We start from the raw sequence: 55,871 nt of genomic DNA, 5'->3' as shown, positions 1-55,871 counted from the left end.
GAGATCGTGCAGACCCTCGTCGAGGTCGACCTGATCGACGAAGACACCGGCGAGGTCGCCACGGTGCCGGCATCCGATCTGGGGCTCGGCTTTCGCACCTCGGTGCTCAAACACCACTACGGGTCGGTACCGGCCCGCCGGGCGGTGATCGTGGCGCTGACCCTCGAACTGCGCGAGGTGGGCTCGGGCGCCCAGCCGGTGCCCGGCTCCCAGCTGCGCACGGCGCTCGGGCTGGACGAGCAGGATGCGGTGACCCTCGCCTGGATCCGCGAGCGCATCATCGCGATCCGCCGCGGCAAGGGCATGGTGCTCGACGACGCCGACCCCGACACCTACAGCGCCGGGTCGTTCTTTCAGAACGCGATCGTCACCGACGCGTTCGCCCGCACCCTGCCACCGGAGTGCCCGCGGTGGCCGATGGCGCCCGACCCGGCGCCGGTGCGGGTGATCCCGCTCGACGAGTACGCGGGACTCGACCCGCTGCCGCCCGCGCCGCTGCCCGACGTCAAGGTCAGTGCGGCGTGGCTGATCGAGCACACCGGCTTCGGCAAGGGGTTCCGCCTGCCGCGCTCGCGTGCCGGATTGTCGACCAAGCACGCGCTCGCGCTGACCAACCGGGGCGGCGCGACCGCCGATGAGATCGCCGAGCTCGCGCGTTTCGTGCGCAGTCGCGTGCACAGCGAGTTCGGGCTGTTGTTGCAGCCCGAACCGGTGCTCGTGAACGTCGAGCTGTAGGCGGACGAGCCGTCGGCGGGCGACCTGCGGGCAGGCGAGCCCTCGGCGGGCGACCTGCGGGCAGGCGAGCTGCGGGCGCTCGAGATGTCGGCGGGCTCAGCCCGGCGCGTCAGCCGAACAGCTTCTGCAGCCGCTGCACGCCCTCGAGCAGCTGGTCGTCGCCCAGCGCGTACGACAGGCGCAGGTAGCCGCTCGGACCGAACGCCTCACCGGGCACGACGGCCACCTCGGCCTCGTCGAGGATCAGGTCGGCCAGCTCCAGCGACGTGCTGGGGGTCTTACCCGCCCAGGTGCGGCCGAGCAGCCCGCGCACATCCGGGTACACGTAGAAGGCGCCCTGCGGTGTGGGCACCGTCATCCCGTCGATCTTCGACAGTTCGGCCACGATCAGCCGACGCCGGCGGTCGAACGCCTCGCGGAACGCCTCGACCTCGTCCTGCGGGCCGTTCAGCGCCGCGATCGCCGCGCGCTGCGCGATGTTGTTGACGTTGCTGCACAGGTGCGACTGCAGGTTCGCGGCGACCTTGATCGCGTCGGCGGGGCCGACCATCCAGCCCAGCCGCCAGCCGGTCATGGCATAGGTCTTGGCGACGCCGTTGACCAGGATCGTCTGGTTCGCCACCTCGGGCACCGCCTCGACGATCGAGGTCGCCTTCACCCCGTCGTAGACGAGGTTCTGGTAGATCTCGTCGCTGATCACCCAGATGCCGTGCTCGAGCGCCCACTGGCCGATCGCCGCGGTCTCGTCACGGGTGTAGACCGAGCCGGTCGGGTTCGAGGGAGAGACGAACACGAGCGCGGTGGTGCGGTCGGTGCGCGCGGCCTCGAGCTGGTCGACGGTGACCTTGTAGTCCTGGTCGGCGCCGGCGAACACCTCGACCGGCACACCGTCGGCGAGTTTGATCGCCTCGGGGTACGTGGTCCAGTACGGCGCGGGCAGCAGCACCTCGTCGCCCGGGTTCACCACGGCCTGGAAGGCCTGGTAGACGGCCTGCTTGCCGCCGTTGGTGACGATGACCTGAGTCGGGTCGACCGCCAGGCCCGAGTCGCGCAGCGTCTTGGCGGCGATCGCCTGCCGCAGTTCGGGCAGCCCCGCCGCGGGCGTGTAGCGGAAGTTCTTCGCATCGCGCAACGCGTCGGCGGCGGCATCCACGATGAACTGCGGTGTGGCGAAGTCGGGCTCGCCGGCGGCGTACGAGATGACGGGCTTGCCCTCGGCCTTCAAGGCCTTGGCCTTGGCGTCGACCTTGAGGGTCGCCGATTCGGCGATCGCGGACAGCTTGCGGGACAACGGGGCGCGTTCGGTCACCCCTCCAGCGTAGCCCGCCGGCGCGAGCACCGACACGGCCCGACCCGTGCACAATACGCGGGGCGGGCGCCGGGCGGGTGCCGGATGCCACGACCCGGGGTATACGTGAGACTCAGTGTCGCTTACACTGGGCTTCAGTTTCACTATCGAGGAGAGTGCGATGGCCGCCGAGACCGCCTACACCCCGCCCGTCGACGACTACGCCTTCCTGTACGGCGAGGCGTTCGGCCTCGACCTGCCGGCCCGCGCCACCGGCGGCGAGCTCACCGCCGCCGACGCCACCGAGATCATCGCCGCTGCCGGCGAGTTCGCCGGCTCGGTGCTCGCCCCGCTCGAGACGGTCGGCGACCGCGTGGGCGCGCGCCTGCAGAACGGTGACGTGCACCTGCCCGACGGCTTCGCCGACGCGTACCGTGCGTTCGTCGAGGCCGGCTGGATCACCGCCGAAGCCCCCGCCTCCGCGGGCGGCGACGGACTGCCCGGGGTCGTGCGGGCGGGCCTGGGCGAGATCTGGAACGCCTCGAACGCGGCCTTCGCCCTGTGCTGGCTGCTCACCGCCGGACAGATCCATGCGCTCGACGCCGCGGCATCCGACGAACTTCGCGAGACCTACCTGAGCAAGCTCGTGTCGGGCCGGTGGACCGGCACCATGAACCTCACCGAGCCCGACGCCGGCACCGACCTCGGTGCGATCCGCACCATGGCCACGCCGCGGCCCGACGGCACCTGGTCGGTGCGCGGGCAGAAGATCTTCATCACCTGGGGCGACCACGACCTCGCCGAGAACATCGTGCACCTGGTGCTGGCGCGCACGCCGGATGCCCCGGCCGGCGCCAAGGGACTGTCGCTGTTCGTCGTGCCGCGCATCCTGGTGAACGACGACGGGTCGCTGGGCGATCGCAACGCGGTGACCACCGTCGCGATCGAGCACAAGCTCGGCATCCACGGCAGTCCCACCTGCGTGCTCGCGTACGAGGACGCCACCGGCTACCTCGTCGGCGAGGTCGGCGGGGGCCTTTCGGGCATGTTCGTCATGATGAACTCCGCGCGCACCGGCATGGGCTTCCAGGCCACCGGCATCGCCGACCGCGCGTACCAGCAGGCCGCGGCGTACGCCGCCTCGCGGCTGCAGGGTGCCGTGCTCGACCGGCCCGCCGGCACCCCGATCGCCGAACACCCCGATGTGCGGCGGCTGCTGCTGTCGATGCGCAGCCGCATCTTCGCGATGCGCGCCCTCGGCGTGTGCGTGGGCGACCTGTTCGACCGCGACGAGACGGCGCTGGCGGAGTTCTTCGTGCCGATCCTCAAGGGGTGGACGACCGAGGACGCCGTCACCGTCACCAGCGAGGCGATCCAGGTGCACGGGGGCATGGGCTTCATCGAAGAGACCGGCGTCGCCCAGCACTACCGCGACGCGCGCATCATGCCGATCTACGAGGGCACCACCGCCATCCAGGCCAACGACCTGGTCGGCCGCAAGGTGATCCGCGACCGCGGCGCCACCGCCGAGCAGCTGTTCGGCCGCATCGAGCGCACCGTCGCCGACCTGCGCGCGGCCGGGCATCCGGTGGCCGACCGGCAGGCCGAGCGCCTCGCGCGTGCGGTCGAGGCATCCCGCCGCGCCACCGGCCGGCTGATCGGTTTCGGCGCGACCCGCGACGCCTACGCGGTGGGCGTGCCGTACCTGATGATGCTCGGCACGCTCGCCGGCGGCTGGATGCACGGCCTGGCCGTGGCGGCGGTGCTGGCCCACGACACCGCACAGGCGACGGATGCCGCGCGGCTGACCGACGCGGACTTCTACGGCGCGCACCACCTGCCGCGCGTGCACATGCTCGCCGAGACCGTCGCCGCCGGCGAGATCGCCTGAGCCGGCCCGGGATCTGCGCGGCCGCCCGGGGCCTGCGCGAAGGCCCACCCGGGCCGCGCTCGGCGAGGGCGGACCGGGCCGGTACGCGATCCGGCGCGACCCGCTCGGGTGAGCGGGCCGCGCCGGATGGTTCGTGCTGCGCCGGTCAGGCGGCGCGTGGCCGATCAGCCGCGACCGGGTAACCGCGATCAGCCGCGTGCGACCGGGCGCCGCAGTCAGGCGCTCAGTCGCGCTCGACCAGGTACCGCGAGTAGGCGTCCTGGGTCAGGAACGCCGGGAACTCCTCGCGCAGCGAGACCTCGCGGAACACGGCGGCGGCGTCGTCGAACCGGTCGCCGTCGAACCGGTCCACCGTCTCCAGCACCTCGCCGATGAGTCCTTCGACGTACTCGCGGGTGATCGCGGTGCCCTCGGCGGTGGAGCGGTCCTGATGGATCCACTGCCAGATCTGCGACCGCGAGATCTCGGCGGTCGCCGCATCCTCCATCAGGTTGTCGATCGCCACCGCGCCCTGGCCGCGCAGCCACGCCTCGATGTACCGGATCGCCACCGACACGTTGCCCTGCACGCCGGCCTCGGTGATCGGGCGGCCGATGCGCAGATCCAGCAGCTGGGCCGCCGTCACCTCGACGTCGTCGCGCTGCCGGTCGATCTGGTTCGGTCTCTCGCCCAGCACCGCGTCGAACTCGGCCTGCGCCGCCGGGATCAGATCGGGGTGCGCCACCCAGGTGCCGTCGAATCCGTCGCCGGCCTCGCGCTTCTTGTCGGCGGCCACCTTCTCCAGCGCCTGAGCGGTCACCTCCGGGTCGCGCCGGTTGGGGATGAACGCGCTCATCCCGCCGATCGCGAACGCGCCGCGGCGGTGGCAGGTCTTGACCAGCAGCTCGGTGTAGGCGCGCATGAACGGTACGGTCATGGTCACCTCGCTCCGGTCGGGCAGCACGAACCGGGCGCCGCGGCCGCGGTAGTTCTTGATGATCGAGAAGATGTAGTCCCACCGGCCCGCGTTCAGGCCCGCGCAGTGGTCGCGCAGCTGGAACAGGATCTCCTCCATCTCGAACGCCGCCGGCAGCGTCTCGATCAGCACGGTCGCCCGGATCGTGCCGTGCGGGATGTGCAGGGCACGCTCGCTGAACGTGAACACGTCGTCCCACAGCTTCGCCTCTTCGGAGCTCTCCAGCTTCGGCAGGTAGAAGTACGGTCCGGTGCCGCTGTCGATCAGCGCCTGTGCGTTGTGGAAGAAGTACAGGCCGAAGTCGACCAGCGAGCCGGATGCCGCCATGGTGCGCCCGGTGCGGTCGGTGAACCGGATGTGCTCTTCGACCAGGTGCCAGCCGCGTGGGCGCATCACGATCGTCGGCGTGCGCTCGGCGGTCACCTCGTACCGCTTGCCCGCGTCGTTGGTGAACGTCAACTGCCCGCGGATCGCGTCGAACAGCGACAGCTGGCCGCCGATCACGTTGCCCCACGTGGGGCTGGTGGCATCCTCTTGGTCGGCCAGCCACACCCGCGCGCCCGAGTTCAGCGCGTTGATGGTCATCTTCGGGTCGGTGGGCCCGGTGATCTCGACGCGGCGGTCCTGCAGGCCCGGTGCGGCGCCGGCGACCCGCCAGTGCGGGTCGTCGCGGATGTGCGCGGTGTCGGCGCGGAAGTGCGGGTCGTGGCCGTTGCCGATCTCGAACTGGCGGCGCATCCGCTCGGCCAGGAGGTCGTGGCGGCGCCCGGCGAAGCGGTGGTGCAGTGCGGTGAGGAACTCCAACGCCGCAGGCGTCAGGATCTCGTCGTACCTCTCACGGATCGGGCCGGTCACCTCGATGGTCGGTCGGTGGGTCGTGATCGGGCCGGTGGTCGGCACCGTGCCCAGGGTGATGGTCATGATGGTTCCTTGTCTGTCTGTGAGCCCGGTTCGGGGCGGATATGTGCGTTCGGGGCGGATATGGGCGTGATCTGAGGCACGAATACGCCCCGAACCGCGTAGGGAAAGGGGGTGGATGCCTCGGCCCGAGGGATTCGGTGGGCCGAGGCATCCGGGACCGGGGGTTCGCCGGTCGGTCTAGTGGAACTGGGCGGCCTCGGTGGAGCCGGCCAGGGCGAGGGTGGCACTGGCGGGGTTGAGCGCCGTCGAGACGGCGTCGAAGTAGCCGGTGCCCGCCTCGCGTTGGTGCTTGGTGGCGGTGTAGCCGTCGGCCTCGGCGGCGAACTCGGCCTCCTGCAGGTCGACGTAGGCGCTCATGGCGCGCTGCGCGTACCCGCGGGCGAGGTCGAACATCGAGTGGTTCAGGGCGTGGAAGCCGGCCAGCGTGATGAACTGGAAGGCGTAGCCGAGGTCGGCCAGCTCGTCCTGGAAGGTGGCGATCTGGGCGTCGTCCAGGTGCCGCTTCCAGTTGAAGCTCGGCGAGCAGTTGTAGGCGAGCTTCTTGCCCGGGAACTCGGCGTGGACGGCGTTCGCGAACTCGCGGGCCAGCTCGATGTCGGGCTCGCCGGTCTCGACCCACAGCAGGTCGGCGTACGGGGCGAACGCGAGCCCGCGGGCGATCACCGGCTCGATGCCCGGGCGCACCCGGTAGAAGCCCTCGGTGGTGCGCTCACCGGTGAGGAACCCGCGGTCGCGCTCGTCGACGTCGCTGGTGATGAGGTCGGCGGCCAGGGCGTCGGTGCGGGCGATCATGACGGTGGGAACGCCCGCGACGTCGGCGGCCAGCCGCGCCGCGTTCAGGGTGCGGATGTGCTGCTGGGTGGGCACCAGCACCTTCCCGCCCAGGTGACCGCACTTCTTCTCGCTGGCCAGCTGGTCCTCCCAGTGGATGCCGGCGGCTCCGGCCTGGATCATCGACTGGGCCAGTTCGTAGGCGTTCAGCGGTCCGCCGAACCCGGCCTCGGCATCGGCGACGATCGGGGCCAGCCAGTCCCGGGTGACACGGCCCTCGGCGTGCTCGAGCTGGTCCTGCCGCAGCAGCGCGTTGTTGATACGTCGCACCACCGCCGGCACCGAGTTGGCCGGGTACAGCGACTGGTCGGGGTAGGTCTGGCCGGCGAGGTTGCCGTCGGCGGCGACCTGCCAGCCCGACAGGTAGATCGCCTTCAGCCCGGCGCGCACCTGCTGCACGGCCTGGCCGCCGGTGTACGCGCCCAGTGCCCGCACGTACTCCTCGGTGTGGATGAGGTTCCACAGGCTCTCGGCGCCGCGGCGGGCGAGCGTGTTCTCTTCGCGGACAGTGCCGCGCAGCCGGATGACGTCCTCGGCGGTGTAGGTGCGCTCGAGGCCGTCCCACCGCGGGTCGGTGTCCCAGATCTCCTGGAGCTCGGCCGCGGTCTGGACCTGGTCGCCGGCGCGGAGGGGGGCGGCGGATGGCGTGGGGGTCATGGCGTTCTCCTTCGGGGGTCGGCCGGGGCGGTGGGCCCGGGCTGTGACATCCACTCTGAGTGAAGTGCTGCGGTATCCACGACCAAATCCGGCGTGAAGTTTTGCCGGATTTCTGTTCTCGTGAGATCATCGCCGGATGAACGACCTGCTCGCCCTCGAAAACGCGACCGCTGCCGTCGACGATGAAGAGGTGGACACCCTCACCATCGGCCGGCGCATCCGGCAGCTGCGCACCGCGCGCGGGATGCGGCTCGAAGAGCTGGCCGCGGCGGTGTCGCGCGCGCCGAGCCAGCTGTCGATGATCGAGAACGGACGGCGCGAGCCCAAGCTGACGCTGCTGCAGTCGATCGCGCGGGCCCTCGGCACCACGCTGGACGCGCTGCTGGAGTCCGAGCCGCTGGACGAGCGCGCGCAGCGCGAGGTGGCGCTCGAACGGGCCATGAAGGGGCCGACCTTCCGGTCGCTGGGGATCGAGCCGTTCCGGATCCCGCGCTCGCTGTCGGACGAGGTGCTCGACGCCCTGCTGGCGCTGCAGGGCGAGATCGAACGGCTGCGCGACGAGCGTGCGGCGACCCCCGAAGAGGCCCGCCGGGCGAACGTGGCGCTGCGGCGGCTGATGCGCACGCAGGACAACCACTTTCCCGAGCTCGAGCAGCAGGCCCAGCGCATCCTGAAGGCGGTCGACCACCCCGGCGGGCCGCTCACCCAGCGCACCGCGTCCGACATCGCCGCGCACCTCGGCTTCACGCTGCACTACGTGCCCGACCTGCCGCAGACCACCCGCTCGGTCGCCGACCTCAAGCACGGCCGGCTGTACCTGTCGAGCCGGCTGACCGCCAAGGGCGATCCGCGCACAGCGGTGCTGCAGGCGCTGTGCAGCCGCATCCTCGGCCACGGCGAACCGGCCAGCTACGCCGAGTTCCTGCGTCAGCGGGTGGAGACCAACTACCTCACCGGGGCGCTGCTGATCCCCGAGTCGCACGCCGTGCCGTTCCTGCAGGACGCGAAGAAGGACCGGGCGATCTCGATCGAAGACCTGCGCGACGCCTACTCGGTGTCGTACGAGACGGCCGCACACCGGTTCACGAACCTCGCCACCCGGCACCTCGGGATCCGGGTGCACTTCCTCAAGGTGCACGAATCCGGCACGATCACCAAGGCGTACGAGAACGACGACGTGAACTTCCCCGCCGACCGGCTGGGCGCCATCGAGGGACAGATGTGCTGCCGCACCTGGACCAGCCGTGTCGTGTTCGACGTCGACGACCACTTCAACCCGTACTACCAGTACACCGACACCGGCAACGGCACCTACTGGTGCACCGCCCGGGTCGAGAACTCCAGCGAGGGCGCGCACTCGGTGAGCGTGGGCGTGCGCTTCGACGACACCAAGTGGTTCCTCGGCCGTGACACCACCAACCGCGCCGTGTCGAAGCACGCCACCGAGGTGTGCTGCCGGCGGGCGCCGGCCGAGCTCGAGCAGGCATGGCGCGACAACGCCTGGCCCAATGTGAAGACGCCGCGCACGCTCTTGGCGACCCTGCCGACCGGGGCTTTTCCCGGGGTCGACACCACCGACGTGTACGAGTTCCTGCAGGCGCACGCGCCGCACTGACGGCGCGCTCCGGTGCGCCGGGCGGGGCCTGCCGCGTCCGTGTCGGCATGGCACAGATCCGTCGGCGGCGATTGCCCGCGCGGCGGGGGGATGCCACCATGTGTGGCATCTGCCGCAAGGAGAGCCATGACCCTCGTCGAACACCAGCGTGACAATCGGCGCCGTCACCATCGGCCGGTGGCGCTGCACCCCAAGCTGATCCTGTTCGTCTTCGTCGGCGGGGCGGTCGGCACGGCCATCCGTGCGGTGCTCGCGTTCGCGTTCCCGTGGACCGGAACCGTGCCGTGGACGATCCTCGTCGTGAACCTGTGCGGCGCGCTCGTGCTGGGCTTTCTGCTCACCGCGCTCGCCGTGCGCACCCCCGAGACCGACGCCCGACGCGACGTCCGGCTGTTCGCCGGCACCGGCATCATGGGCGGGTTCACCACCTACAGCGAGCTGGCCAGCGATTCCGCCGTCATCTTCGGCACCGACCCGGTACTCGCGATCAGCTTTGCGCTCCTGACGGTTCTCGGCGGCGTCGCCTGCGCCGGCATCGGCGTGATCGCGGCCAAAGCCCTCGTGCACCGCCGCGTCGACCTGAGCACGGTGCACGCATGAACCCCGGACTGTTCCTGCTGATCGCCGTCGGCGGGGGAGTGGGCGCATCGGTGCGGTTCACCCTCGACGGCATCATCATGCGCCGGGCCGGCGGCACCTACCCGTGGGGCACGTTCGTCATCAACACGAGCGGCGCGATCCTGCTGGGGTTTCTCACCGGCATGGCCGACTCGTCGGTGCTGGACGCGCAGTGGATGCAGGTGCTGGGCGTGGGCTGCATGGGCGGCTACACCACCTTCAGCACCGCGATGGTCGACACCGTGCACATGCTGCAGAAGCAGAAGTTCTCTCTCGCACTCGGCAACAGCATCGGGATGCTGGTGCTCACGGTGCTCGGCGCCTGGCTCGGGCTCATGCTCGGCCGCGGCCTGTAGCCTGCCGCCGCGCGCGCCGGTGCTCCAGGCCGTTCACCAGCACGATCACGACGCCGGCCACCGCCAGCAGCATCCACACCCACCCGCCCATGTCGTCGAACTCGGCGGCGGGGTCACCGGTGGCCGACACCGCCAGCAGCATGCCCACCAGGGCCACGCCGAGCATCTGCCCGACCTGCTTCGACGTCGAGATCAGGCTCGACGCCAGCCCCGCCTCGGACTCGTCGAGTGCGGCCAGCGCGGTCACGCTGATCGGGTCGGGGATCAGCCCGAACCCGAGCCCGAACACCAGCGACGGGACCAGCACCGTCCACAGCGGCGCGTGCTCGGTCGCCCACAGTGCGAGCGATCCCGCCGCGATCAGCGTCCCGGCCAGCATCAGCGCCGGCCGTGATCTGCCTTCGCCCACCAGCCGCGCCGCGAACACCGCCGACAGGGTCGCCCCGGCCGCCAGCGGAATGGTCGCCAGCCCCGCGCCGATCGCGTCGAGCCCGCGTTCGGACTGCAGCGCGAACGTGTTCACGAACAGCAGTCCGGCCAGGGCCAGATAGCCGAGCACCGCGGTGGTCAGTGCCACCACGAACGCCCGGGTGCGCAGCAGCCGCAACGGCACGACCGGATGCGGGTGGTCGCGCTCGGAGCGCACCAGCCCCGCGCCGGCGGCCACGGCGACGACCATCGCGACCAGCACGGCGAGAGACACCCAGCCCAGGTGGGGGCCCTCGATGAGCACGAACGTCACGGCGGCCAGACCCAGGGTGAGCAGGGTCTGGCCGAGCGGGTCGAACCGTTCCGGGGCGTCCGAGTGCGATTCGGGCACGAACACCAGCACCAGCACCGCCGTGAGCACGCCGAGCACGACCCCCGCCCAGAACAGCGACGGCCACCCGGCCGCCCGCACAAGCAGCCCGCCGAGGATCGGCGCCGCCGCCAGCGACGCGGTGCCCACCGTGCTCCACCACATGACCGCCACCGCCCGGCCCGCCTTCGGCGCCGCCGCCGTCAGCAGCGACAGCCCGGCCGGGGCGACCATCGCCGAGCCGACGCCCTGCACCGCGCGCCCGGCCACGAGCATCCACACCGACGGGCTCAGCGCGCACAGCAGCGACCCGGCGGTCATGATCGCGGTGCCGCACAGCAGCACCCGGCGCCGCCCCCACCGGTCGGCGAGGGTGCCCGAGAAGGTCAGCAGTGCCGCCAGTGGCAGGATGTACGCGGCCTGCAGCCACTGCAGCGCGCCCATGCCCGCGTGCAGCCGGCCGGCGATGTCGGGCAGGGCGATGGTGACGACGCTGCCGTACGCGGTGTGCACGAACTGGGCCAGGCAGCAGGCGAGCACCAGGCGCAGCCCCAGACCGGCAGGTGCCGGGGCGCCCACACCGGTGGCACGCCGGGTCATCGCACCTCCCGATCGGCGGACGGAGTGCCTCGACTATAGCGACGGCGACACCGGCCGCACGCGGTCAGGACCCCGCAGGCGCGACCGGGTCGCAGATGCGCGTGTGTTCCGTGTCCGAGCCGCGTCCGTCGGCACGGATCCGTGCCCGCCCCCAGCGCGCCGGGCGATCGCGTGCCACGATGGGCGAAACGGCACAAACGAGTCCGGCCGTCGCCGGGTCAGGAGCTGACATGGACCTCACTCCGCGTGAAATCGACAAGCTGTACGTCTATCAGGTCGCCGAGCTCGCCCGTCGGCGACGCGAGCGGGGCACGAAACTGAACGTCAGCGAGGCGCAGGCGCTGGTCACCGAGGCGATCCTCGAGGCCGCGCGTGACGGCAAGTCGGTCGCCGAGTGCATGGCCCTGGGCAAGAAGGTCGTGGCCGAGGCCGACTGCATGCCCGGCGTACGCGAACGGGTCACGCTGCTGCAGGTGGAAGCCACCTTCCCCGACGGCACCAAGCTGATCTCGTGCCACGACCCGATCGGCGGCTGACCCGGTGTCATCCCACCCGCCCGCACCCGCCGCACCTGCGCGCACCGTGCTCGTCGGCGGTCACGAGAGTGGCGACGGCGCGCAGCTGCAGCGGCTGTGTGCACGCATTCCGGATGCTGTGGCCTGCGCGACCGGTCGCCGGTTGCACGATCTGATCGAGCAGTCACTGACGGCCGGCGGCGAGGTCGTCGTCGTGCCGATGACGTTCGGACGCAACCCGACCATGGTCGCCGACGCCGCCAAGACGGCGGCGTGGCTGGCGGCCAAGCACCCCGGGCGCCTCGCGTTCGCGGCGCCGTTCGGCCAGCCCGACCACCTGATCGCGTGGCTGCGCACCGCCGCCCACCGCGCCGTCGCCCGGCACGACGCCGACGCGCTGCTGATCGTCGGGGCCCACTCCGACCCGTTCGACGAAGCCGAGCTGTTCCGCATCGCGCACCTGGTGCGCACCCACGGCGGCATCGCGAACGTGGAGGCGGCACTGGCCGACGACGCCGATGAGCTCGAGGCGGCCGCCGAGCGGATGCGCCGGCTCGGCGCGCAGACCGTGGCGGGGGTGCCGGCGGGGTTCGCGGCCGAGATCCCGGTGTGCCGGGTCGCCGACGTCGGCCCGCTGATGAGCGACACCGCGATCACCCGGCAGGTGCGCGACCGCGTGCACGATGCGTTGCACGCGCTGCGCGGCCACGGCGACGACGGCATCGCGGCGGGGCTGGACGCCGACCACGGACACGGCTACGCGCACTCGCACGCCTTCGAGGAGGCATCCGGGTCGCACCCCCACACCCACGGTCACGGTCACCACCATCACCACGCGCACGGCCACGGCCGCGCGGCAGAGCACGCGGTGCACGGCAGCACCGCACACGACGACCACCACTGAGCGGGAGGAACATCATGGCCAGCAGGAAGGCGAAGGTGCATCACGGCGCCGACACCATCGAGATCAACGCGGGTCGCGATTCGGTCACGCTGCGGGTCACCAACACCGGTGACCGGCCCGTGCAGATCGGCTCGCACTTCCACTTCTTCGAGGTCAACCGCGCCATGCGCTTCGAGCGCGAGAAGGCCTGGGGCATGCACCTGGACATCCCCGCCGGCACCGGGGTGCGGTTCGAGCCCGGCGAGACCAAGGAAGTGACACTGGTCGCCTACGGCGGCGCCCGGCATCTGATCGGCTTCAACGGTCTGGTCAGCGGCGGGTTGGACGCCCCCGCCACCAAGGCCGCGGCGATGCGACTGCTCGCCGAACGCGGATTCGAGAACGGTGCGCCCGCGCGGGGCAAGACCCCGGCCGCGGCCGCGAAGAAGGGGAGCAAGTAATCATGGCCGTCATCCCTCGCCAGCAGTACACGGACCTGTTCGGCCCCACCGTCGGCGACAAGGTGCATCTGGCCGACACCAACCTGGTCATCGAGATCGAGAAGGACTACGCCGCCGACAGCTACGGCGACGAGGTGGTCTACGGCGGCGGCAAGTCGGCCCGCGACGGCATGGCCGCCGACCCGCAGGCCACCCGCGCGCAGGGCGCGCTCGACCTGGTGATCACCAACGCGATCGTGATGGACCCGGTGCTCGGCATCGTCAAGGGCGACATCGGCGTGCGCGACGGGCTGATCGTGGGCATCGGCAAGTCCGGCAGCCCGCAGACCCAGCGCGGCGTCGACCCGCGTCTGATCGTGGGCCCGGGCACCGAGGTGATCGCCGGCGAACACCTGATCGCCACGCCCGGCGCCATCGACACGCACGTGCACTTCATCTCGCCGCAGCAGGCCTACGCCGCCCTGTCCAACGGCGTCACCACCGTGTTCGGCGGCGGCACGGGGCCCACCGACGGCACGAACGGCACCACGTGCACCCCCGGTGCGTGGCACATCCACCGGATGCTGCAGGCCTTCGACGAGCTGCCGGTCAACGTCGGCATCCACGGGAAGGGCAACGGGTCGCTGCCCGAGGCGCTCGCCGAGCAGATCGAGGCCGGCGCGGCCGGTCTGAAGGTGCACGAGGACTGGGGCGCCACCCCGGCCGCGCTGAGCCAGGCGCTGAGCGTCGCCGACCGGTACGACGTGCAGATCTCGGTGCACACCGACAGTCTGAACGAGGCGGGTTTCGTCGAAGACACCATCTCGGCCATCGACGGCCGCACGATCCACACGTATCACACCGAGGGTGCCGGCGGCGGGCACGCGCCCGACATCATCGAGATGGCGGGGTACCGCAACGTGCTGCCCTCGTCGACGAACCCGACCCTGCCCTACACGGTCAACTCGATCGACGAGCTGCTCGACATGGTGATGGTGTGCCACCACCTCTCGTACGACATCCCCGAAGACATCGCCTTCGCCGACTCACGGGTGCGCGCCGAGACGATCTCGGCCGAGACCGTGCTGCACGACCTCGGCGTGATCGCGATGTTCTCGTCGGACTCGCAGGCGATGGGCCGCATCGGCGAGTCGGTCACCCGCGCCTTCCAGACCGCGCACCACTGCAAAGACAAGCGCGGCCCGCTGCCCGAAGACGCACCCGGCAACGACAACTTCCGGGTGCTGCGGTACCTGGCGAAGGTCACCATCAACCCGGCGATCACGCACGGCATGAGCGACTACATCGGCTCGCTCGAGCCGGGAAAGATCGCCGACATCGTGCTCTGGCCGGTCGACACCTTCGCCGCCAAACCGAAGATGGTGATCAAGGGCGGGCTGATCAACTGGGCGCTGATGGGCGACCCGAACGCGTCGCTGCCCACGCCCCAGCCGGTGTACTACCGGCCGATGTTCGGAGCGCTCGGCGCGGCGCAGGCGGCGACCCGGGTGACGTTCATGTCGAAGGCGTCGATCGACGCGGGCGTGCCCGAGAAGCTCGGCCTGCGCAGCCGTACCCTGCCGGTGCGGCGCACCCGCACGATCGGCAAGAAGGACATGGTGCGAAACGACGCGACCCCGGTGATCGCGGTCGACCCCGAGACCTACAAGGTCACCGTCGACGGCGAGCCCGCGCACATCGAACCGGCCCAGTCGCTGCCGCTGACGCAGCTGTTCTTCTTGGCATGACGACGTCGGAGCGGTTCGACCCGGCGGCCCTGCTGGTCAGCCTGCAGCTGAGCGATTCGGCGTTCCCGAGCGGCTTCTACACGATGTCGCACGGGCTCGAGGGGTTCGCGCAGGCGGGACTGGTCGACGCGGGCACGATCGGCGATCTGCTCGACGACATGCTGACGGCCACCGTCGGCCCGGGCGACGCGACCGCGCTCGCCCGGGCCCACCAGGCCGCCGCTCGCGGGGACTGGGAGTCGGTCGCCGAGATCGACCGCCTGTTGTACGCCTCGAAGCTGAACGCCGAGCTGCGCCGCTCCAGCGTGCGCAGCGGCCGGCAGGTCGCCGACATCGCCGCCGAGGTGTTCGGTGGTGACGACATCGCGGCGTGGGCGGCGCGGGTCAAGGCTCGGCAGACCCCGGGATGCCAGGCGGTGGTCTCGGCCGTGGTGTACGCGGCCACCGGGGTGCCGACGGCGCAGGCCGTGGCATCCGATCTGTTCGCGTTCGCCACCAGCTTCGCCGGCGCCGCACTGCGGCTGCGGCTGACCGATCACCGGTCCACGCAGGTGATCCTGCGCCGGGCGCAGCCGGTCATCATGGCGGTCACTGAAGACGCCCTGGTGCGGCCGGTGGAAGACATCGGCGGTTTCGCGCCGACGGGCGACATCATGTCGGCGGCGCACGAACGCGCCGAGGCCCGACTGTTCACGAGTTGAGGAAGGAACACATATGGACCACAACGTGCTGCGCGTGGGCATCGGCGGGCCGGTCGGCTCGGGAAAGACCGCGCTGACCGAGGCGCTGGTGCCGGTGTTCATCGCCGCCGGGCGCACCCCGGGCGTGATCACCAACGACATCTACACCCAGGAGGACGCCCACCATGTGCGGCGGGAGCTTGCCGGCATCCTCGACCCGGAGCGGGTGGTGGGGGTCGAGACCGGCGCCTGCCCGCACACCGCGGTCCGCGACGACCCCACCATGAACCTCGCCGCCGGCGAAGAGCTCGTGGAGCGGTTTCCCGAGATCGACACGATCATCTACGAGTCCGGCGGCGACAACCTCACCCTCACCTTCTCGCCGTCGCTGGCCGATGTGTTCGTGTTCGTGCTCGACACCTCGGAGGGCGAGAAGATGCCGCGCAAGCGCGGCCCGGGGATCACCGACAGCGACATCCTCGTGATCAACAAGATCGACATCGCCCAGTACGTGCGCACCGACCTGGCGGTGATGGAACGCGACGCGCACGCCGTGCGCGGCGACAAGCCGGTCGTGATGACCAACTCGCTCGAAGGCGTCGGCGTGCAGGAGCTGTTCGACACCATCATGGCGGTGTGGGCGCAGCGCCGCGGAGAGCTGGTCGCGTGACACAGACCGAGCCGTACGGCGGACCGCGGCTGCAGCCGGCGCACTTCGAGCCGGCGCATGTGCCGATCGAGGTCGCGCGGTACGGCACGCAGCCCGACACCCTGCCGGTGGGCAGCCCCGGCAAGGTGGGCATCCTCGAGCTGGACTTCGAGCTGCGCGGGGAAGGTGACGCCCGGCGCACCGAGCTGGTGGGGCACTTCCAGAAGTCCCCGTTGCAGATCATGAAGCCGCTGTACTTCGACCCGCACCGCCCCGACGTGCCGTACACCTACCTGATCACCACGGGCGGGGGCATCCTGCACAACGACCGGCAGCGCATGGACCTGCGTTTCGGCCCCGGCACCGCAGCGCACGTGACCACCCAGGCGCACACCAAGGTGTACCGCATGGAGTCCGGCTACGCGACGGCGCTCGCCGGGCTGGAGATCGAGGCGGGCGCGTACGTGGAATACTTGCCCGACCCGATCATCCCGTACGTCGACTCCCGGTTCTATCAGCGCACGACCGTGCGACTGGATGAGTCGGCCACCCTGGTCGCGGGCGAGACGATCTATGCCGGCCGGCTCTCGCGCGGGGAGCGGAACGCCTACGCCGCGTATGCGAGCGACTTCGAGGTGCGACGGCCCGACGGCACGCCGGTGGCGTTCGACCGGGTGCGGCTGGTGCCGCGCGACGGCCATGTCGGCGGTGCCGCGGTGCTCGGCGGCCGCGACGTGGTGGCGTCGCTGTACGTGGTCACCGATCGGGTTCCGGCGGCGCGTATCGCCGAGGTGCTGCACGAGACCGTCACGGCGGTCTGTGCCGCCGCGGACGATGACAGCGCCCGGTTCGGCGTGAGCATCCTGCCGGATGACGCCGGTGCGTGGCTGCGCTGGGTCGGCGATGACACCGTGCTCTCGACCCGGGTGAACACGGCCGCCGCGGCCGCCGTGCACGAGCTGCTCACCGGGCTGCCCGCGCCGCACATCAGAAAGTACTGATCGGAACAGGCGACGGGAGTGCTATGACGACCGCAGGGGCGCGCACCGCGACACCGCTCGCGCAGTGGGGCGTCGGCGTGCTGAACGGTGCATCGCAGATCTACTTCCAGACCAACTGGGCCTGCGGCATCCTGATCTTGGCCGCCTTCGTCGTCGCCGACTGGCGCATGGCTGTGTTGGCCGTGATCGGCGGGGTCGGCGGGATGCTGGGCGGCCGGGCCTGCGGCAATGGCCTGGCGAACATCGCCGCCGGCATGCAGTCGTTCTGCGGCACACTCGTCGGCGCCGCGGTGTTCGCGGCACTGGGCGGCAACGGATGGTGGTGCTATCTGCTGGCGTTCCTCGGGGGACTGGTCACCGGGCCGGTGACCTGGGTGATCGTGAAGCTGTTCGCGTCGCCCGCGCTGAAGCGCTTCGAGCTGCCGTACACGACCGCGCCGTTCTGCATCACCGCCACCGTCATCACGGTCTCGACGCTGCGCCTGGCCGTGCCGGCACCGGCCTCGCACCTGCCCGATCAGCCGGTGGCCGCCTTCTTCACCTCGCTGCTGACCAACGTGTCGCAGGTGGTGCTCGTCGACAACGTGTTCTCGGGGGCGCTCATCCTGCTCGGCCTGTTCATCGCGAGCTGGAAGGTGGGCCTGGCGGCGGTGCTGGGCAGCGCGCTCGGCTCGCTCACCGCGATGGCAATGGGCGAGCCGTGGAGCGAGATCGCGAACGGCCTGGCGAACTACTCCGGGGTGCTCACCGCGATCGCGCTGACCGTCACGTTCGTGACGGCTTCGCGCGCCTCGTGGCTGTACAGCCTGCCGTGGATCGTGATCACCGCGGTGGTCACCGTGCTCATGCACCGCGCGGGCCTTGTCACCTACACCTGGCCGTACATCCTCACCACCTGGGCGGCGCTGATCATCGCCTTCTACGTGACGTCGCTGCGGCGCACCTGACTCCGCTCGCGCAGCGTCGGTGCCCGGTGCGGGTCGAACCCCCACGGCAGTTCCAGCCCGTGCGCGGCCAGCAGCGCGGCATCGGCCAGGATGTCACGGGTCGGCCCGTCGGCGACGATGCGGCCGCCGTTGAGGATCACCGACCGTTCGCACAGCTCCAGCGCGTACGGCAGATCGTGGGTGACCACGACGAGGGTGCACTCCAGATCGCCGAGGGCCGCCGACAGTTCGCGGCGCGATGCCGGGTCGAGGTTCGAGGTGGGCTCGTCGAGCACGATCACGTCGACGTCCATCGACAGGATCGTGGCGATCGCCGCGCGGCGGCGCTGACCGAGGGAGAGGTGCTGCGGTGCGCGGCCGGCCGCGTCGGGCAGCCCGACCCGTGCCAGGGCGGTGTGCACGCGGCGGGGGAGTTCGTCGGGGGGTACGCCGAAGTTCGCCGGCCCGAAGGCGACGTCCTCGCCGACCGTCGGCATGAACAGCTGGTCGTCGGGGTCTTGGAACACGATGCCGACCCGACGACGCACTTCGCGCACGGTGGCGGCGTCCACGACGTCGTCGCCGATCGTGACGGTGCCCGCCAGCGGCCGGTTGATGCCGTTCAGGTGCAGCATGAGCGTGGTCTTGCCCGCGCCGTTCGGCCCGAGCACGGCGACCCGCTCACCGGGCGCGATGTCGAGGTCCACGCCGTCGAGCACCGGGGTGTCGGCCCCCGGGTACGCGAACCGCAGACCCCGCACCCGCACCGCGGCCGCGGTCATCGGGACTGCTCCAGAACGCCCTGCTCCGAAGCTTTGGGCCCTGGCACGCCACGCCCTGGCGTGCCCTGCTCCGGCGTCTCCCGCTCCGGCACGTCCTGCTTCGGCGCACCCTGCTCCGAGTACCCGCGGGCGAGCATCGCCAGGTGCACGCGCTCGCCGCGGGCGTGCGCGCGCACGAACAGCGCGCCGACCGCCTGGGCGAGCACGCGCCACGACCGCGGGCTGCGGGCCGAGAAGCCGCGGGCGGCGCGGGCGATCGCCATCCGCCGCGACTCGTCGGCGATCAGGTCGAGGTAGCGCAGCATGAAGCCCATGATCGAGATCATCACCCGTGGCAGGCGCAGCGATTCCAAAGCCAGCACGATCCGGCGCGGCTCGGTGGTGGTCACCAGCAGCACGGCCGCCAGCAGCGCCAGCGTGGCCTTGGCCAGCAACCCCCACGCCGCCCACAGGCCCGCCACCGACAGCGACATCCCGAACACGTCGATGCGCTCGCCGGTGGCGATCAGCGGCATCAGCAGCGCGAACACCAGGAACGGGATCTCGATCGTCATGCGGCGCAGCACCGTGCCCACCGGGATGCGCGCCACCGCCAACAGGCTGACGAGCACGGCCGCGTAGCCGGCGTACGCGACGAACCATTCCCGCGGGGTCGCCACCACGATCACCGCGAACACGATCACCGCGACGAGCTTGACCCGCGGTGAGGTCCGGTGCACCACGGTGGTGCCGGCGCGATGCCGCCACGGCACCGAGAACGCCGACACGGCGGGGGATGCCACCGGCTACGCCCCTGCGCGCGCGGCGCGGCGCTTGGTGAGCCGGCCGATGACCCAGGCGATCGCGAACGTGACCAGACACCCGGCGAACCCGGCGATGGCCACCGACAGCCAGGTGTTGTGCACCCCGGCGGTCTCATACCCGGCCAGGGCCGAGCCGTCCATCGCGTGCGGGGCGGCGGCCTTCTCGAACCCGGTCGCGGCGGCGACGAACTCGAGGCCGTCCGGCGACGACGACGCCCACAGGCTGATCACACAGGCGATCAGCAGTGCCGCGATCAGCGCGCCGATGGTGAAGGTGCGGGTGGAGATGCGGCCGGGTGCGGCGATCGCGGTGGCCGTGGCATCCCCGAATGGGGTCTGCCCGGACGGGCTCTGCCCGGAGGGCCTCGGCGGGGTGCTCATGCGTGGGCCTCCGTCATCGCGGGGCGGGCGGATACGGTGCCGAAGCGGGCGCCGTAGACCAGGTCGGGGCGGGTGGCGAGCACGGCCGAGACGATGAGTGCGGTGATGACCGCCTCGCCGATGCCGATGAGCGTGTGCCAGCCCACCATCGCGGCGAACACGGAGCCGAGCGGCACCGGCACCTGCCCGCCGATCGCGAACAGCAGGGTGAAGCACGACGCAGCGGCCGGCACCGACACGAACGCGCCGACGCCCGCCGCGACGGCGATCGACCAGCGTGCGCGGGGCAGCAGCGCCACGACGCCGCGGAAGATCCACCAGCCGACCACGACGGTGACGATGCCCATCAGCGTGATGTTCGTGCCCAGTGCGGTGATGCCCCCGTCGGCGAACAGGAACGCCTGGACGATGAACACCACGCTCAGACAGAGGATGCCGGTGCCGGGGCCGACGAGCACCGCCGCCAACGCCCCGCCGAGCAGATGTCCGCTGGTGCCGGCGCCGACGGGGAAGTTGATCATCTGGGCCGCGAAGACGACCGTGGCCACGATGCCGACCATGGGTGCCTTGCGATCATCGACCAGTTCGCGGGCGGCGAGCTTGATCGCCACGGCGATGCCGCCGGCGGCGATCACGCCCGTGGCGATGGATGTCGGGATGTTCAGGAATCCGTCTGGGACGTGCATCTGGCTCCGATCCTCGGGGTCTGTCACGCACAGTAATGCGACATCGTCGCATCAGTCGAGACCTGTCGCGAGGGACGGCGCGGATCCGACCCTGCGGGCACGGATCGGTGGCGGCCGAGAGTGCGGACATCCGAGGCATCCTGTGTCGGCGTGCCCTCAGCACTGTGCCGTCGAGAGTGCGGACATGCGAGGCATCCGGCGTCAGCGTGCCGTCGGCACTGCCGTCGAGTGCGCGAACATCCGCGGCATCCCGCGTCCGTGTGCCCTCCCCGCTGTGCCCGCAGCACTGTGCCTTCGGCGCTGTGCCCTCAGTGCTGGGGCATGTTTCCGACCGACCGCACGGCCCAGCGTCCGTCGTGCCACACCAGCTCAGACCAGGAGCCGGTCGGTATCGGCACGTCGATGTCCGAACCGAGCGCGGCCACGAGCGGACCGATGACGGCGTCGTGCGACACGATGACGACCCCGCGTCCATCCCGGCGCACCGCGTCCAGTGCCGGCAGCACCCGCGCCAGCACGGTGTCGGTGGGCTCCACGCCGGGCGCGGCACCGACCGACCCGAACTGCGCGATGACGGCGGCGCGCTCGTGGCCGGTCCACGGCCCGTAGTCGCGGTCGTTGAACCGCGGATCGGCCTGTGCGGTCAGCCCGAAGCGCGCCGCGATCACCTCGGCGGTGGCCACGGCGCGCACGAGCGGACTGGAGTGCACGGCGGCGACGTCGCGGTCCGCGAGCGCGTCGGCGACCGCAGCCGCCTGGGCAAGGCCGACCTCGTCCAGCGGGGGATCGGCGAGCCCGCGCAGCCGGTCCTGCGCGTTCAGCACGGTGCGGCCGTGCCGCACGAGGAGGATCGAGGTCGTCATCGCACCGTCCCTTCGGTCAGGCCGTAGCCGATGCCGGGGGAGTCCTGCTCGATCTGCATGAGCCGGTTGTACTCCACGTTGTACGTCACGATGCGCTCGCCGCGCGCGGGCGCGCCGGTGGGCATGTCGAACGGGTTCGGGGCGGTCGCGCTCCCGCACCCGTCCTGTGCGAGGCGCACGGCCGGAGCACCGGCGGTGCGGAACGCCGTGTGGGCCTCGAGCGAGGTCTCTTCGAGAAGCGTCTTGCGTGCGACGGCGATGCGCACCTTCGCGAGCCGGCACACCCGGCGTGACGCGGTCACAGCTGCCCCCCTCCGGTCGGTCGCGCGGGACGGATGAGCACGGATGCCGCGACCGCCAGCACCATCCAGCCGGCCGCGTAGCCGAACGCGGCGCCGGCACCGGCGACGGTGTACAGCATCCCTGCCACCACCGTCGCCACCACGTCGCCGACGGCCTGCACGCCGCCCAGCACGCCGTACCCGCTGCCGCGCAGCCGGTCGGGGAGGATGCCGGCCACCAGGGCCGACTCGGCGGTCTCGGCCAGACCGATGCCGGCGCCGGCGAGCAGGAAGCCGGCGATCAGGCCGGCCGGGCCGGTGGCCGAGGCCGCCAGCAGCGCGTACGCGACGAGGTAGGCGGCCGCTCCAGTGGCGAACACGCGGCGCGGTCCGGTGCGGTCCAGCCACGCGCCGCCGAGCAGGGCCACCACCGCGGCGACCGCGTTGTGCCCCGCGTACAGCGCGATCGCCAGCGACGCCGCCCCGGCGACACCGAACGCGTCGAGGGCGTCGGTGGCGCGCAGGATGAGCAGCGTCGTGGCGAGGTTGCCGCACTCGAACAGCACGATCGGCAGCATCGGCCGGGTCAGCCCTGACCGGTGCAGGCCGCGCAGGTCGAGCCACACGCGGCGTCGTTCGCCGTCCGGTGCGGCGTGCACGGCACGTGCGGCGAGCGTGATCGCGAGCGCGGCCAGCACGCCGGGCACCAGGGCGGACCACATCGTGGGACGGATGCCGAGCCAGCCCACCAGCACCGCCGCCAGCAGCGGGCCGGCGACGGCGCCCAGGTTGTCGCCGGCGCGCTCGAGGCCGAACGCGCGGCCGTAGCCGTCGCGCGAGGCGATCGAGCCGAGCAGGGCGTCACGCGCCGGCGACCGGCCGCCGCGGGCCGTCCACGCCACCGCCCGCAGCACCCCGGCCTGCCACACCGCGGTGGTCAGCCCGATCGCCGCGGTGGCCGCCGCGGTGACGAGGTACCCGCCGGTGGCCATGGCGCGCCGCCGCGCCGGGTCGTCGGCCAGCGGACCGCCGACGACCTTGGCGATGCCGGTGCAGGCGTCGCTGATCCCCTCGATCGCCCCCAGCGCGGCGGCCGAGCCGCCGAGCACGCCGGTGACGAAGGTCGGCATGACGCTCGTCACGATCTCGTGCCCGGTGTCCGAGAAGAAGCTCGCCGCGCCCACGGCCCAGGCCGCCGGCGGCACTGTGCCCGACCGGCTCCCCTGCCGCCCGCCCGCCCGGGGGTCCGACCCGCCGCCCGACCGGCGGCTCCACCGGCCGGGCGATCGACTCCGCGCGATCCGCGCCGGGCCGTCAGGCCTGGGCAAGGCTCGTCCCGAAGACGCGGTCGTACAGGTCGACGCCGAAACTCGTGGGCAGCGGCGGCCCGGCCTCGAGCCGGTAGCTGCGCGTGCCCGCGGCATCCCGCGGCGCCCGCAGGAACTCGGCGCCCAGGCCCGCCTGTTCGACGGCGTGTGCGAAGTCGTACATGTGGGTCACGTAGCGCACGCGCACGCCGGCGCGCACCAGCGCGGATGTCACCTCCAACGCGATCTGGGAACCCTCGGCCTCGTTGGTCGAGGCGAACGACTCGTTGCACAGCAGCAGGTCGCCCGGCTGCACGAGGTCGATGAGCCGGCTCATCCGGTCGAGTTCCTCGTCCAGCTTGCCGTGCCGCAGCTCGGCGTCCTCCTCGCGGGTCCAGTGTGTGAGCACCTGATGCACGACCGGGCACGAGAACCGCCGCGCGGCCACCACCATGCCCGCCTGGGCCATGAGCTGCGCCACACCCAGGGCGCGCAGGAACGTCGACTTGCCGCCGTGGTTCGCGCCGGTGATCACCAGCACCCGGCCGTCGTGCAGGTCGAGGTCGTTGCCGACCGGGGCGCGGGACGCGCGCAGCGCGAGGCACGGATCGCACAGCGCCTCGGCGGTGCACGCAGGGTCCTGTGACACCGCCGGCAGGCACACCGGCACGCCCAGCGCGGCGAGCGTCGTGCGCAGGGTGCGCACCGACAGGTAGAAGGCGATCTCGATGCGCAGCTGCAGGAAGAACCCCAGCACGTGGTCGACGGACTGTTCCGCTGCGGCCGAGACGTCGGCCACGCTGCGGGCACGCAGTTCCGCCAGCGCGGTGAATCCGGCCTCGTCGCGCTCGGGGATCGCGAAGCCGAATCGGGGTCTGCGCAACGGGGTGCGGTCGAAGAATCCGCGGTTCTCGCGCTTGGGCCGGCGCAGCACCTGGCGCACCACCTGGCCGTCGCGGCCGACGCCGGCGCTCATCAGCATGCCCTGGCCGAACTCGAGCTCGGCCAGGTGCCCACGCAGCCGACTCAGGTACGTCTCGTCGAGTTCGGTCGCCACCACCGCACACAGCTCGCGGAAGGCGCGGGAGCGGAACAGCCCGCCCACGCGGCCGCACACCTCGTGCAGGCGCTCCAGCCGCTCGGCCAACGCGGTCAGCATGCGCACCGAGTGCGAGAGGGTCAGTTCGGGGTGCCCGCGCACCGGCATGGTGAGGATGCCGCGGCGCACGCTCAGCGCATCCATCGCGACGGCGTACACCTCGTCGACCGCGTCCGGGTGCTCGATCGTGTCGGCCAGCGCGTCCTGACGGTAGGCGATCACGGCGGGATCGGTTACCGACTGCACCGTCGCAGCCCGGGCGACCGCTCGCAGAAAGCCGTCTCCGGCGGCCATGGCGTCCCACAGAAAGTCGAGCTCGAGGTCGCGTCGCACATCGTCGGCGGTCGCCGGCTCCGGCAGGTCCGGGTCGAAGTCCCGGTCGGGGTCCATCAGTCGCACCTTCATCGGTCCGCCTCCGTCTGCGTGTCGCCGGCCGCGCGCTCGGCCATCTGCGCGGTGATCCGCTCGGTGATCTGCGGACCGGTCAGGCCGTGCACTGCGGCGAGTGCGCGAGCGTAGGCCCGCCCGTCGGCGACCCGCCGTTCGATCCGGAACGTGCGCCGCGCCGGGTCGTGAGGGTCGACGGTGCTGACCATCGACACCGTGCGTTCATCGATCCGCGACTCGTCGATGAACGTGACGCACACCGCCAGCGCGTCTTTGGCCAGGATCCGCTCCAGGATGTCGCGGGTGAGGATGCGGGCATCCTGCAGCGCCGTCGACGAGAACACCTCGTTGAGCACCAGCACCGTACGGTCGGTGGCGGTCTCGATCATCTCGTGCATGCGCCCGATCTCGGCGCCGAGCCTGCCGGCCAGATCGTCGAGCTGCTCTTCGCGTTCGAACGCGGTGAGCACCTGGTCGCACAGAAAGATGCGCACCGAGCGGCCGGGCACGGGGCATCCGATGGCGGCGAGATGGTGCAGCTGGCCGAACGCCCGCGCCGTCGTGGACTTGCCGCCCTGGTTCGGCCCCGAGATCACGATCACCCGCTCGCCGCCCGTCAGACGCAGGTCGTTGCGGACGAGGTCACCGCCGTCGGCGACCATGCGCCCGGCCAGTGCCACGTCGAACGTGTCGCGGGCGTCGAGGTCTTTGACCTCGGCCGACACCACCGGGGTACAGAACGGCAGGCCCGCGCGGCGCAGCGGTGCGATGTGGTCGAGCCAGGCGAGGTAGAACCAGATCTCAGCGGTGAACAGTTCGATCGTCGCATCGCGGTAACCGTCGGTGGTCTGCACGAAGCGCCGCAGTCGCGCGAATGCCTCGGGGTGCACCTGCGCGGCCTTCTCCAGCACCCAGGCCTGCACGTGGTCGAGGCCGCGATCCGGAAACGTCTCCACGCGTGCCGCCTGCTCCCGGGTGCGGAACCGCGCGAACGTGTCGAGGACGAGTCGGCGCAGGTCGTCCTCGTCGTCGGTGGGGGCGATCGTGAGCCGGGCGTCCCGGATGAGGACGTTGTACCGCACGGCATCCATCTGGTCGCGGCACGCTGCGGCGCCGGACTGCAGGTCGGTGAAGGCCGGCGACGAACGGTAGGTCGTCAGATGATCCGACAGCCCGCGCAGCGCCCGAGAACCCGCCGCCGCCTCGCTGTCGGCGAGGGCATCGCCCAGGGCGGTGACGGCACCCGTGTAGAACAGCACCGCCGACAGCCGCCACAGATCGTGCTCGAACGGGTAGTGCGGGTGGGACGTCGCACCGTCCGCGATGCCGCTGCGCCGCATGCCCTCCAAGAAGGTGTCGACCGCCGTCCTCAGGTCGGCGTCGCCGAGGGCCGCGAACACCTCGTGGCGGTAGGCGATCTCGGATTCGTCGGCGCACAGGGTGCGGAAGGCGTCTGCGGCGGCCGGCGCCTTCTCGATGGTGCGCGCCAGCACCTGGTCGAGCGCAAGGTCGTGCAGCACGTCGTCGGCCGTGCGGCGCCCGCCGGCGGCGACCTCGCCGGTGGGCGTGAGGATGCTGCGGAAGGCGGTGCGGGCAGGCATGGTGCCGGTTTCGACAGTGGACACCCGTGACTCCTCTCGTCACAGGTGCCATCAGCCGATTCGGCGGTTCGGGCGCTTCGCCCCGGCGGACTCCATCGCCGTCGTTTTCAGGATGACACACCGTGCGGGGGCGGGCAACCGGTGTCGAGAACCACCCGGCATGGCACCATGTGAGGCATGGCCCAGTCCGAGCACGCGCGGTTGCACGCGCACGCCGCCGACGAGGCGGTGCAGGCCGCGCTGGACGCGTTGCGTGTGCGCGGGCATCGGGTGACCGCGGGGCGCCGCGCCGTGCTGCAGGCGCTCGCCGCGCACAGCGAGCACCTGAGCGCGGAGCAGATCGTGCGCGCCGTCGAGGCCGGGCACGCGCATCGGGCGACCGTGTACCGCACCCTCGATCTGCTGGTCGCGGCCGGGGTCGTGTCGCTGCGGCCGACCGGGTCGGGGGCGGTGCGCTACCACCTGGCGACGATGGCGCCGGCGGCCGCACACCTGCACGGGATGTGCCGGGTGTGCGGGGCCGTGGTGGTGCTGCCGGGCGAGGCCATGGCGCCCACCGTCACCGCGGTGCGCGCGGCGACGGGTTTTCAGGTGGATGCCGCGGCCAGCACCCTGGTCGGCGAGTGCGCCGCGTGCTCAGCCGGCGACAGGCCGGTCGGCATCACCGCGCAGTGACAGCAGCTCGACGCGTGGGCGGCCGGCCCGCCGCATCCCGCCCTGCAACGCCAGCTCACGGTAGGCGCTCGGGGTGATGCCCAGGCGCGCGACGAACTGCGCGCGCATGTTCGCAGGGCGGTAGAAGCCCGAAAGCCTGGCCACCTCGGCCAACGGCAGCGCCGGGTCGAGCTGGATGAGCCGGCGCGCGGTGAGCACGCGCTGGCGGGCGATCATGTCGGCGATGCCGGTGCTGCCGGTCACCCGCCGGTACAGGTGGCGGCGGCTGATGCACAGTTCGCGGGCCAGCGCGTCCACGTCGAACGACGGGTCGCGGTGCCGGGTGCGCACCAGCTCGGTGACCCGGCGCTCGAAGTCGTCGTCGCCGGGGGCGACCACAGGCACCGTCGGCCCGGAGGGCATCAGGCCGCGGATGAGGCTCACCACGACCGCCTCGGCCGCCGGCTGCGGGGTCGGCACGCGCAGGAACGCCTCGAGCATGCCGAGCAGGGTGGGTCGGGCCGCATGCAGCAGCGGAGACGGCGGCAGCCAGGCGGTCACCAGCGGGCTGTGCCGGCGCAGCCGGTCCAGCGGCACGGCGGCGCCCACCGCACGACTGCCGTCGGCGCTGATCAGGCCGGGCAGCTCGGCACCGGTGGTGACCACCGCGCCGTGGGTGCGTCCGCGGTGATCGGGGCGCGGGCGGGTGATCAGCAGCAGCACCGCCGTGTCGGGCGGCGGCGGCAGCGGGCCGGGCGCGGCCGGTCCGCACAGGGTCGCCAGATCGCCGGCGAACACGAGCGTCTCGCCCACGCGGACGTGGTCGCAACGACGCTGTTGAGGTATGACGTGTGGTGTCTTCGATTTCGGTACGCCGGCGACGGCCCCGGCGATCTGCTCGTGCAGCATCTGTGTCCTTCCCCCCGCAGAGGGCACGCCAGGCGCGACCTCTGCTCGCCCCACCAGGGTGGGACGTGACGCTTACAGTAACGATCCGGTTGCGTTCGGCGAAAGCGCACACCCGGATTTCACCGTCTTCTCATCGGATGTTTACGTTTTGGCAGTGCTCACCGGATCTGAGTGATTCCGGGGTCCGCCCGCCCGGCATGACCCGCGTCGCCCGCGGTCGCGCGGCTGCGGACCGCTCGTCGATCCTTGCGGAATGCCGACGCGGTGCGCGGCGGTTGCCCGGGGTGCGACGTGTCGGCGTGGGGTCTCGGTTACGCCGCGTTGCGCGCCGGCGACGACCCATGGCGGCACCATCGACCGGCGGCTGGCGGCGTCGTCACCGCCGTGCGACGTGGTCGGGCCCGGCGACGGAGCGCAGGCCCTCACCCCAGCGTGCGCAGCGCCGCCCAGAGCTCGGCGCGCGCGGCGAAGCCGGCCAGGTCTACGCCGAGCAGCTGCTGCGCGTGGGCGATGCGCGCGCGCACGGTGTGGCGGTGCACGCCGAGAGCGGTGGCGGCGGCGTCGAACCGGGCGTCGTGCTCGAGCCAGACCCGCACCGTCTCGACCAGCGCCGTACCGTCCTCGGCGTCCGATGCCGCCAGCGGCGCGATGGCCGCACGCGCGAGGGTGCGCCCCGCCTCGGTGTCCAGCGCCGACAGCACGCCGGATGCGGCGACCTCACCGAAGCGCGACACCGGCGCCGATCCGCGGCGCAACGCCACCGCGGCCTCGCCCGCCGCCCGTGAGAACTCCCCGTACGCCGCCGGGTCCGACACGCCGATGTGCACGTCGAACCGCTCGGCGAGCTCGGTCAGATCCGCCATCCCGGCGTCGCTGCGCGCCGGCACCACCAGCAGCAGACCGTCCTCGTCGCGCCCGAAGAACAGCCGCCCGGCACGCTCGTGCGCCCGCAGCTCCAGCCACTCGGTCACCGCGTCGCGGCGGGCCGAGGCATCCGTCGCCGCCACCAGCACCGGCGCCGCCGGCAACCCGCCCCACATGTCCCGCGAGATCCGCCGCGCCAGGGTCGGATCGTCGGTGCGCAGCGACTGCACCATGCCGGCACGCAACAGCGCCCGCGCCCGGGCCAGACCCTCGTTCTGCTCGAGCGCGAGCCCCGCCATCGCGATCACCGAGGTGAGCACGCCGCGCCCCTCCTGGTCGAGCTCGCCCGACGCGATCGCGATCACCCCGCGCAGGTGCCCGCCCCGGCCGAGCGTCTGCAGGCTGAACGGCACATCGCCCAGCCGCAGCGACGATCCGGCCCGGGCCCCCCGCCGCAGCACCGCCGACACCTCGTCCGCCAGCGCGGCCGCCGTCGCCGCATCCAGCGCGCCGGACGGATGCTCGCGGGTGAGCACGCCCGCCGCATCGAACAGCCCCACCCACGCGTCCAGCTGCCGTGCCAGCTCCGCCAGCGTCGCGGCCAGGCCGTCGGGCCGCAGGGCCGCCAGGGCGATCGCCCGCTGCGCGGCCAGCGCCCAGCTGCGCCGGGCGAACGCCTGCGCGGCGATCGCCTCGGCGTTGGCCCGCCCGATCGCGATGAACGGGGTGCGGTAGGGCACCTCGAACAGTGGCAGCCGGTGCGTGGCGCACGCCGTCACCAGAAGCGGCGGGATGCCCTCGCGCACCACCTCGGTGCCGAACCCCAGCGCCACCACGCCGCTGCGCACCAGCCGTCGCACGTACCCGTCGAACGCCGCAGGGTCGTCGACGTCGGCGAACTGTGTGCCGGTGGTCAGCAGCGCGAGCCCGTCGGTCAAGAACGGAGTCGGGTCGGTCAGGTCGGAGTTGTGCACCCAGCGGACCGGGGCGTCCAGCGCCCCCGGGGCGAGTCGGTGTTCGTCCAGTGCCAGGCGCAGATGCAGATCGCGGCGCGCGAGCAACGCCCGCACGGTCGTGCCATCCGTCTGCGCCATCCGGCACTCCTTACGGTCACATCGGGTTGTACGCGGTGTACATCCATCTCGTGAGAATGTACCTCACGGCGAGTGCGTGATGTCGCGAGTGACGCCTACGCTCGCCGGTATGAGTAACGCGGCTGTCACCATCCCCGTCGGCGGACCTTCGCTCCCGCAGGAGCGTCGCCTGGTCACTGCCATCCCCGGTCCCCGCTCCCAGGAGCTGCTGGAGCGCAAGTCCACCGCCGTCGCCGCCGGCGTCGGGCACACCGCCCCGATCGCCGCCGTCGCGGCGGGCGGCGGCGTGGTCGTCGATGCCGACGGCAACTCGCTGATCGACCTCGGCAGCGGCATCGCCGTGACCACGGTCGGCAACGCGCACCCCAAGGTCGTCGAGGCCGTGCAGCACGCCGTCGCGCAGTTCACGCACACCTGCTTCATGGTCTCGCCGTACGAGTCGTACGTCGCGGTCGCCGAGGCGCTGAACCGCCTCACCCCGGGTTCGTTCGCGAAGAAGAGCGCCCTGTTCAACTCCGGTGCCGAGGCGGTGGAGAACGCCGTCAAGATCGCCCGCAAGCACACCGGCCGCCAGGCCGTCGTCGCGTTCGACCACGCCTACCACGGCCGCACCAACCTCACCATGGCGCTCACCGCCAAGGCGATGCCGTACAAGAGCGGCTTCGGGCCCTTCGCCGCCGAGGTCTACCGCGCGCCGATGTCGTATCCATACCGCGACGGCCTCACCGGGCCCGAGGCGGCCGAGCGCGCGATCGCGATGATCGAGAAGCAGATCGGCGCCGACAACGTGGCGGCCGTGCTCATCGAACCGATCCAGGGCGAGGGCGGCTTCATCGTCCCCGCCGACGGATTCCTGAACGCGCTCGTCGACTGGTGCCGCGCCAACGGCGTGGTGTTCATCGCCGACGAGGTGCAGACCGGCTTCGCCCGCACCGGCGCGATGTTCGCCTGCGAGGGCTTCGGTATCGAGCCCGACCTCATCACCACGGCCAAGGGGATCGCGGGCGGTCTGCCGCTGTCGGCGGTGACCGGACGCGCCGAGATCATGGATGCCTCGCACTCGGGCGGCCTGGGCGGCACCTACGGCGGCAACCCGATCGCCTGCGCCGCGGCCCTTGCCGCGATCGACGTGTTCGAGAACGAGGGACTCGCCGCGCGCGCCGCCCACATCGGTGAGATCCTGCTCGGCCGGCTGCACGAGATGCAGGCCGCCGACCCGCGCGTCGGTGACGTGCGCGGCCGCGGCGCGATGGTCGCCGCCGAGTTCGTCGACCCGACCACCGGTGAGCCCGACGCGGCGCTGGCCTCGGCGATCGCCAAGGAGTGCATCGCACAGGGTGTGATCGTGCTCACCTGCGGCACCTACGGCAACGTCATCCGGTTCCTGCCGCCGCTGTCGATCGACGACGCGCTGCTTTCCGAGGGTCTCGACCAGGTCGCGGCCGCGCTCGCCGCCCGCTGAGCCGCACCCCGGCGGCATCCCGGCCCCGCGCCCGAATCCGGGGGTGGGATGCCGCCGCATACCCGCCCGCACCCCTGTGCACGCACACGACGAAGTGAGGAAGACATGGCCGAACACCCCCTGATCACCCGTGACGTGGTCGTCATCGGTGCGGGAGCCGCCGGTACCACCGCGGCCGGCGAGCTGAAGAAGGCCGGGCTGTCGGTGGCGGTGCTCGAGGCGCGGGACCGCGTCGGCGGACGCGTCTGGACCGACACCGTCGACGGGGCCGTGCTCGAGATCGGCGGGCAATGGGTCTCTCCCGACCAGGACGCCCTCATCGAGACCATCGACGAGCTCGGCCTGCAGACCTTCAGCCGCTACCGTGAGGGCGACTCGGTGTACATCGGCCCGGACGGAACGCGCACCCGGTTCACCGGCGAGATCTTCCCGGTGCCGCCGGCGACCGAACAGGCCATGGTCGAGCTGATCGACAAGCTCGACGCCCTCGTCGCCCAGGTCGACCCCGACCGCCCCTGGGCCACGCCCGATGCCGACGCCCTGGACGCCGTGTCGTTCGAGTCGTGGCTGCGCAGCCAGACCGACGACCAGGAGGCCGTCGACAACATCGCCCTGTTCATCGCCGGGGCCATGCTCACCAAGCCCGCACACGCGTTCTCAGCACTGCAGGCGCTGCTCATGGCCGCCAGCGCCGGCAGCTTCTCGCACCTGGTCGACGCCGACTTCATCCTCGACAAGCGCGTCGTCGGCGGCCTGCAGCAGGTGCCGATCCTGCTCGCCGAGCGCCTCGGCGAGGACGTGTTCCTGAACCAGCCGGTGCGCTTTCTGGACTGGGACGCGGACGGTGTGACCGCACGGGCCGACGGCATCACGGTGCGCGCCCGGTACGCGATCCTCGCGCACGCCCCGGTGCTGTACGAGCGCATCTCGTTCACCCCGCCGCTGCCGCGGCTGCAGCAGCAGCTGCACCAGCACCTGTCGATGGGGTTCGTGATCAAGGTGCACGCCGTCTACGACCGGCCGTTCTGGCGCGAGCAGGGCCTGTCGGGCACCGCGTTCAGCCCGTACGAGCTCTCGCACGAGGCGTACGACAACACCAACCACGGCGACGAGCGCGGCACCCTGGTCGGCTTCGTGTCGGACCGGCACGCCGACGACGTGTTCCGGTTGTCGGCCGCCGAGCGGCGGGAACGCATCCTCGAGTCACTGTCGCACTACTACGGGCCCGAGGCGAAGAACCCCGTCGTCTACTACGAGAGCGACTGGGGCAGCGAGGAGTGGACCCGCGGCGCGTACGCCGCCAGCTTCGATCTGGGCGGACTGTCCCGCTACGGCGCCGACCTGCGCACCCCGGTCGGTCCCATCCACTTCGCCTGCAGCGACATCGCCGGCGCCGGCTACCAGCACGTCGACGGCGCGATCCGCATGGGCCGGGCCGCCGCCGCCGCGATCGTCGGGCGGAGCCGGGAGTGACCGTCCGCATCCTCGTCGGCTACACCGCCACCACGGCGGGGGCGGATGCCGTCGCCCTGGGCGCGCGGCTCGCGCACGCCGTCGGTGCGGTGCTCGAGCTGGTGCTCGTGCTGCCCGGCGACGAGCGATCGGTGATCACCCCGACAAGCCCCGGATACGACCGGTATCTGCGCGACCAGGCGACGCAGTGGCTGACCGCCGCTGCGGACGCCGTACCGGCCGGCGTCGACGTGCACACCCACGTGCGGTACGGCGACTCGGTCGCCGCCGGGCTGAGCGAGACCGCCGACCGGATGCGGGCGTCGCTGATCGTGCTCGGCACCGCCGGCGGCGGCCCACGCGGGCGCCACCGGTTGGGCTCGGTCGCCGCGGCGCTGCTGCACTCGGCCGCGGTACCGGTGCTGCTGGCGCCGAAGGGCGAACGCAAGAGCATGGTCACCGGCATCCCGCGCATCACCGTCGCCACCGGCGCCCGGGCCGGTGCCAAGCCGCTGCTGGCCGCCGCCGCAGACCTGGCCGCCGCCACCGGTGCGCCGCTGCGGCTGGTGTCGCTGGTCGCCGTCGACCTTCCGTCCAGCGTCGACACCGGTGCGATCCGGCTGGCCGGCACCGCCCATGCCGACGACGTGCTCGCGCAGGTGCGGGCAGCGCTCGGTGACGGCGGCGTCGCCGAAGCCGTCATCGCCGACGGCGAGAGCATCGACGACGCCGTCAACGGGCTGGACTGGCAGCCCGGTGAACTGGTGATGGTGGGATCGAGCCGCCTCGCGCGCAAGCACCGGCTGTTCTTGGGCGCGACCGCGGCCAAGATGCTGCGCAGCCTGCCGGTGCCGATGATCGTCGTACCCCGAAAGCCCAAGGGCGTCGCCCGGTTCACCGCCGCCCGCACCGCCGCACCGAAGGACGCCCGGCCATGACCGCGACCGACCGCACCCCGCCGGTGGCGGCAGAACCGGCCACCGACACCGCCACGCACACGAGCACGCACGCCCAGGCCGGCGCCCTGTCGCGCAAGGGACTGTCCGCGGGGGCGGTGGGGCTTGTCGGTGCGGTCGTCATCGGCATCTCGTGCATCGCCCCCGCCTACACCTTCACCGCCGCCGTCGGCCCGGTCGCCTCGGTGGTCGGCGACCACATCCCCGCGATCATCCTGGTCGGATTCATCCCGATGCTGCTGGTGGCCTTCGGGTACCGCGAACTGAACAACCGCATGCCCGACGCCGGCACCTCGTTCACCTGGGCCAGTCGCGCGTTCGGCCCGTGGGTGGGCTGGATGGCGGGCTGGGGTCTGGTCGCCGCGACCATCCTGGTGCTCTCGAATCTCGCCGGCATCGCCGTGGAGTTCCTGTTCCTGCTCATCGCGCAGATCACCGGCAACGACCAGATCGCCGAACTGTCGAAGGTCACCTGGATCAACATCGTGGTGTGCCTGCTGTTCATGCTCGCCGCCACGTTCATCTCCTACCGCGACATGCAGACCACGCAGAAGCTGCAGTACGTGCTGGTCGGCTTCCAGGTGCTGGTGCTGCTGTTCTTCGCGGTCGCCGCGATCGCGCAGGCCGTCGCCGGCAACGGATTCGACTACCAGGCGTTCGACATCGGCTGGTTCAATCCGTTCGCGGTCTCATCCTTCAGTGCGTTCGCGGCGGGGCTGTCGCTGTCGATCTTCATCTTCTGGGGGTGGGATGTCACCCTCACCATGAACGAAGAGACCCGGAATCCCGAGAAGACCCCCGGCCGGGCTGCGACCGTCACCGTGCTGACCATCGTGTCGCTGTACCTGCTGCTGTCGGTGGCGATGATCATGTTCGCCGGTGTCGGCACCGGTGAATACGGACTGGGCAACGAGGCCATCCAAGAGAACGTGTTCTTCTACCTGTCCGGACCGATCCTCGGACCGCTCGCGTTCCTGGTGTCGCTGGCGGTGCTCACCAGCTCGGCGTCGTCGCTGCAGTCCACCTTCGTCTCGCCCGCGCGCACCCTGCTGTCGATGGGGCACTACGGGGCGCTGGGCCCGCGGTTCGCCCGGGTGAGCCCGCGCTTCTTCACGCCCGGGTATGCGACGATCACCTCGGCCGTGGTGGCATCCGTCTTCTATGCCGTGATGCGCTTCGTCAGCGAGAACGTGCTGTGGGACACCATCACCGCGCTCGGCATGATGATCTGTTTCTATTACGGCCTGACCGCGTTCGCGTGCGTCTGGTACTTCCGCCGGCAGTGGTTCGACTCGGTGCGCAACGTGTTCTTCACGTTCCTGTTCCCGCTGGTCGGCGGCGCGATCCTGGCCGTGCTGTTCGTGTCGACCCTGATCGACAGCATGGACCCCGACTACGGCAGCGGGTCGAGCGTGTTCGGCATCGGACTGGTGTTCGTGCTGGGCGTCGCCGTCATCCTGCTCGGCGTGGTCGTCATGATCTGGCAGGCCGTCACACGCCCCGCCTTCTTCCGTGGTGAGACACTTGCCATGGACGCCCCACCCAGCCTGCGGCGGCCGGTCGCCGCCGCACCCGCAGACAAGGAATGAGGACGCATATGACCGCGCAGCAGGAAGCAGAGCTTCTCGACCGGGTTCCCACCGGTCTGTTCATCGGCGGCGAGTGGATCGACGCCGAAGACGGCAAGACGTTCGACGTGCAGGACCCGGCCACCGGCCGCGTCATCCACACCATCGCCGACGCCTCACCCGCCGACGGCATCCGGGCCCTGGATGCCGCCGTCGCCGCGCAGGACGCGTGGGCGGCCACCCCGCCGCGCACCCGCAGCGACATCCTGCGCCGTGCCTGGGAGCTCGTGCAGGAGCACAAGGAGGACCTGGCGCTGCTGATGACCCTCGAGATGGGAAAGCCCCTGGCCGAGTCCCGCGGTGAGGTCGCCTACGGGGGCGAGTTCCTGCGCTGGTTCAGCGAAGAGGCGGTGCGCATCAGCGGCCGCTACGGGCTGAACCCCGAGGGCACCGGACGCATGGTGGTCTCGCAGCGCCCGGTGGGCCCGTCGTTCTTCATCACGCCGTGGAACTTCCCGTTCGCGATGGCCACCCGCAAGATCGCACCGGCGCTGGCCGCCGGCTGCACCGTCGTGGTCAAGCCCGCCGCGCTCACCCCGCTGAGCACGCTGTTCTTCGCCCGGCTGCTCGAGCAGGCCGGCCTTCCCGCCGGCGTGGTCAACATCGTCTCGACGACCACCTCGAGCAAGGTCTCGGGCCCGATCATCGCCGACCCGCGGCTGCGCAAGCTGTCGTTCACCGGATCGACCCCGGTCGGCCGCAAGCTCATCGAGCAGGCCGCCCAGGGCGTGCTGCGCGTGTCGATGGAGCTGGGCGGCAACGCCCCGTTCGTGGTGTTCGAGGACGCCGACCTCGACAAGGCCGTGGAGGGGGCGATGATCGCCAAGTTCCGCAACATCGGCCAGGCGTGCACGGCCGCCAACCGGTTCATCGTGCACGAGTCGATCGCCGACGAGTTCGCGAACCGGGTGACCGAGCGGGTGAAGGCCATGAAGATCGGCCGCGGCACCGAGGCGGACGTCACGATCGGCCCCCTCATCGACGCCGACGCGGTCGCGAAGGCCGGCGAGCTGGTGGCGGATGCCGTCGGCCGGGGTGCGACGCTGCGCACCGGTGGGAACGCCGTTGAGTCCGAGGGCACGTTCTTCGAGCCCACGGTCATCGCCGACGTTCCGGCCGGGTCCGACATCCTGCGCGAAGAGATCTTCGGCCCGGTGCTGGCGATCGCCCCGTTCCGCGACGAGGACGAGGCGGTGCGGTTGGCCAACGACACCGAGTACGGCCTGGTCTCGTACGTGTTCACCGAGGACCTCGCCCGCGGGCACCGCATGATCGACCGGCTCGAGACCGGGATGATGGGCCTGAACGTCGGCGTCGTCTCGAACGCGGCGGCCCCGTTCGGCGGTGTCAAGCAGTCCGGCATGGGCCGCGAGGGCGGCCCCGAGGGCATCCACGAGTACCTGTCCACGAAGTACACCCTGATCCCCACCGATTGAGAGGACCGGAGATGACCGACTACGCCGTCGTCAACCCCGCCACCGGCCAGACGCTGGCCACCTACGACACGTTCACCGACGCCCAGATCGACGACGCGATCGCGGCCGCCCACGAGGCGTTCCTCGTCTGGGCGCGCACGCCGGTCGCCGAGCGCGCCGCGGTGGTGCGTCGCATCGCACAGCTCCACCGCGAGCGGCGCGACGAGTTCGCCGAGATCATCGTGCGCGAGATGGGCAAGCCCATCGCCGCGGCGGAAGGCGAGGTCGACTTCGCCGCCGACATCGTCGAGTTCTATGCCGACAACGCCGAGAAGATCACCGCCGACCAGCCCATCGACATCCTCGGTGACGGCTCCGCGGTGGTGCGCCGTGCCCCGATCGGGGTGCTGCTGGGCATCATGCCGTGGAACTTCCCCGCCTACCAGGTGGCACGGTTCGCGGCACCGAACCTGGTGCTGGGCAACACCATCCTGCTCAAGCACGCCCCGCAATGCCCCGAGTCGGCGCTTCTGCTCGAGCGCATCTACGAGGACGCGGGCCTTCCCGCCGGCGCCTACGTCAACGTGTTCGCCACCAACGAGCAGGCCGCGCGCATCGTCGCCGACCCGCGCGTGCAGGGCGTGTCGGTGACCGGTTCCGAGCGCGCCGGGGCGGCCGTCGCCGAGATCGCCGGGCGCAACCTCAAGAAGGTCGCGCTCGAGCTCGGCGGTTCCGACCCGTTCATCGTGCTGTCCACCGACGACATGGATGCCACCGTGCAGGCGGCCGTCGACGCCCGTCTGGACAACAACGGTCAGGCCTGCAACGGCGCCAAGCGCATGATCGTCGTCGACGCGCTGTACGACGACTTCGTGTCGCGGTTCGTCGCGAAGATGGCCGAGGTGACCGCATCCGACCCCACCCGGGAAGACACCGTGCTGGGCCCGCTGTCGTCCGAGGCGGCGGCCGAGCGGCTGCAGCAGCAGATCGACACCGCACGCGCGCAGGGCGCGACGGTGCTGACCGGCGGACAGCGCGAGGGGGCGTTCTTCCCCCCGACCGTGCTGGCCGACGTCACGCCCGAGATGGACGTGTACCGGGAGGAGCTGTTCGGACCGGCGGCGGTCGTGTACCGGGTGGCCGACGAGGCCGAGGCGGTGCGCGTGGCCAACGACACGACGTTCGGGCTCGGGTCGTACGTGTTCACCACCGACCCCGAGCAGGCGCAGCGGGTGGCCGACGGCATCGAGGCGGGCATGGTCTACGTCAACCTGGTGCTCGCCGACAGCCCCGAGCTGCCGTTCGGCGGTGTCAAGCGCAGCGGCACCTCGCGCGAGCTCGGGCTGCTGGCAGCCGACGAGTTCGTCAACAAGAAGCTCATCCGCATCGGATGAGTCCCGGCCTCGGTGGGGTGGCCTCGCAGCCGCCCCACCGAGGTGGGGATGACAGCCCACGAGTGTCAAGGAGGACACATCATGGCGCGCACACCGGCATCCACTGCCGCAACCGAAGCGGCATCCGCGGTGACGGATGCCACGTCGACGACGACGAGCACACCTTCCACCGCGGCCGAGCCGAAGCCCGCGGCGGCCCCGCGGACCACGCCGAAGCCGAAGAGCGCCGCGAAAGCGCGGACCACGGCTGAGCGACAGAGCGCCGCGAAAGCGCGGACCACGCCGGAGTCGAAGAGCGCCGCGAAGGCGCCGACCGCAGCTGGGCCGAAGGCCACCGCGAAGGCGCGGGCCACCGCTGAGCGAAAGAGCGCCGCGAAGACGCCGGCCGCGGCGGAGCCGAAGTCCGCCGCGACGCCGTACGCCTCGGGCACGCCGAGGTCCGCCGCGAAGGCGCGGACCGCAGCTGAGCCGAAGGCCATCGCGGCCTCGCACGCCCCGGCCACGCCGAAGGCCCCCGCGACGCAGAAGACCGCAGCCTCCGTCAGAGCGGGTGCACGCCCCGCGGTGGTGCGTCCCGAGCCCGCACACCCGGCGATCCCGGCGGCGACGGTGACCGCCATCACGCACCCGCTGCGCAACATGTCCGAGATCCGGCACCACTTCCGCACCAGCATCCAGCAGGTGTTCTTCGTCGGTGCGACCGCGTTCAACCTGCTCGGGCTCGACCGGTGGGTGCGGGGATTCAGCTACATCGTCTACTACGACGGCTGGGACGGTGCCCACCAGAACGTGTTCAGTCCGGCGCACAAGCCGTACATCGAGTTCCACAGCGGCGAAGAGATCAACAACTGGCTGCTGCGCAACGCCGAGGTGCGCGCGCACATCGCCCGGCGCACGCCGGCCGGAACCCGCCCGCAGGTCGCCATGGTCTTCTTCGACGAAGAGACCGAGCAGATCTGCGAGGAGCTCGGGTACGACCTCATCCTGCCCCCGGCGGCGCTGCGGGAACGGCTCGACTCGAAGATCGTCACCACCCGCTTGGGCGACGAGGTGGGCGTTCCCTCGGTCCCGAACGTGATCACGACCGTCCACGGCTGGGACGACGTCGTCGCCGCCGCCGATGCCGCGCGGCTGGGCACCGACCTGGTGATCCAGACCGCCTACGGCGACTCGGGCAAGACGACGTTCTTCGTCGCCGACGAGAAGGACTTCGCGCGCATCGCGGACGATGTCGTCGGCGAACAGGTGAAGATCATGAAACGGATCAACAACCAGCCGATCGCCGTCGAGGCCGTCATCACCCGGCACGGCACCGTCGTCGGCCCGTTCATGACCGAGATCACCGGTCATCGTGCGCTCACGCCCTACCGCGGCGGGTGGAGCGGCAACGAGATGTTCTCGGACGTGCTCGACGAGGCGACCCGTCGCACCGCCGCCGACCTCGTGGTGCGCCTGGGCGACCGGCTGGCGCAGGAAGGCTACCGCGGGTTCTTCGAGGTCGACTTGTTGGTCGACACCGACTCCGGTCAGGCGTACCTGGGCGAGCTGAACCCGCGCATCAGCGGGGCCTCGGCCGTGACCAACGTCACCGCCGGCGCCTACGCCGATGTGCCGCTGTTCGTCTTCCACCTGCTCGAGTACGCGGGCGTGGACTTCGACCTCGACGTCGGCGAGATCAACATGCGCTGGGACGAGCTGGCCTCCGGTGACGAGTGGAGCACGATGATCATCAAACAGCTCGGCCCCGCCGTCGAGCGCATCGATGCCGCGCCCGAGACCGGTCGCTATGTCGTCGGCGCGGACGGCGCCCTGCGGTTCGCGCGCTTCGCCCCGGACTGGCATCTGCTCACCGGGGAGGACGAGGCGTTCTTCCTGCGGGTGTACGGGCCGGGCGACTATCGTTTCAAGGGCGCCGACCTCGGCATCCTCGTCGCCAAGGGGCGCATGCAGACGCCGCGAGGCAACCTGACCATCCGCGCCACGCAGTTCATCGACGCCATCCGCGACATGTACGTCACCACGCCGCTGGAAGAGGTCGCCGAGCCCCGCATGCCGGCGCGGGCGGCCAAGAGCCTGTGACCGACGCCCGCCTTCAGGAAGGAACCGATCGACCAGCCGTGTCCACACCCAGCCCCGACCTCACGTCCCTGTCCGCGGCACACCAGCAGTGGCAGTCGCCTGCCCGGCTGCGCTGGTCGATGCAGAACATCGCCCGCTTCCTGCCGGTGCGTCCGATCCCGCGCGGCACGCGCACGACCGCGTTCGGCGCCGCGCCGCAGCCGCTGGGTGCGGTGCCGGTGCCGCACCCGTGGGGCGGCCCGGTGCGCACCTTCGCCGAGGTCATGCTCGCCACGTGCACGGACGGATGGATCGTGACCCGTGACGGGGCGATCATCGACGAGCAGTACACGGCGCCGATGACCGTGGCGTCCCTGCACCTGCTCATGTCGGTGAGCAAGTCGCTCACCTGCGCGACGGTGGGTGCGCTGTCGGGGGCGGGTCTGGTGGATGTCACGCGCCAGGTCACCGACTATGTTCCGGCGCTCGCGTCGTCGGGGTACGTCGGGGCGCGGGTGCGCGACCTCGTCGACATGCGCACCGGCATCCACTTCTCTGAGGATTATCTGGACGGCGACGCCGAGGTGCGCCTGCTCGAAGAGGCGATCGACTGGGCGCCCCGGCGCCATGCCACCGTTCCCGCGACCCTGCTCGGGTTTCTCGCCTCGCTGCGCGCCGACCGCCCGCACGGCGGCCGGTTCGACTACAAGTCCTGCGAGACCGACGTGCTCGGCTTCGTGATCGCCGGGGCCACCGGCGCACATGCGGCGGATGTGATCAGTGCGCGGCTGTGGCAGCCGATGGGGGCCGAGCAGGACGCGCACGTGGGCGTCGACTCGGTGGCCGCGCCGATGCTCGACGGGGGAGTGTCGGCCGCACTGCGCGACCTGGCGCGCTTCGGCACGCTCTATCTGCACGACGGGTACGCGCTGGACGGCGTGCCGGTGTTGCCGCCGGCGTGGGTCGCCGACACCCTCGCCGGCGCCGCCGACTCGCGCGAGGCGTTCGCGGCGAGCACCGAGATCACGCTCATGGACGGCGGCATGTACCGCAACGGCTTCTGGTTCCCGCGCGCCGGATCCGACGTGCTGCTCGCACTCGGGATCCACGGTCAGATGGTCTACGTGAACCGCCGCACCCGGGTGGTCGCCGCCAAGGTGTCGACCTGGCCGACACCGCAGGACGGAGAGAAGCTGCTGTCGACGATCGCGGCGTTCGACGCGGTGGGAGCTGCCCTGGCATGAGGGACCTCGGTCCCGTCCCGCCCTGGCCGGTGCGTGCGATGATGGGGGCATGACCGACAGCGACGGGGTGCACGCCCTGGACGACGAGCAGTGCTGGGAGCGGCTGCGCAGTCAGCAGCTCGGGCGCATCGTCACGCGGGTGGGCGATGTCATGGACATCTTTCCGGTGAACTACATCGTCGACGAGCACACCATCCTGATCCGCACCGCCGAAGGAAGCAAGCTGTTCGAGCTGACCGTCGACGACCGGGTGCTGTTCGAGGTCGACGACCACACCGACGACGACGCCTGGAGCGTCGTGGTGCGCGGCAACGCGCACCGGCTCGTGCACTCCGCCGACGTGGCCCGAGCCGACACGCTGGGCCTTGAACCGTGGATCCCGACGCTGAAGTACAACTACGTGCGCATCCAGCCGCGCACGGTCTCGGGACGGGCGTTCCGCCGTGCGCCCGAGCCCGACCGGTACGGCATCCAGCCGTACTGAGCGGTGCCGACCGGCCCGGTTCGCGGCCGACGAGGGCATGCTCTACACTGGAGAGGCAGTCTTTTCTGCATTCTTTCGCTGTGCCCTCGGGCCGGGGCACGAACCCCGAATCGTCTGGTCGCAGCGCAGGAGTGCGAACAGGCCGAGGCCCCCATGGGCCTCTAGGGCGGTAGCTCAATTGGCAGAGCAGCGGTCTCCAAAACCGCAGGTTGCAGGTTCGATTCCTGTCCGCCCTGCGCGTCAGCGCATGCTGACTCACGATGAACGATCCAGGTGGGGGCGATGGTCCAGGACGAGCCGAACGGCGAAATCGTCGCCGCGAGCGACCGGCCGCGCGAGAAGAAGCCGAACTTCTTCCAGCGCATCGCCATCTTCATCCGCCAGGTCTTCGCCGAACTGCGCAAGGTCGTCACCCCGACCCGCCAGGAACTGATCAAGTACACGCTGGTGTCGATCGCGTTCGTGGTGGTCGTCATGGCGATCGTCTACGGGCTGGACATCCTGTTCTCGTGGATGACCGGCTGGGTGTTCGGCACGCCGGGAGCGTGAGTCGCGCCCTGCGCGCACGCACCGGCCCACACGAACGGAAGAGGACAAGTGCCTGACAGATTCCCCGACGACGTCGACTGGGCGACTGCCGCCGAGCAGTCCAGCGAGGACGACGAAGCCCAGGAGGGCGACATCCTCGCGGCCGAGGAGCGCGCCGTCGAGCCGGCGGAGCACACCGCGCTGCACGTGGTCGACGAGGACGAGAACGAGGACGAGGACGACCAGGATCTGGACGACATCGACATCGACGACCCGGAGGCGGACGCGATCGTGAACGACGCACTGCACATCGACGAGACCGCTGAGGCGGAGGCCGCGGCCGAAGTGCTCAGCGACGACGCGGCGGACGAAGCCGCCGAGCGCGCCGCCGCAGCGGCCGAGGAGGTCACCCCGTACGACGGCCCCGACGTCAACGGCGAAGAGGACCGTCCGGTGCTCGACGAGGACGTCGTCGACGAGGTGGATGCCGCCGCCGCGGTGGTCGAGGACGCCGAGGAAGACGCGGCCGACGACGAGGACCCGTACGAGGCGTTCCGTGCCGAACTGCGGTCGCTGCCGGGCAAGTGGTACGTCATCCACTCGTACGCCGGGTTCGAGCGCAAGGTGAAGGCCAACATCGAGCAGCGCAAGTCGACGCTCGAGGTCGAGGACGACATCTACCAGGTCGAGGTCCCGATGGAGGACGTCGTCGAGATCAAGAACGGCCAGCGCAAGATGGTCACCCGCGTGCGGATCCCCGGCTATGTGCTGGTGCGCATGGAGCTGAACGAAGACACCTGGTCGGTCGTGCGGCACACGCCGGGCGTGACCGGGTTCGTCGGCAACGCGCACAACCCGACGCCGCTGCGCTTCGAAGAGGCCTTCACCATGCTGAAATCCCTCGTCGAGGTCAAGGAGGTCGCCACCGCGAAGGGCGGTGCCGCCAAGGGCGGTGCGGCCGCGGCCCGTGTCATCCCCGCCGAGGTCGACTTCGAGGTGGGCGAGACCATCACGATCAAGGAAGGCTCGTTCGCGGGTCTGCCCGGCACGATCAGCGAGATCCAGCCTGCCAGTGGCAAGCTCACCGTGCTCGTCTCGCTGTTCGAGCGCGAGACCCCGGTCGAGCTGAGCTTCGACCAGGTCACCAAGATGCTCTGATCCGGGGTTCCCCGGGTCGCACAGACACCACCGCCCGCCCGGGTGCGTGGGAGAGGGATGCCACGAGGCATCCGCTCGTTGAAAGGAACAACACATGGCACCGAAGAAGAAGGTGACCGGCCTGATCAAGCTTCAGATCAACGCCGGCGCCGCCAACCCGGCGCCGCCGATCGGGCCCGCGCTCGGTCAGCACGGCGTCAACATCATGGAGTTCTGCAAGGCGTACAACGCGGCGACCGAGTCGCAGCGCGGCAACGTCATCCCCGTGGAGATCACCGTCTACGAGGACCGCAGCTTCACCTTCATCCTGAAGACCCCGCCGGCCGCAGAGCTGATCAAGAAGGCCGCCGGCGTGCAGAAGGGCTCGAAGACCCCGCACACCGACAAGGTCGGAAAGCTCACCCGTGAGCAGGTGCGTCAGATCGCCGAGACCAAGCAGCCCGACCTGAACGCGAACGACATCGAGGCCGCCTCGAAGATCATCGCCGGCACCGCCCGTTCCATGGGCATCACGGTCGAGGACTGAGGGGAGTAACGAACATGGCCACCAAGTCCAAGGCATACCGCGCCGCCGTCGAGAAGATCGAGGCGGACAAGTACTACACCCCGAGCGAGGCCGTCGCGCTGGCGAAGCAGACCGGGTCGAAGAAGTTCGACTCGACCGTCGAGGTCGCCCTCAAGCTGTCGGTCGACCCGCGCAAGGCCGACCAGATGGTGCGCGGCACCGTCATGCTGCCCCACGGCACCGGCAAGACCGCCCGGGTCATCGTGTTCGCCAACGGCCCGGCGGCCGAGGCCGCGATCGCGGCCGGAGCCGACGAGGTCGGCGGCGCTGAGCTGATCGAGAAGGTCGCCGGCGGCTGGACCGATTTCGACGCGGCCGTCGCCACGCCCGAGCTCATGGGCCAGGTCGGTCGACTCGGCAAGGTGCTGGGCCCCCGCGGCCTGATGCCGAACCCGAAGACCGGCACCGTGACCCCCAACCCGGCCAAGGCCGTCGAGGAGATCAAGGGTGGCAAGATCGAGTTCCGCGTCGACAAGCACGCCAACGTGCATTTCATCGTCGGCAAGGCGTCGTTCACCGCCGAGCAGCTGGATGAGAACCTCAAGGCCGCGCTCGACGAGATCGTGCGCCTCAAGCCTGCCAGCTCGAAGGGTCGCTACATCCAGAAGGGCGCCGTGTCGACCACGTTCGGCCCCGGCATCCCGCTGGACGTCAACGCCATCTGAGCCTGAGCGTCAAGTGAGACGGGGTTCCGCCTTCGGGCGGGGCCCCGTTTCGCGTCCGGGGCGATGTTCCGTGCGGCGCGACTCGCGCACCGCGCGCGGTTCGCGCCGCACCCGTTTCGCGCCGGGCCCGGTTCGCGTGCGGTGCGGTTCGCGCACCGGCGACGGGCCGCCGGGGCTCAGACGGTCGGGAGCACCTCGAATCCGGTGCTGCCGGTGGGTGAGGCATCCGTGAGCCGCGCGTCGTCGACGCGGGCACCGGGTGGGCCCTGCGCCATCCACGCCAGCAGCGCGTCGACCTGCTCGTCGGTGCCCTCGATCTCGGCCTCGACGGAGCCGTCGCGGCGGTTGCGCACCCAGCCCGCGACGCCCGCCTCCCGCGCCTCCAGTCGCATCGTGTAGCGGTATCCCACCCCTTGCACGTCGCCGCTCACGATCACATGCACGCGTCGCATGAGGCCATCATCGCAGGATGCCGCGCCTCACGCCTCCCGCACGAGAGCGGGCGCCGCCCGGCCTGCGGCGGCGTCCTCGCCGTCGACGTCTTTGCCGGTGGGGTCCCAGCGGATCGCGGCGATGGCGATCACGCCGGCCAGCGGTGCGCACGCCAGCAGCCAGAACACGTTCGTCGACAACGCCGCGGTCAGCACCGGGAAGAACAGCAGCGACAGGATCGAAAAGGTGCGTTGCACGGCCTGGTTGAAGCCGACGCCCACGCCGCGCAGGCGGGTCGGGTACGACAGCGTCGCATAGCTCATCAGGTTCGCGCCGGGGCCGAACGACTGGGCGAACACGAACGCGGCGAGCATCGCCAGTGCGACCACGACCACGGCTGACGTGGGCACGCCGACCAGGGCGAGGCATCCCAGCGACGCGGTCTGCACGGCGAAGCCGATGAGGGTCAGCCGTCGGGCGCCGACGCGGTTCACGGCGACGACGCTGAGAATGCCGCCTGCCGCGCCGAAGCCCAGGTTGATGACCAGCGCCGAGACGATCGTCACCATCTCGCTCTGCAGGAACAACAGCGAGATGATCAGCGGCGTGCCGTAGGCGACGGCGTTGTATCCGATGGTGGAGAACACCGAGACGCTCAGCGTCGCGATCGTGCGCAGCCGGTACCGGCGCGAGAACAGTTCGGCGATGTTGCGCCAGTGTCCGGTGTCACGACGGGCGCCGGTGCGGGCGTCGGGGGCCAGTGCGACGTCGAGGCCGTGGTGCGAGCGCATCACGTCGACCGCGCCGCGCAGGTCGCCCTGGTCGGCGAGCCACTGCGGCGACTCGGCGAGGTAGCGGCGGCGGGCGATGAGCACCGCGAGTGCGGGCACCGCGCCGAAGCCGACCACGATCCGCCACAGGATCGTGTGCTGGTCGTGCGGCAGGAGCAGGAACACCGCGAGCACCACGAGGTACCCGAAGCCGGTGGCGATGTACCAGGCCGGCGACCAGGCGTTGACCCGTTGCGAGCGGCTGCCGCGGCCGGCGAGCTTCGAGAACTCGGCGAGGAAGGCCATCGCCACCGGCAGGTCGAGGCCGACGCCCAGGCCCATGACGAACCGGAACGCGATGAGCACGGCGGCGTTCGGCGCCAGCGCGCATCCGATGGCGGCGACGACGAAGAACACCATGTCGGCCATGAAGAGCTTGTAGCGGCCGAACCGGTCCACCAGCACACCGCCGGCCAGGGCCCCGACCACGGCGCCGATCATGATCGCCGCGTTGACCAGGCCGGTGGTGAATCCGTCGAGGCCGAACTGCTCTTTGATGGCGGTGATGCCGAACGCGAGCGATGAGAAGTCGTAGGCGTCCATGAAGATGCCGCCGAGCGCCAGCAGGATCACGCCGCGGGTGCGCCGGCTCTGCGAGCCGAAGCGTGCCAGCAGGGCGTGGACGTCGTCGGCGGAGCGGATCAGGTGGGGTGCGCTTGTGCGGTCGGTCACGTGTGGGGATGCTACGTGACAGGCGGTGGTGCACCCAGTCCGGGCTTCACATGCCGTCACACGTCGCCGACCGGGCGGGTCGCGGCAATCGGGCTGAACGCATCCGGAGCAGCGGCTCTCGGCGCCCGCCGGTTCGGCGGTGCGGGATCACGGCCGCGCGAGTCGGGGCTCGGGGGTCCGGCTCGGGGATCAGGGCACGGGAGTCAGGGCTCGGGGGTGATGCCGGTCGCCAGCGCGTTGAGCATGTCGGTGAGCTTCTCGATCGAGTCGACCGGCCAGTCGGCCAGGGCTTCGCCGAGTCGGTCGATGTACGGGTAGCGCACGGCCTCGAGTCGGGAGCGGCCGAGGTCGGTGACGGCGATGAGCCGCATACGGCCGTCGGAGGGGTCGGGGCTGCGCTCGACGAAGCCGAGCGATTCCAGCTCGCTGACGGCGCGGCTGAGCATGCCCTTGTCGGCCTGCATGAGCTCGGCGACCGCCGACAGGGTGACCGGTCCCATCCGCTCGATGGTGGTGAACACCTTGAAGGTGCCGGGCATCATGCCGGGGCTGACCGATGCGGCCGCGCGCGCGTAGGCGTCGCGCAGCTGAGTGAACAGGCCCGCGAACGACGCCTCCAGCGCGCGCACCGCGGCGCCGCGTGTGGCGGCGTCCGGGGTGCCTTCACGGGGCGAGCGCGGGGTGCCTTCGCGGGGCGAGCGCGGGGTGCCTTCGTGGGGCGAGCGCCCCGAGGCGACATCCGCAGGGGAGGTCGCCTCGGGGCCGGGTCGCGTGGTCATCGGTCGTCCGGACCGCGCCGGGTCGAGGCATCCGTGCTGCCGCCGACGGGGATGCTGCCGGTGTGGGCCAGCGTCTCCATCGCCTCGGGCACCGAGACAGTCGCCAGGTCGGCCTCGCCCGCCTGCATGCGCTCGACGTTGGTCATGCGGTTGAGCGGCTTGTTCGGAATGAACAGGATCGCGAGCAGGCTGAGCACCGCGAACGGCACGCCGATCAGGAACGAGTGCGAGATGCCCTGGGCGTAGATGTCCTCGATGATCACGCGCAGCGTCTGCGGCATCGTCGAGACCTCGGGCATGGTGCCGCTGGACAGCTGCTGCTGCCAGTACTGCGCCTTGTCGCCCAGGCCCATGATGGCCTTGACCAGGTCGGGCATGTGCTCTTTCATGAGGTCGACGACCTTCGAGGCCAGTGCGGCGCCCATGACCGAGACGCCGATGGTGCCGCCGAGGCTGCGGAAGAACGTGACGCCCGAGCTTGCCACGCCCAGCTCGCTGGGCTTGCAGGTGTTCTGCACGACCAGCACGAGGTTCTGCATCGTCATGCCGACCCCGGCGCCGAGCAGGAACATGTACAGCGAGACGAGGGCGAAGTTCGTGTCGTAGTGGATGGTCGACAGGGTGTACGAGCCGGCGATCAGCAGGGCGCCACCGACGATCAGATACGGCTTCCAGTGCCCGTACTTCGAGATGAGAGCGCCGATGATGACGGATGCCAGAAGCAGGCCGGCGATCATCGGGATGGTCATCAGTCCCGCCTGGGTGGGCGTGGCGCCGCGGGCCAGCTGCATGTACTGGCTGAGGAAGACCGACGCGCCGAACATGGCGATGCCGGTGGAGATCGATGCGACGACCGCAAGGCTGAAGGTGCGGTTGCGGAACATCGACAGCGGCACCAGCGGCTCCTTCGAGCGCAGCTCGACGATGATGAACAGCACGGTGGCGAGCACGGCGCCGCCGACCATGAGGTAGGTCTGCACACTGTTCCACGGGAACCCGGTGGCGGTACCGGCCAACGACACCCAGATGAGCAGCAGCGAGGCGGCTGCCGACAGCAGCACGATGCCGAGGTAGTCGATGCGGACCTTGCGGTGCACCAGCGGGCTCAGGTGCAGTGTCTTCTGCACGATGATCAGGGCGACGACGGCGACCGGAAGGGCGACGTAGAAGTTCCAGCGCCAGGTCCAGGCGTCGGTGATGACACCACCCAGAAGCGGTCCGCCCACGGTCGAGACGGCCATGACGGCGCCGAACAGGCCCATGTACTTACCGCGTTCGCGGGGGCTGAGGATGTCGGCCATGATGACCTGGCTGAGGGCGGCCAGACCGCCCGCGCCGATGCCCTGCACAGCACGCGCGGTGATGAGCATGCCGGGGTTCTGGGAGAAGCCGGCGGCGGCAGTGGCGAGGATGAAGATGACGATCGCGAGCTGGAAGAGCAGCTTGCGGTTGAACAGGTCGGCGAGCTTGCCCCAGATCGGCGTGGCGATCGCGGTGGTCAGCAGGGTTGCGGTGACCACCCAGGTGAACGCGGTCTGGTCACCGCCCAGGTCGTGGACGATGACCGGCAGCGAGCTCGACACGACGGTCGATGCGAGCATCGACACGAACATGCCCAGGATGAGGCCGGAGAGGGCCTCGAGAACCTGTCGATGGGTCATGGCCGGCTTCATGCCGGCGGAATGGGGTGCGTCTGTCATGCGGGTCCTTCGCGGTTCGGATGTCAGTCGCGGCGTCGCTGGCGCGAAAGGTTGATCGGAGTCAACGGTTGAGAAGAGTCAACTATATGCCGATGGTTGACATCTGTCAAACAAGATCGGGTTCCGGACGGGCCGCCGTGCGGATCGGGTGGTCGTGCGGATCGGGTGGTTGTGCGGTCCGGGTGGCCGTGCCGGCGCCTACGTCAGTCGGCCAGGGCGAGGGCGCGGTACTGCTCGCGGGCAGGAGCCGGGTGGGTGCGCCGGTGCAGTTCGTCGATCAGCGCGGTGGCCAGTCGAACCAGCCGGGCGATCTCGGCGTCGTCGCGGTCGACCCAGGCGCACCGGGGTTCGTCGGCGACGGGCACGAAGTCGTCGTGCTGTTCCCAGACGACCAGGGTGCGCTCCGCGCCGAGCACGTGCTGCTGCCACCACACCTGACGCAGATATGAGCGGGGGATGCTGCGCCATGCCTTGTTCGTGGTCTTGATCTCGGCGAGAACGATGCGGCCGGAGTCATCCTGGACCAGCCCGTCGGGTGTGGCGAGGTGACGGGGTTCCACGACCGCGCGGAACAGGGCGGAGGAGGGCTGGATACCGTGGGTGGCGGCGATCCAGCGGGCGATCTCGGGCTCGCGGCGGCGGCCGTGGTCGGTGTAGGCGTTGCCCGAAAAGCCGCTGCCGCGCAGCTTGGTCTGCGCGGCGCGAGGGATGGCCCGCTCACCGGTGAGCGCGGCAACATCGGTCGCGGTGATGCCGCGCGAGCGTGCCCGTAGCCAGGCGACCCGGTCGCGGGAGTCCGCGACGATGCGCTCGGCTAGATCGGGGGTCACCCTCTGAGGGTAGACCCGGCTGCGGACGGTGCCCGGTCGCGACGCGGCGCGGTCAGGATGCGCAAGAGCCCGTGATCGTCAAGCCGGCCCAGGAAGCGCGAGCGTCGGTGTGGCACTCATTCGAGACGCGGGGAGCCTCGCACCCTCATGGAACCTCATGTGCACGGAGAGCGATGACCGGCCGCGCTGCGCGCGACCCCGCTCGATGACGGAGGTGGCTGCCGGTCGTCGTCCGCGCGGCACGCGGTCCCCTCGACGACCGGCAGCGAGCCGTTCAGCACACGAACGTCCAGGCGTACTCCCGTCCGTCGGGTCGTCGCCAATGCAGGGTCACCCGGCCGGTCTCGATCGCCCGCTGCCCGAAGAAGAGGAACCGCAGCTCCTCGCCCGGGTCGAGCGACGCGCGCGGAACCGCGGGCTCCGCCCACCCCTCGCCGAAGAACTGGGTCGACACGCAACTCAGGCGCTCGTCGCCGATGTTGCGCACCGTGCACCAGGGCAGGTCGTCGCGGATCACCAGCCACGGCACCAGGTAGGCGACTTCGTGGGGTCGCTCATGACGTTCGATGGATCGCAGCATGTCGGCCAGCGTAGGAGCGGGGCCGGACGCGATGGCGGCATTCCGGGCTGAACGCGCCCGCAACGGTGGACGGCGGTAGCCGGCCTCGGGGTGGGGAGGCGGCGATGATGCCGGCGCCTGGTGTCGCCGGCGCCCGCGCAGGTGGGGGGTTGTGCCCGCGGGCGCGCGGAGCGTGTGCCGCCGGCGCCCGCGCCGGTGGGGGCTGTGCCGGCGGGCGCGCGGGGCATGTGCCGCCGGCTCTTGTGCTGCCAGGGGGTTGCGTCCGTCGGCGAGAGTGGCAGGGTCGGAGCATGGACACTCTCACCTTCGAGCAGTTCAGCGGGTTCGACGGCGTCGATGACTGGCGGGCCGATGGCGACGGCGCCGCCGTCCGATTCCACACCGGCGACTTCGCCACGGGCGCCCGGCTGTTCGCGGTCATCGCCGAGCTCGCCGAAGCCGCGAACCACCACCCCGACGTCGAGATCACCTATCCGAGCGTGCGCGTGCACCTGATCAGCCATGAGGCCGGCGGCCTGACGCGAAAGGATGCCCAGCTCGCGGCCGCGATCTCGCACGCGGCGCGGGAGCTCGGCGTCGCGGCCGAGTCTGAGGGGTGACGACCCCTCCGGGTGCCTGGCATGACGCGCCGCGGCCAGGATGCGGCATCCCGCCCGCGATCTGGCGCGGCATGACCCATCCCGCCCGCGATTTGGCGGGGCCCGCGGCATCCCGTACACTGATCTGAGCCGAAGACCGCCGGTCATCGTCGTGTGCGAACAGGACGATCGAAGCACTGCACTGCAGGGGCCCGCGCAGGTGACACCGAACGATCGATTCGCTCCGTGCGCTTGCGCCGGAGCGTTTTTGTTTGCCGTGTGACCGGAAGTCCCAGGCCGCGCTCCGCCACCGCGGAGCGTGCGACACAGACAAGGAGTGGCCATGGCGCAGAAGGACCAGGCGGTCGCCGAGCTCACGAAGCAATTCGAGGACTCGTCCGCCGTTCTGCTGACCGAGTACCGCGGTCTGACGGTTGCCGAGCTCAAAGAGCTGCGCAACAGCATCCGTCACGACGCGGAATACGCCGTGGTGAAGAACACGCTGACCAAGATCGCCGCCGACAAGGCCGGCATCTCGGGACTGGACGACGACCTCAAGGGGCCGTCTGCCATCGCGTTCGTGCACGGCGACCCGGTCGCCGTCGCGAAGGGTCTGCGCGCCTTCGCCAAGGCACACCCTCTGCTGGTGATCAAGGGCGGCTACTTCGACGGTGCCCCCCTGACCCCCGAAGAGGTAGGCAAGCTCGCCGACCTCGAGAGCCGTGAAGTCCTGCTGGCGAAGCTCGCCGGCGCGATGAAGGCCTCGTTGTTCCAGGCGGCATACGTCTTCAACGCACCGCTGTCGAAGGCCGTGCGCACGGTCGACGCGCTGCGTGAGAAGCAGGAGTCCGCTGCCTGAACAGGGCGCGGCTAGAACAAACCCCGATCAAGGAGAATCATCATGGCAAAGCTCAGCACCGACGAGCTGCTCGACGCCTTCAAGGAGCTCTCGCTCATCGAGCTCAGCGAGTTCGTCAAGAAGTTCGAGGAGACCTTCGAGGTCACCGCCGCCGCTCCGGTCGCCGTGGCCGCTGCCGCGCCCGGTGGCGCCGCCCCGGCCGAAGAGGTTGAAGAGAAGGACTCCTTCGACGTCATCCTCGAGTCGGTCGGCGACAAGAAGATCCAGGTCATCAAGGTCGTCCGCGAGCTCACCTCGCTCGGCCTCGGCGACGCGAAGGCTCTCGTCGACGGCGCGCCCAAGCCGGTTCTGGAGGGCGCCAACAAGGAGACCGCCGACAAGGCCAAGGCCGCTCTCGAAGAGGCCGGCGCCACCGTCAACCTGAAGTGAGCCGGACCGGGTCGCAGACCCGGTGACGCATCGCGTTCCACGAAAGCCCTGGGCACCCGCCCGGGGCTTTCGTGCATCCCGGCGCACTCGCCGCATGACACACAGGGCTTGATGACGGGATGCCGGTGCGCCAAGATGACAGCAGAACAGCTCGGTCGACCGCTGGGGAAGGTCGTGATGACGTTCACGAACGCATTCGATTCTCCAGAGGGGAGCTGCGGACATGGTGACACGTACGACACGGCGCAAGATCCTGGCGGTCTTGGCGGGAGGACTGGTGCTGGGGGTCGGCACCGCCGTCACCCTGGCGGCCTGGAACGACTCCGAATTCGCGAAGGGCGTCTTCACCGCCGGCTCGTTCAACCTGCAGGGCGCCACCGACGGTGCGGGCGGCACCTACACCGACCATGCCTCGAGCAACGGCGCCGCCGCGCTGTCGTTCCAACTGCCGGCCACGGCCGCGGCGATGTCGCCGGGTGACGTCGTGACCGCGCCGTTCTGGGTGCGACTGGATGCCACGACCACCAACGGCGCCACTCTCGAGGCCGCGGGGGTCCAGCCCGGCACCGGCAGCGACGCGGCACACCTGTCGTACGAAGTGCGCGCGCTGGGCCCCACCGACACCTGTGACGCCGATGCCGCAGGCCCGGTCGTGGCATCCGGCGCCACCCTCGACGCGATCGAAGGCGGTACGCCGGTCACGTTGACCGCGGGAACGGGCGGCGCGGCCGGAACGCCCGTGCAGTTGTGCTTCATCGTCACCGCCGACGCGGCTCTGACCCAGGGCACCACCAGTACCGAGACCTGGCAGTTCACCGCGACCTCCACCGCGAACTGACATGAGCGGCGACCGCACCCGGGTGCGGCAGGCGCGACGGCTGCGCTCGCGTCGGATCCGCGCCGTGCTCGCCGGCGGCGTCGTGCTGGGCATCGGCGCCACCGCGACGCTTGCGGCGTGGAACGACTCCGAGTACACGACGGCGACGATCACCGCCGGCACGTTCGGCATCGTCGGCTCGGTCGACGGCAGCACGTTCGGCGACCACCCGGCGGGCGCGCCCGCCACGCTCGGCTTCTCGATGCCGGCCGGTGCGATGACACCCGGCGCCACGGTGTACGCGCTCCTGCGCATCAAGACCGCGGCCGGATCGCTGCCGGCGACCCTGCAGCTGCGCGCCGACCCCGGCAACACCGCGGGTCTCGGGCAGTACCTGACCTACGGCGTGCGGACGGTGGCCGGCGCGACCTGCGATGCACAGGCGTTCGCCGCCGGCACGGCCGTCGTCGCGACCGGTTCGGCGCTCACGGCCGACGGCAGCGGCACGCAGCACGCGGGCGCGAACGGTGCGGGCCCGGTGACCTATTGCTTCGCGGTCACCATGCCCGCGGCCACCGGCAACGGCGCGCAGGGTCTGACCGCCGCCGTGCACTGGCACGTCGACGCGACCTCGGCGGCGCCATGACCGGCACGACCGACGCACCCACACCTGCCCGCCGCAGCCGAGACAGGCCGCGCCACGACAGCGCCAGCCACGTCGCGCAGGGCGCGGCAGCCCGCCCCCGCCCCCGGATCGGCGGCGCGCTGGGCGAGATTCTGCTCTGGCTGGCGGCGGCAGCAGGCGTGGTCTGCATCGTGCTCGTGGTGCTCGCGTTCACCGCACACATCACGCTCATCATGTTCCGCACCGGTTCGATGGCGCCGACCATCCCGGCCGGGTCGGTCGCCGTGGTGCAGCGCATCCCGGCCGCCGATGTGGCCGTCGGCGACATCGTCACGGTCGACCGGCCCGGGCAGTTGCCGGTGACGCACCGGGTCCGTCAGGTCGCCGACGGACCCACACCCGCGCAACGCGTGCTGACCCTGCGCGGCGACGCGAACGCCGACGACGACCCGGCGCCCTACACCGTCACCAGTGTGCGCATCGTGCGCTTCTCGGTGCCCGGCCTCGCGCCGGTGGTCGTGCTGATGGGCAACCCGTACGTGCTCGGCGGCATCACCGTGGCCGCAGCGGCCCTCGTGGTGTGGGCGTTCTGGCCGCGGCGCCACCTCGATCCCGGCGACGGGGAGCCGGACACGTGAGGCGGGTCGTCCTGTTCCTGGCGGCGGCCGCAGCGGCCCTCGCCGCATCGGTCGCGTCGACGGGCGCGGCGGCGCAGGCGACGGATGCCGCGGGCCCGGTGCCCGCGGCCACCACGACACAGGTAGTGGCCGGCCCTGTGCTGCGCCTGGTATCGGTCGCGGACTGGGCGGCGGCATCCCGGCTGCAACCCGGACAGCCGGTGCACTGGGATGTCACCGTCAGCGCGAACGCGCCGAGCCCGGGCACGGTGCGGATCGGGGTGAGCGCAACCGGGCGGGCACCGCTGGTGATCGCGGTCGCACGCTGCACCCGGGCGTGGACCCCATCCGGCTGCCCGGGTGTCGTGACGGTGCTGCGCACCGACTGGGTCGTCCCCCGCGACGGCACCGAGGTTCCGCTCGTGCGGATGGCCGCGGCCGACGTCGCCCGGCTGCGGCTGACGGTCACGGTCGCCGCGGGAGCGCGCGGCACGTCGGCACTGCTGGTGCACGCGCACGGGTGGGGACAGTCGCAGGCGATCGCCCCCGGTGGCGACCTGCCGCGCACCGGCGGACTGCCGGGCTCGTTGCCCTGGCTGCTCGACGCCGGCGCCGTGCTGCTCGTGGTCGGAGTGCTGCTGGTCGCGCGACGGCACCGGCGGCCACACGCTCGCCGGGCGGCGAGACCGGCTCCACAGGGAAGTGGCCCGTGATCGGGCGGCGGCTCGTGGCGGCACTGGCCGGTGCAGCTCTGGTACTGGGTATCGTGGCGCTTCCCCGAGCCGCGCCGACTGACGCGGCGTTCACGGACTCGGAGTACGCCCGCGGCACCGTCACGGCTCTCACACTCCGGCCGCCCCAGATCGTGAGCATCCCGCGGTGCGTGCGGCCGCCGGCGCTGGGGGGAACCGTGTTCTCCATCCGGTGGCAATGGCCCCTCGCCGCGGCACCCTACTCGGGACTGGCCGCCGCGAACGTGCGCTTCACCATCGACGGCAACGTCGAGGTGCCGAGCACCGTATCCGATGGCGATGGCCGATACACCTCGGCGTTCGACACAGCACTGCTGTCGGGACTTCTCGGAAGTCTGCTCGGAGCCGACATCACCGTGGAGATGAGGACGACGATGGGCGCGTGGAGCTCGCCGGGCGTCACGACCTTCACCTACTACGCCCCACTCCTCGGCGGCGCGCCCACATGCACGTACACCAACGGCTGACCGCGTCTCTTACGCTGGCCACATGGATGCCGCGCACGTCAGACAACCGCACCCGGCGGCATCCGCACCGCTGGTC

58 protein-coding genes, 1 tRNA gene and 1 riboswitch (2 of these 60 cut by a window edge) are annotated in these 55,871 nt (G+C 71.1%); of the genes, 37 read left to right on the top strand and 22 right to left on the bottom strand.

Annotation, left to right across the window (positions count from 1 at the left end):
• A protein-coding gene (locus tag H577_RS0109995) for a UDP-N-acetylmuramate dehydrogenase (RefSeq protein ID WP_029145839.1) crosses the window boundary here: on the top strand, nt 1-735 show its 3' portion. 402 nt of this gene lie to the left of the window's left edge; 735 of the gene's 1,137 nt are visible here — the last part of the coding sequence; the start codon falls outside the window, past its left edge; the stop codon is at nt 733-735.
• 109 nt (nt 736-844) lie between these two features.
• Here the strand turns inward: H577_RS0109995 and H577_RS0109990 are convergent, their stop codons facing one another.
• Entirely contained in the window at nt 845-2,044 is a 1,200-nt protein-coding gene (locus tag H577_RS0109990; RefSeq protein WP_029145838.1) for a pyridoxal phosphate-dependent aminotransferase, read from the bottom strand.
• A gap of 160 nt (nt 2,045-2,204) precedes the next feature.
• Between H577_RS0109990 and H577_RS0109985 the strand changes: the two genes are divergently transcribed.
• Nucleotides 2,205-3,914: an acyl-CoA dehydrogenase family protein gene (locus H577_RS0109985; protein WP_029145837.1), complete on the top strand. Its 1,710-nt coding sequence runs from the start codon at nt 2,205-2,207 to the stop codon at nt 3,912-3,914.
• A 223-nt stretch (nt 3,915-4,137) separates the two neighbouring features.
• On the opposite strand, the gene aceB is transcribed toward H577_RS0109985, so the two are convergent.
• Together aceB and aceA are read right to left on the bottom strand one after the other, a co-directional pair.
• Nucleotides 4,138-5,790: a malate synthase A gene (gene aceB / locus H577_RS0109980; RefSeq protein WP_029145836.1), complete on the bottom strand. Its 1,653-nt coding sequence runs from the start codon at nt 5,788-5,790 to the stop codon at nt 4,138-4,140.
• A 177-nt stretch (nt 5,791-5,967) separates the two neighbouring features.
• Complete coding sequence (aceA, locus tag H577_RS0109975) at nt 5,968-7,278, bottom strand: isocitrate lyase (RefSeq protein WP_029145835.1); 1,311 nt, start codon at nt 7,276-7,278, stop codon at nt 5,968-5,970.
• Between the two features lie 136 nt (nt 7,279-7,414).
• Between aceA and H577_RS0109970 the strand changes: the two genes are divergently transcribed.
• From H577_RS0109970 to crcB, 3 genes are all read left to right on the top strand, one after another.
• Entirely contained in the window at nt 7,415-8,893 is a 1,479-nt protein-coding gene (locus H577_RS0109970; RefSeq protein WP_029145834.1) for a helix-turn-helix transcriptional regulator, read from the top strand.
• A gap of 126 nt (nt 8,894-9,019) precedes the next feature.
• Complete coding sequence (locus H577_RS0109965) at nt 9,020-9,493, top strand: fluoride efflux transporter FluC (RefSeq protein ID WP_084516074.1); 474 nt, start codon at nt 9,020-9,022, stop codon at nt 9,491-9,493.
• On the top strand, nt 9,490-9,867 hold the full coding sequence (gene crcB, locus H577_RS0109960; RefSeq protein ID WP_029145832.1) for a fluoride efflux transporter CrcB: 378 nt from the start codon (nt 9,490-9,492) through the stop codon (nt 9,865-9,867). Before H577_RS0109965 ends, crcB begins: the two co-directional genes overlap by 4 nt.
• Here crcB and H577_RS16010 read toward each other — a convergent pair.
• Nucleotides 9,845-11,266, bottom strand: coding sequence for an MFS transporter (locus H577_RS16010; RefSeq protein WP_051191933.1), 1,422 nt, complete (start codon nt 11,264-11,266; stop codon nt 9,845-9,847). The genes crcB and H577_RS16010 overlap by 23 nt on opposite strands.
• 230 nt (nt 11,267-11,496) lie before the next feature.
• On the opposite strand from H577_RS16010, the gene H577_RS0109945 reads away from it, so the two are divergent.
• From H577_RS0109945 to H577_RS16000, 8 genes are read left to right on the top strand one after another with little or no spacing between them, the layout of a single operon-like run.
• Nucleotides 11,497-11,802, top strand: coding sequence for an urease subunit gamma (locus H577_RS0109945; protein WP_029145831.1), 306 nt, complete (start codon nt 11,497-11,499; stop codon nt 11,800-11,802).
• Between the two features lie 4 nt (nt 11,803-11,806).
• The gene (locus H577_RS16005) at nt 11,807-12,685 is read left to right on the top strand and encodes a sirohydrochlorin chelatase family protein (protein ID WP_051191932.1); all 879 of its coding nucleotides are present in this window, start codon (nt 11,807-11,809) and stop codon (nt 12,683-12,685) included.
• 14 nt (nt 12,686-12,699) lie between these two features.
• Nucleotides 12,700-13,125 (top strand): urease subunit beta, encoded by a 426-nt coding sequence (locus H577_RS0109935; RefSeq protein ID WP_029145830.1) that lies wholly within the window; start codon nt 12,700-12,702, stop codon nt 13,123-13,125.
• A 2-nt stretch (nt 13,126-13,127) separates the two neighbouring features.
• Complete coding sequence (ureC, locus tag H577_RS0109930) at nt 13,128-14,852, top strand: urease subunit alpha (protein WP_029145829.1); 1,725 nt, start codon at nt 13,128-13,130, stop codon at nt 14,850-14,852.
• Nucleotides 14,849-15,553, top strand: a complete 705-nt coding sequence (locus tag H577_RS0109925; RefSeq protein ID WP_029145828.1) for an urease accessory protein UreF — start codon at nt 14,849-14,851, stop codon at nt 15,551-15,553. The genes ureC and H577_RS0109925 overlap by 4 nt, the downstream gene beginning before the upstream one ends.
• Before the next feature lie 13 nt (nt 15,554-15,566).
• Nucleotides 15,567-16,202, top strand: coding sequence for an urease accessory protein UreG (ureG, locus tag H577_RS0109920; RefSeq protein ID WP_029145827.1), 636 nt, complete (start codon nt 15,567-15,569; stop codon nt 16,200-16,202).
• Nucleotides 16,199-17,182, top strand: a complete 984-nt coding sequence (locus H577_RS0109915; RefSeq protein ID WP_029145826.1) for an urease accessory protein UreD — start codon at nt 16,199-16,201, stop codon at nt 17,180-17,182. The genes ureG and H577_RS0109915 overlap by 4 nt, the downstream gene beginning before the upstream one ends.
• Before the next feature lie 23 nt (nt 17,183-17,205).
• On the top strand, nt 17,206-18,129 hold the full coding sequence (locus H577_RS16000; protein WP_051191931.1) for an urea transporter: 924 nt from the start codon (nt 17,206-17,208) through the stop codon (nt 18,127-18,129).
• Here the strand turns inward: H577_RS16000 and H577_RS15995 are convergent.
• From H577_RS15995 to H577_RS15975, 9 genes are all read right to left on the bottom strand, one after another.
• Nucleotides 18,102-18,890, bottom strand: coding sequence for an energy-coupling factor ABC transporter ATP-binding protein (locus H577_RS15995; protein WP_051191930.1), 789 nt, complete (start codon nt 18,888-18,890; stop codon nt 18,102-18,104). The genes H577_RS16000 and H577_RS15995 overlap by 28 nt on opposite strands.
• Complete coding sequence (cbiQ, locus tag H577_RS15990; protein ID WP_211217915.1) at nt 18,887-19,672, bottom strand: cobalt ECF transporter T component CbiQ; 786 nt, start codon at nt 19,670-19,672, stop codon at nt 18,887-18,889. The genes H577_RS15995 and cbiQ overlap by 4 nt, the downstream gene beginning before the upstream one ends.
• Nucleotides 19,673-19,675: 3 nt before the next feature.
• Nucleotides 19,676-20,074: a PDGLE domain-containing protein gene (locus tag H577_RS0109895; protein ID WP_051191929.1), complete on the bottom strand. Its 399-nt coding sequence runs from the start codon at nt 20,072-20,074 to the stop codon at nt 19,676-19,678.
• The gene (locus tag H577_RS0109890) at nt 20,071-20,760 is read right to left on the bottom strand and encodes an energy-coupling factor ABC transporter permease (RefSeq protein WP_036284513.1); all 690 of its coding nucleotides are present in this window, start codon (nt 20,758-20,760) and stop codon (nt 20,071-20,073) included. Before H577_RS0109890 ends, H577_RS0109895 begins: the two co-directional genes overlap by 4 nt.
• Before the next feature lie 308 nt (nt 20,761-21,068).
• Nucleotides 21,069-21,623, bottom strand: a complete 555-nt coding sequence (locus H577_RS15985; RefSeq protein WP_036284509.1) for a histidine phosphatase family protein — start codon at nt 21,621-21,623, stop codon at nt 21,069-21,071.
• Nucleotides 21,620-21,925: a hypothetical protein gene (locus H577_RS0109880; protein ID WP_029145823.1), complete on the bottom strand. Its 306-nt coding sequence runs from the start codon at nt 21,923-21,925 to the stop codon at nt 21,620-21,622. The genes H577_RS15985 and H577_RS0109880 overlap by 4 nt, the downstream gene beginning before the upstream one ends.
• Nucleotides 21,922-23,088 (bottom strand): MFS transporter, encoded by a 1,167-nt coding sequence (locus H577_RS15980; protein WP_211217914.1) that lies wholly within the window; start codon nt 23,086-23,088, stop codon nt 21,922-21,924. Before H577_RS15980 ends, H577_RS0109880 begins: the two co-directional genes overlap by 4 nt.
• Before the next feature lie 130 nt (nt 23,089-23,218).
• Nucleotides 23,219-24,700, bottom strand: coding sequence for a MutS-related protein (locus H577_RS0109870; RefSeq protein WP_169566274.1), 1,482 nt, complete (start codon nt 24,698-24,700; stop codon nt 23,219-23,221).
• A gap of 11 nt (nt 24,701-24,711) precedes the next feature.
• Nucleotides 24,712-26,322, bottom strand: a complete 1,611-nt coding sequence (locus H577_RS15975; protein ID WP_156876611.1) for a MutS-related protein — start codon at nt 26,320-26,322, stop codon at nt 24,712-24,714.
• Nucleotides 26,323-26,333: 11 nt separating this feature from the next.
• A riboswitch (Fluoride riboswitch) is annotated at nt 26,334-26,407 on the bottom strand.
• 68 nt (nt 26,408-26,475) lie between these two features.
• Between H577_RS15975 and H577_RS15970 the strand changes: the two genes are divergently transcribed.
• The gene (locus tag H577_RS15970) at nt 26,476-26,973 is read left to right on the top strand and encodes a Fur family transcriptional regulator (protein ID WP_051191926.1); all 498 of its coding nucleotides are present in this window, start codon (nt 26,476-26,478) and stop codon (nt 26,971-26,973) included.
• Here the strand turns inward: H577_RS15970 and H577_RS17050 are convergent.
• Both H577_RS17050 and H577_RS0109850 read right to left on the bottom strand, forming a co-directional pair.
• Nucleotides 26,935-27,765, bottom strand: a complete 831-nt coding sequence (locus tag H577_RS17050; protein WP_051191925.1) for an AraC family transcriptional regulator — start codon at nt 27,763-27,765, stop codon at nt 26,935-26,937. The genes H577_RS15970 and H577_RS17050 overlap by 39 nt on opposite strands.
• 518 nt (nt 27,766-28,283) lie before the next feature.
• Entirely contained in the window at nt 28,284-29,819 is a 1,536-nt protein-coding gene (locus H577_RS0109850; RefSeq protein ID WP_029145821.1) for a PucR family transcriptional regulator, read from the bottom strand.
• 109 nt (nt 29,820-29,928) lie between these two features.
• On the opposite strand from H577_RS0109850, the gene gabT reads away from it, so the two are divergent.
• From gabT to H577_RS0109820, 6 genes are read left to right on the top strand one after another with little or no spacing between them, the layout of a single operon-like run.
• A complete protein-coding gene (gene gabT, locus H577_RS0109845) occupies nt 29,929-31,281 on the top strand; it encodes a 4-aminobutyrate--2-oxoglutarate transaminase (RefSeq protein WP_029145820.1) in 1,353 nt (450 codons plus the stop codon).
• A gap of 48 nt (nt 31,282-31,329) precedes the next feature.
• Nucleotides 31,330-32,754, top strand: a complete 1,425-nt coding sequence (locus tag H577_RS0109840; RefSeq protein ID WP_084516068.1) for a flavin monoamine oxidase family protein — start codon at nt 31,330-31,332, stop codon at nt 32,752-32,754.
• Nucleotides 32,751-33,671: a universal stress protein gene (locus tag H577_RS15960; protein WP_051191924.1), complete on the top strand. Its 921-nt coding sequence runs from the start codon at nt 32,751-32,753 to the stop codon at nt 33,669-33,671. Before H577_RS0109840 ends, H577_RS15960 begins: the two co-directional genes overlap by 4 nt.
• On the top strand, nt 33,668-35,278 hold the full coding sequence (locus H577_RS15955; protein ID WP_036284505.1) for an APC family permease: 1,611 nt from the start codon (nt 33,668-33,670) through the stop codon (nt 35,276-35,278). The genes H577_RS15960 and H577_RS15955 overlap by 4 nt, the downstream gene beginning before the upstream one ends.
• A gap of 8 nt (nt 35,279-35,286) precedes the next feature.
• Entirely contained in the window at nt 35,287-36,753 is a 1,467-nt protein-coding gene (locus H577_RS0109825) for an NAD-dependent succinate-semialdehyde dehydrogenase (RefSeq protein WP_029145818.1), read from the top strand.
• Between the two features lie 11 nt (nt 36,754-36,764).
• On the top strand, nt 36,765-38,126 hold the full coding sequence (locus H577_RS0109820) for an NAD-dependent succinate-semialdehyde dehydrogenase (protein ID WP_029145817.1): 1,362 nt from the start codon (nt 36,765-36,767) through the stop codon (nt 38,124-38,126).
• Nucleotides 38,127-38,191: 65 nt separating this feature from the next.
• Here the strand turns inward: H577_RS0109820 and H577_RS15950 are convergent, their stop codons facing one another.
• A complete protein-coding gene (locus H577_RS15950) occupies nt 38,192-38,746 on the bottom strand; it encodes a hypothetical protein (RefSeq protein ID WP_156876610.1) in 555 nt (184 codons plus the stop codon).
• On the opposite strand from H577_RS15950, the gene H577_RS15945 reads away from it, so the two are divergent.
• The 8 genes from H577_RS15945 to rplA all read left to right on the top strand — a co-directional run bounded on the left by H577_RS15945 (nt 38,736) and on the right by rplA (nt 44,828).
• The gene (locus tag H577_RS15945) at nt 38,736-40,205 is read left to right on the top strand and encodes an ATP-binding protein (RefSeq protein ID WP_245570379.1); all 1,470 of its coding nucleotides are present in this window, start codon (nt 38,736-38,738) and stop codon (nt 40,203-40,205) included. The genes H577_RS15950 and H577_RS15945 overlap by 11 nt on opposite strands.
• Before the next feature lie 38 nt (nt 40,206-40,243).
• Nucleotides 40,244-41,428, top strand: a complete 1,185-nt coding sequence (locus H577_RS0109805) for a serine hydrolase domain-containing protein (protein ID WP_036284500.1) — start codon at nt 40,244-40,246, stop codon at nt 41,426-41,428.
• Nucleotides 41,429-41,477: 49 nt separating this feature from the next.
• Entirely contained in the window at nt 41,478-41,912 is a 435-nt protein-coding gene (locus tag H577_RS0109800; RefSeq protein ID WP_029145814.1) for a pyridoxamine 5'-phosphate oxidase family protein, read from the top strand.
• 163 nt (nt 41,913-42,075) lie between these two features.
• A tRNA-Trp gene (locus H577_RS0109795) sits at nt 42,076-42,148 on the top strand.
• A gap of 46 nt (nt 42,149-42,194) precedes the next feature.
• A complete protein-coding gene (gene secE / locus H577_RS0109790; RefSeq protein ID WP_029145813.1) occupies nt 42,195-42,461 on the top strand; it encodes a preprotein translocase subunit SecE in 267 nt (88 codons plus the stop codon).
• Between the two features lie 48 nt (nt 42,462-42,509).
• Nucleotides 42,510-43,598, top strand: a complete 1,089-nt coding sequence (nusG, locus tag H577_RS0109785; protein ID WP_029145812.1) for a transcription termination/antitermination protein NusG — start codon at nt 42,510-42,512, stop codon at nt 43,596-43,598.
• A gap of 94 nt (nt 43,599-43,692) precedes the next feature.
• Entirely contained in the window at nt 43,693-44,124 is a 432-nt protein-coding gene (gene rplK / locus H577_RS0109780) for a 50S ribosomal protein L11 (RefSeq protein WP_029145811.1), read from the top strand.
• A 14-nt stretch (nt 44,125-44,138) separates the two neighbouring features.
• Complete coding sequence (rplA, locus tag H577_RS0109775; protein ID WP_029145810.1) at nt 44,139-44,828, top strand: 50S ribosomal protein L1; 690 nt, start codon at nt 44,139-44,141, stop codon at nt 44,826-44,828.
• Between the two features lie 176 nt (nt 44,829-45,004).
• Here the strand turns inward: rplA and H577_RS0109770 are convergent, their stop codons facing one another.
• From H577_RS0109770 to H577_RS0109745, 6 genes are all read right to left on the bottom strand, one after another.
• The gene (locus tag H577_RS0109770) at nt 45,005-45,280 is read right to left on the bottom strand and encodes an acylphosphatase (RefSeq protein ID WP_029145809.1); all 276 of its coding nucleotides are present in this window, start codon (nt 45,278-45,280) and stop codon (nt 45,005-45,007) included.
• A gap of 27 nt (nt 45,281-45,307) precedes the next feature.
• Nucleotides 45,308-46,762: an MFS transporter gene (locus H577_RS0109765; RefSeq protein ID WP_029145808.1), complete on the bottom strand. Its 1,455-nt coding sequence runs from the start codon at nt 46,760-46,762 to the stop codon at nt 45,308-45,310.
• 203 nt (nt 46,763-46,965) lie between these two features.
• Nucleotides 46,966-47,541: a MarR family winged helix-turn-helix transcriptional regulator gene (locus H577_RS15940; RefSeq protein ID WP_084516066.1), complete on the bottom strand. Its 576-nt coding sequence runs from the start codon at nt 47,539-47,541 to the stop codon at nt 46,966-46,968.
• Nucleotides 47,538-49,202, bottom strand: coding sequence for an MDR family MFS transporter (locus tag H577_RS0109755; RefSeq protein WP_036284496.1), 1,665 nt, complete (start codon nt 49,200-49,202; stop codon nt 47,538-47,540). Before H577_RS0109755 ends, H577_RS15940 begins: the two co-directional genes overlap by 4 nt.
• A 242-nt stretch (nt 49,203-49,444) precedes the next feature.
• Nucleotides 49,445-50,071 carry a YqaJ viral recombinase family protein gene (locus H577_RS0109750; RefSeq protein WP_029145806.1) on the bottom strand — a complete coding sequence of 209 codons (627 nt, stop codon included), beginning with the start codon at nt 50,069-50,071 and terminating at the stop codon, nt 49,445-49,447.
• Between the two features lie 274 nt (nt 50,072-50,345).
• A complete protein-coding gene (locus tag H577_RS0109745; RefSeq protein WP_029145805.1) occupies nt 50,346-50,651 on the bottom strand; it encodes a hypothetical protein in 306 nt (101 codons plus the stop codon).
• Between the two features lie 290 nt (nt 50,652-50,941).
• Between H577_RS0109745 and H577_RS0109740 the strand changes: the two genes are divergently transcribed.
• The 9 genes from H577_RS0109740 to H577_RS15930 all read left to right on the top strand — a co-directional run.
• Complete coding sequence (locus H577_RS0109740) at nt 50,942-51,250, top strand: 4a-hydroxytetrahydrobiopterin dehydratase (RefSeq protein WP_029145804.1); 309 nt, start codon at nt 50,942-50,944, stop codon at nt 51,248-51,250.
• A 322-nt stretch (nt 51,251-51,572) separates the two neighbouring features.
• Nucleotides 51,573-52,088 carry a 50S ribosomal protein L10 gene (rplJ, locus tag H577_RS0109735; RefSeq protein ID WP_029145803.1) on the top strand — a complete coding sequence of 172 codons (516 nt, stop codon included), beginning with the start codon at nt 51,573-51,575 and terminating at the stop codon, nt 52,086-52,088.
• A 42-nt stretch (nt 52,089-52,130) separates the two neighbouring features.
• On the top strand, nt 52,131-52,517 hold the full coding sequence (gene rplL, locus H577_RS0109730; RefSeq protein WP_029145802.1) for a 50S ribosomal protein L7/L12: 387 nt from the start codon (nt 52,131-52,133) through the stop codon (nt 52,515-52,517).
• Between the two features lie 223 nt (nt 52,518-52,740).
• Nucleotides 52,741-53,355 carry a SipW-dependent-type signal peptide-containing protein gene (locus H577_RS0109725; protein ID WP_029145801.1) on the top strand — a complete coding sequence of 205 codons (615 nt, stop codon included), beginning with the start codon at nt 52,741-52,743 and terminating at the stop codon, nt 53,353-53,355.
• 1 nt (nt 53,356) lies between these two features.
• Entirely contained in the window at nt 53,357-53,980 is a 624-nt protein-coding gene (locus H577_RS0109720; protein WP_036284491.1) for a SipW-dependent-type signal peptide-containing protein, read from the top strand.
• Nucleotides 53,977-54,597, top strand: a complete 621-nt coding sequence (locus tag H577_RS15935; protein ID WP_084516064.1) for a signal peptidase I — start codon at nt 53,977-53,979, stop codon at nt 54,595-54,597. Before H577_RS0109720 ends, H577_RS15935 begins: the two co-directional genes overlap by 4 nt.
• On the top strand, nt 54,594-55,289 hold the full coding sequence (locus H577_RS0109710) for a hypothetical protein (protein WP_029145799.1): 696 nt from the start codon (nt 54,594-54,596) through the stop codon (nt 55,287-55,289). The genes H577_RS15935 and H577_RS0109710 overlap by 4 nt, the downstream gene beginning before the upstream one ends.
• Before the next feature lie 14 nt (nt 55,290-55,303).
• On the top strand, nt 55,304-55,795 hold the full coding sequence (locus H577_RS0109705; protein WP_156876609.1) for a hypothetical protein: 492 nt from the start codon (nt 55,304-55,306) through the stop codon (nt 55,793-55,795).
• Between the two features lie 22 nt (nt 55,796-55,817).
• Nucleotides 55,818-55,871, top strand: the beginning of a protein-coding gene (locus H577_RS15930) for an HAD-IC family P-type ATPase (protein ID WP_084516062.1). Its footprint extends 2,445 nt past the window's final position; the window shows 54 of its 2,499 coding nt (coding positions 1-54); the start codon lies at nt 55,818-55,820; its stop codon lies beyond the right edge, outside the window.

The organism is Microbacterium luticocti DSM 19459 (assembly GCF_000422405.1).
Taxonomy (GTDB): Bacteria; Actinomycetota; Actinomycetes; order Actinomycetales; family Microbacteriaceae; genus Microbacterium; species Microbacterium luticocti.
The sequence above is the reverse complement of the archived record's forward strand: the minus strand, read 5'-3'. Positions and strand labels throughout refer to the sequence as shown.

Excerpts from the sequence above, each read along its gene's own strand:
- H577_RS0109985 (WP_029145837.1), top strand. The coding sequence starts at position 2,205 with ATGGCCGCCGAGACCGCCTACACCCCGCCCGTCGACGACTACGCCTTC.
- aceB (WP_029145836.1), bottom strand. The coding sequence starts at position 5,790 with ATGACCATCACCCTGGGCACGGTGCCGACCACCGGCCCGATCACGACC.
- aceA (WP_029145835.1), bottom strand. The coding sequence starts at position 7,278 with ATGACCCCCACGCCATCCGCCGCCCCCCTCCGCGCCGGCGACCAGGTC.
- H577_RS0109970 (WP_029145834.1), top strand. The coding sequence starts at position 7,415 with ATGAACGACCTGCTCGCCCTCGAAAACGCGACCGCTGCCGTCGACGAT.
- H577_RS0109965 (WP_084516074.1), top strand. The coding sequence starts at position 9,020 with ATGACCCTCGTCGAACACCAGCGTGACAATCGGCGCCGTCACCATCGG.
- crcB (WP_029145832.1), top strand. The coding sequence starts at position 9,490 with ATGAACCCCGGACTGTTCCTGCTGATCGCCGTCGGCGGGGGAGTGGGC.
- H577_RS16010 (WP_051191933.1), bottom strand. The coding sequence starts at position 11,266 with ATGACCCGGCGTGCCACCGGTGTGGGCGCCCCGGCACCTGCCGGTCTG.
- H577_RS0109945 (WP_029145831.1), top strand. The coding sequence starts at position 11,497 with ATGGACCTCACTCCGCGTGAAATCGACAAGCTGTACGTCTATCAGGTC.
- H577_RS0109935 (WP_029145830.1), top strand. The coding sequence starts at position 12,700 with ATGGCCAGCAGGAAGGCGAAGGTGCATCACGGCGCCGACACCATCGAG.
- ureC (WP_029145829.1), top strand. The coding sequence starts at position 13,128 with ATGGCCGTCATCCCTCGCCAGCAGTACACGGACCTGTTCGGCCCCACC.
- H577_RS0109925 (WP_029145828.1), top strand. The coding sequence starts at position 14,849 with ATGACGACGTCGGAGCGGTTCGACCCGGCGGCCCTGCTGGTCAGCCTG.
- ureG (WP_029145827.1), top strand. The coding sequence starts at position 15,567 with ATGGACCACAACGTGCTGCGCGTGGGCATCGGCGGGCCGGTCGGCTCG.
- H577_RS16000 (WP_051191931.1), top strand. The coding sequence starts at position 17,206 with ATGACGACCGCAGGGGCGCGCACCGCGACACCGCTCGCGCAGTGGGGC.
- H577_RS15995 (WP_051191930.1), bottom strand. The coding sequence starts at position 18,890 with ATGACCGCGGCCGCGGTGCGGGTGCGGGGTCTGCGGTTCGCGTACCCG.
- H577_RS0109895 (WP_051191929.1), bottom strand. The coding sequence starts at position 20,074 with ATGAGCACCCCGCCGAGGCCCTCCGGGCAGAGCCCGTCCGGGCAGACC.
- H577_RS0109890 (WP_036284513.1), bottom strand. The coding sequence starts at position 20,760 with ATGCACGTCCCAGACGGATTCCTGAACATCCCGACATCCATCGCCACG.
- H577_RS15985 (WP_036284509.1), bottom strand. The coding sequence starts at position 21,623 with ATGACGACCTCGATCCTCCTCGTGCGGCACGGCCGCACCGTGCTGAAC.
- H577_RS0109870 (WP_169566274.1), bottom strand. The coding sequence starts at position 24,700 with ATGGACCCCGACCGGGACTTCGACCCGGACCTGCCGGAGCCGGCGACC.
- H577_RS15970 (WP_051191926.1), top strand. The coding sequence starts at position 26,476 with ATGGCCCAGTCCGAGCACGCGCGGTTGCACGCGCACGCCGCCGACGAG.
- H577_RS0109850 (WP_029145821.1), bottom strand. The coding sequence starts at position 29,819 with ATGGCGCAGACGGATGGCACGACCGTGCGGGCGTTGCTCGCGCGCCGC.
- gabT (WP_029145820.1), top strand. The coding sequence starts at position 29,929 with ATGAGTAACGCGGCTGTCACCATCCCCGTCGGCGGACCTTCGCTCCCG.
- H577_RS0109840 (WP_084516068.1), top strand. The coding sequence starts at position 31,330 with ATGCCGCCGCATACCCGCCCGCACCCCTGTGCACGCACACGACGAAGT.
- H577_RS15955 (WP_036284505.1), top strand. The coding sequence starts at position 33,668 with ATGACCGCGACCGACCGCACCCCGCCGGTGGCGGCAGAACCGGCCACC.
- H577_RS0109825 (WP_029145818.1), top strand. The coding sequence starts at position 35,287 with ATGACCGCGCAGCAGGAAGCAGAGCTTCTCGACCGGGTTCCCACCGGT.
- H577_RS0109820 (WP_029145817.1), top strand. The coding sequence starts at position 36,765 with ATGACCGACTACGCCGTCGTCAACCCCGCCACCGGCCAGACGCTGGCC.
- H577_RS15950 (WP_156876610.1), bottom strand. The coding sequence starts at position 38,746 with ATGGCGGTCACCGTCGCCGCCGGGATCGCCGGGTGTGCGGGCTCGGGA.
- H577_RS0109800 (WP_029145814.1), top strand. The coding sequence starts at position 41,478 with ATGACCGACAGCGACGGGGTGCACGCCCTGGACGACGAGCAGTGCTGG.
- secE (WP_029145813.1), top strand. The coding sequence starts at position 42,195 with ATGGTCCAGGACGAGCCGAACGGCGAAATCGTCGCCGCGAGCGACCGG.
- rplK (WP_029145811.1), top strand. The coding sequence starts at position 43,693 with ATGGCACCGAAGAAGAAGGTGACCGGCCTGATCAAGCTTCAGATCAAC.
- rplA (WP_029145810.1), top strand. The coding sequence starts at position 44,139 with ATGGCCACCAAGTCCAAGGCATACCGCGCCGCCGTCGAGAAGATCGAG.
- H577_RS0109770 (WP_029145809.1), bottom strand. The coding sequence starts at position 45,280 with ATGCGACGCGTGCATGTGATCGTGAGCGGCGACGTGCAAGGGGTGGGA.
- H577_RS15940 (WP_084516066.1), bottom strand. The coding sequence starts at position 47,541 with ATGACCACGCGACCCGGCCCCGAGGCGACCTCCCCTGCGGATGTCGCC.
- H577_RS0109755 (WP_036284496.1), bottom strand. The coding sequence starts at position 49,202 with ATGACCCATCGACAGGTTCTCGAGGCCCTCTCCGGCCTCATCCTGGGC.
- H577_RS0109745 (WP_029145805.1), bottom strand. The coding sequence starts at position 50,651 with ATGCTGCGATCCATCGAACGTCATGAGCGACCCCACGAAGTCGCCTAC.
- H577_RS0109740 (WP_029145804.1), top strand. The coding sequence starts at position 50,942 with ATGGACACTCTCACCTTCGAGCAGTTCAGCGGGTTCGACGGCGTCGAT.
- rplJ (WP_029145803.1), top strand. The coding sequence starts at position 51,573 with ATGGCGCAGAAGGACCAGGCGGTCGCCGAGCTCACGAAGCAATTCGAG.
- rplL (WP_029145802.1), top strand. The coding sequence starts at position 52,131 with ATGGCAAAGCTCAGCACCGACGAGCTGCTCGACGCCTTCAAGGAGCTC.
- H577_RS0109725 (WP_029145801.1), top strand. The coding sequence starts at position 52,741 with ATGGTGACACGTACGACACGGCGCAAGATCCTGGCGGTCTTGGCGGGA.
- H577_RS0109720 (WP_036284491.1), top strand. The coding sequence starts at position 53,357 with ATGAGCGGCGACCGCACCCGGGTGCGGCAGGCGCGACGGCTGCGCTCG.
- H577_RS15935 (WP_084516064.1), top strand. The coding sequence starts at position 53,977 with ATGACCGGCACGACCGACGCACCCACACCTGCCCGCCGCAGCCGAGAC.